53 protein-coding genes (1 of these 53 running past the window's edge) are annotated in these 57,671 nt (G+C 65.0%); 40 read left to right on the top strand and 13 right to left on the bottom strand.

Annotation, left to right across the window (positions count from 1 at the left end; translation table 11 throughout):
- Nucleotides 1-79 precede the first annotated feature (79 nt).
- The 11 genes from nuoF to B4394_RS19285 all read left to right on the top strand — a co-directional run bounded on the left by nuoF (nucleotide 80) and on the right by B4394_RS19285 (nucleotide 13,836).
- Entirely contained in the window at nucleotides 80-1,375 is a 1,296-nt protein-coding gene (nuoF, locus tag B4394_RS19235; protein WP_078311750.1) for an NADH-quinone oxidoreductase subunit NuoF, read from the top strand.
- Complete coding sequence (locus B4394_RS19240; protein WP_078315979.1) at nucleotides 1,372-3,756, top strand: NADH-quinone oxidoreductase subunit G; 2,385 nt, start codon at nucleotides 1,372-1,374, stop codon at nucleotides 3,754-3,756. The genes nuoF and B4394_RS19240 overlap by 4 nt, the downstream gene beginning before the upstream one ends.
- Nucleotides 3,753-5,021, top strand: a complete 1,269-nt coding sequence (gene nuoH / locus B4394_RS19245) for an NADH-quinone oxidoreductase subunit NuoH (protein ID WP_078315980.1) — start codon at nucleotides 3,753-3,755, stop codon at nucleotides 5,019-5,021. Before B4394_RS19240 ends, nuoH begins: the two co-directional genes overlap by 4 nt.
- On the top strand, nucleotides 5,014-5,550 hold the full coding sequence (gene nuoI, locus B4394_RS19250; RefSeq protein ID WP_078311747.1) for an NADH-quinone oxidoreductase subunit NuoI: 537 nt from the start codon (nucleotides 5,014-5,016) through the stop codon (nucleotides 5,548-5,550). The genes nuoH and nuoI overlap by 8 nt, the downstream gene beginning before the upstream one ends.
- A gap of 29 nt (nucleotides 5,551-5,579) precedes the next feature.
- Complete coding sequence (locus B4394_RS19255; protein WP_078311845.1) at nucleotides 5,580-6,308, top strand: NADH-quinone oxidoreductase subunit J; 729 nt, start codon at nucleotides 5,580-5,582, stop codon at nucleotides 6,306-6,308.
- Nucleotides 6,305-6,604, top strand: coding sequence for an NADH-quinone oxidoreductase subunit NuoK (gene nuoK, locus B4394_RS19260; RefSeq protein WP_078311746.1), 300 nt, complete (start codon nucleotides 6,305-6,307; stop codon nucleotides 6,602-6,604). Before B4394_RS19255 ends, nuoK begins: the two co-directional genes overlap by 4 nt.
- A 24-nt stretch (nucleotides 6,605-6,628) precedes the next feature.
- A complete protein-coding gene (gene nuoL / locus B4394_RS19265; protein WP_139360315.1) occupies nucleotides 6,629-8,494 on the top strand; it encodes an NADH-quinone oxidoreductase subunit L in 1,866 nt (621 codons plus the stop codon).
- A 5-nt stretch (nucleotides 8,495-8,499) separates the two neighbouring features.
- Nucleotides 8,500-10,098: an NADH-quinone oxidoreductase subunit M gene (locus B4394_RS19270; protein ID WP_078316014.1), complete on the top strand. Its 1,599-nt coding sequence runs from the start codon at nucleotides 8,500-8,502 to the stop codon at nucleotides 10,096-10,098.
- Nucleotides 10,095-11,693 (top strand): NADH-quinone oxidoreductase subunit NuoN, encoded by a 1,599-nt coding sequence (gene nuoN, locus B4394_RS19275; RefSeq protein ID WP_078315982.1) that lies wholly within the window; start codon nucleotides 10,095-10,097, stop codon nucleotides 11,691-11,693. The genes B4394_RS19270 and nuoN overlap by 4 nt, the downstream gene beginning before the upstream one ends.
- Before the next feature lie 184 nt (nucleotides 11,694-11,877).
- Complete coding sequence (locus tag B4394_RS19280) at nucleotides 11,878-13,119, top strand: fatty acid desaturase family protein (RefSeq protein WP_078311743.1); 1,242 nt, start codon at nucleotides 11,878-11,880, stop codon at nucleotides 13,117-13,119.
- 51 nt (nucleotides 13,120-13,170) lie between these two features.
- On the top strand, nucleotides 13,171-13,836 hold the full coding sequence (locus tag B4394_RS19285) for an ABC transporter permease (protein ID WP_078315983.1): 666 nt from the start codon (nucleotides 13,171-13,173) through the stop codon (nucleotides 13,834-13,836).
- Between the two features lie 14 nt (nucleotides 13,837-13,850).
- On the opposite strand, the gene B4394_RS19290 is transcribed toward B4394_RS19285, so the two are convergent.
- Both B4394_RS19290 and B4394_RS19295 read right to left on the bottom strand, forming a co-directional pair.
- Complete coding sequence (locus tag B4394_RS19290; RefSeq protein ID WP_078315984.1) at nucleotides 13,851-14,528, bottom strand: nuclear transport factor 2 family protein; 678 nt, start codon at nucleotides 14,526-14,528, stop codon at nucleotides 13,851-13,853.
- A gap of 34 nt (nucleotides 14,529-14,562) precedes the next feature.
- On the bottom strand, nucleotides 14,563-15,963 hold the full coding sequence (locus B4394_RS19295) for a cytochrome P450 (protein WP_078315985.1): 1,401 nt from the start codon (nucleotides 15,961-15,963) through the stop codon (nucleotides 14,563-14,565).
- Nucleotides 15,964-16,131: 168 nt separating this feature from the next.
- Between B4394_RS19295 and B4394_RS19300 the strand changes: the two genes are divergently transcribed.
- Together B4394_RS19300 and B4394_RS19305 are read left to right on the top strand one after the other, a co-directional pair.
- Entirely contained in the window at nucleotides 16,132-16,797 is a 666-nt protein-coding gene (locus tag B4394_RS19300) for a TetR/AcrR family transcriptional regulator (RefSeq protein WP_078311739.1), read from the top strand.
- A 19-nt stretch (nucleotides 16,798-16,816) separates the two neighbouring features.
- Complete coding sequence (locus tag B4394_RS19305) at nucleotides 16,817-17,479, top strand: MOSC domain-containing protein (RefSeq protein WP_139360317.1); 663 nt, start codon at nucleotides 16,817-16,819, stop codon at nucleotides 17,477-17,479.
- A 1-nt stretch (nucleotide 17,480) separates the two neighbouring features.
- Here B4394_RS19305 and B4394_RS19310 read toward each other — a convergent pair whose 3' ends face one another.
- Together B4394_RS19310 and B4394_RS19315 are read right to left on the bottom strand one after the other, a co-directional pair.
- Nucleotides 17,481-18,290, bottom strand: a complete 810-nt coding sequence (locus tag B4394_RS19310; RefSeq protein ID WP_078315986.1) for a thioesterase family protein — start codon at nucleotides 18,288-18,290, stop codon at nucleotides 17,481-17,483.
- Nucleotides 18,287-19,177: a RecB family exonuclease gene (locus B4394_RS19315; protein WP_078315987.1), complete on the bottom strand. Its 891-nt coding sequence runs from the start codon at nucleotides 19,175-19,177 to the stop codon at nucleotides 18,287-18,289. Before B4394_RS19315 ends, B4394_RS19310 begins: the two co-directional genes overlap by 4 nt.
- Before the next feature lie 171 nt (nucleotides 19,178-19,348).
- Between B4394_RS19315 and B4394_RS19320 the strand changes: the two genes are divergently transcribed.
- Nucleotides 19,349-21,316, top strand: a complete 1,968-nt coding sequence (locus B4394_RS19320) for a CocE/NonD family hydrolase (RefSeq protein ID WP_078315988.1) — start codon at nucleotides 19,349-19,351, stop codon at nucleotides 21,314-21,316.
- Nucleotides 21,317-21,411: 95 nt separating this feature from the next.
- On the top strand, nucleotides 21,412-22,332 hold the full coding sequence (locus tag B4394_RS19325; RefSeq protein ID WP_078311842.1) for an acyl-ACP desaturase: 921 nt from the start codon (nucleotides 21,412-21,414) through the stop codon (nucleotides 22,330-22,332).
- 73 nt (nucleotides 22,333-22,405) lie between these two features.
- Here the strand turns inward: B4394_RS19325 and B4394_RS19330 are convergent, their stop codons facing one another.
- Complete coding sequence (locus B4394_RS19330) at nucleotides 22,406-23,719, bottom strand: DEAD/DEAH box helicase (protein WP_078311841.1); 1,314 nt, start codon at nucleotides 23,717-23,719, stop codon at nucleotides 22,406-22,408.
- A gap of 311 nt (nucleotides 23,720-24,030) precedes the next feature.
- On the opposite strand from B4394_RS19330, the gene B4394_RS19335 reads away from it, so the two are divergent.
- The gene (locus B4394_RS19335; RefSeq protein ID WP_078311735.1) at nucleotides 24,031-24,876 is read left to right on the top strand and encodes a tRNA (adenine-N1)-methyltransferase; all 846 of its coding nucleotides are present in this window, start codon (nucleotides 24,031-24,033) and stop codon (nucleotides 24,874-24,876) included.
- On the opposite strand, the gene lppK is transcribed toward B4394_RS19335, so the two are convergent.
- Together lppK and B4394_RS19345 are read right to left on the bottom strand one after the other, a co-directional pair.
- Entirely contained in the window at nucleotides 24,877-25,461 is a 585-nt protein-coding gene (gene lppK, locus B4394_RS19340; protein WP_502688537.1) for a lipoprotein LppK, read from the bottom strand.
- 35 nt (nucleotides 25,462-25,496) lie between these two features.
- Complete coding sequence (locus B4394_RS19345; protein ID WP_286142117.1) at nucleotides 25,497-26,042, bottom strand: MTB12 family secreted protein; 546 nt, start codon at nucleotides 26,040-26,042, stop codon at nucleotides 25,497-25,499.
- Nucleotides 26,043-26,187: 145 nt separating this feature from the next.
- Here B4394_RS19345 and arc point away from each other — a divergent pair, with 145 nt between their 5' ends.
- Nucleotides 26,188-28,005: a proteasome ATPase gene (gene arc / locus B4394_RS19355; protein WP_078311838.1), complete on the top strand. Its 1,818-nt coding sequence runs from the start codon at nucleotides 26,188-26,190 to the stop codon at nucleotides 28,003-28,005.
- A gap of 24 nt (nucleotides 28,006-28,029) precedes the next feature.
- Here arc and B4394_RS19360 read toward each other — a convergent pair whose 3' ends face one another.
- Nucleotides 28,030-28,896, bottom strand: coding sequence for a class I SAM-dependent methyltransferase (locus B4394_RS19360; protein ID WP_078311733.1), 867 nt, complete (start codon nucleotides 28,894-28,896; stop codon nucleotides 28,030-28,032).
- Between the two features lie 142 nt (nucleotides 28,897-29,038).
- On the opposite strand from B4394_RS19360, the gene B4394_RS19365 reads away from it, so the two are divergent.
- On the top strand, nucleotides 29,039-29,644 hold the full coding sequence (locus B4394_RS19365; RefSeq protein ID WP_286142118.1) for a maleylpyruvate isomerase family mycothiol-dependent enzyme: 606 nt from the start codon (nucleotides 29,039-29,041) through the stop codon (nucleotides 29,642-29,644).
- Here the strand turns inward: B4394_RS19365 and B4394_RS19370 are convergent.
- On the bottom strand, nucleotides 29,641-30,789 hold the full coding sequence (locus B4394_RS19370; protein ID WP_078311731.1) for a hypothetical protein: 1,149 nt from the start codon (nucleotides 30,787-30,789) through the stop codon (nucleotides 29,641-29,643). The two genes, B4394_RS19365 and B4394_RS19370, sit on opposite strands and share 4 nt — an antisense overlap.
- Nucleotides 30,790-30,938: 149 nt before the next feature.
- Between B4394_RS19370 and B4394_RS19375 the strand changes: the two genes are divergently transcribed.
- The 6 genes from B4394_RS19375 to B4394_RS19400 all read left to right on the top strand — a co-directional run bounded on the left by B4394_RS19375 (nucleotide 30,939) and on the right by B4394_RS19400 (nucleotide 36,745).
- The gene (locus tag B4394_RS19375) at nucleotides 30,939-31,421 is read left to right on the top strand and encodes a sigma-70 family RNA polymerase sigma factor (RefSeq protein WP_078292053.1); all 483 of its coding nucleotides are present in this window, start codon (nucleotides 30,939-30,941) and stop codon (nucleotides 31,419-31,421) included.
- Nucleotides 31,418-32,164 (top strand): anti-sigma factor family protein, encoded by a 747-nt coding sequence (locus B4394_RS19380; RefSeq protein WP_078311730.1) that lies wholly within the window; start codon nucleotides 31,418-31,420, stop codon nucleotides 32,162-32,164. Before B4394_RS19375 ends, B4394_RS19380 begins: the two co-directional genes overlap by 4 nt.
- 154 nt (nucleotides 32,165-32,318) lie before the next feature.
- Nucleotides 32,319-34,052 (top strand): thiamine pyrophosphate-binding protein, encoded by a 1,734-nt coding sequence (locus tag B4394_RS19385; protein WP_078315991.1) that lies wholly within the window; start codon nucleotides 32,319-32,321, stop codon nucleotides 34,050-34,052.
- Nucleotides 34,039-34,698 (top strand): SRPBCC family protein, encoded by a 660-nt coding sequence (locus B4394_RS19390; protein ID WP_170915044.1) that lies wholly within the window; start codon nucleotides 34,039-34,041, stop codon nucleotides 34,696-34,698. The genes B4394_RS19385 and B4394_RS19390 overlap by 14 nt, the downstream gene beginning before the upstream one ends.
- Nucleotides 34,695-35,708, top strand: a complete 1,014-nt coding sequence (locus tag B4394_RS19395; RefSeq protein ID WP_078311728.1) for a 3-oxoacyl-ACP synthase III family protein — start codon at nucleotides 34,695-34,697, stop codon at nucleotides 35,706-35,708. The genes B4394_RS19390 and B4394_RS19395 overlap by 4 nt, the downstream gene beginning before the upstream one ends.
- Entirely contained in the window at nucleotides 35,687-36,745 is a 1,059-nt protein-coding gene (locus B4394_RS19400; protein WP_078311727.1) for an aminotransferase class I/II-fold pyridoxal phosphate-dependent enzyme, read from the top strand. The genes B4394_RS19395 and B4394_RS19400 overlap by 22 nt, the downstream gene beginning before the upstream one ends.
- 78 nt (nucleotides 36,746-36,823) lie before the next feature.
- Here B4394_RS19400 and B4394_RS19405 read toward each other — a convergent pair whose 3' ends face one another.
- Nucleotides 36,824-37,648, bottom strand: coding sequence for a class I SAM-dependent methyltransferase (locus B4394_RS19405; RefSeq protein ID WP_078315992.1), 825 nt, complete (start codon nucleotides 37,646-37,648; stop codon nucleotides 36,824-36,826).
- A 92-nt stretch (nucleotides 37,649-37,740) separates the two neighbouring features.
- Here B4394_RS19405 and dop point away from each other — a divergent pair, with 92 nt between their 5' ends.
- The 9 genes from dop (at nucleotide 37,741) to B4394_RS19450 (ending at nucleotide 45,688) form a co-directional block, all read left to right on the top strand.
- Entirely contained in the window at nucleotides 37,741-39,237 is a 1,497-nt protein-coding gene (gene dop, locus B4394_RS19410; protein WP_078292068.1) for a depupylase/deamidase Dop, read from the top strand.
- 90 nt (nucleotides 39,238-39,327) lie between these two features.
- Nucleotides 39,328-39,522, top strand: coding sequence for a ubiquitin-like protein Pup (locus B4394_RS19415; protein WP_030095612.1), 195 nt, complete (start codon nucleotides 39,328-39,330; stop codon nucleotides 39,520-39,522).
- Entirely contained in the window at nucleotides 39,519-40,388 is an 870-nt protein-coding gene (gene prcB, locus B4394_RS19420) for a proteasome subunit beta (RefSeq protein WP_078311725.1), read from the top strand. Before B4394_RS19415 ends, prcB begins: the two co-directional genes overlap by 4 nt.
- Nucleotides 40,385-41,197 carry a proteasome subunit alpha gene (gene prcA / locus B4394_RS19425; RefSeq protein ID WP_078315993.1) on the top strand — a complete coding sequence of 271 codons (813 nt, stop codon included), beginning with the start codon at nucleotides 40,385-40,387 and terminating at the stop codon, nucleotides 41,195-41,197. Before prcB ends, prcA begins: the two co-directional genes overlap by 4 nt.
- A gap of 137 nt (nucleotides 41,198-41,334) precedes the next feature.
- Entirely contained in the window at nucleotides 41,335-41,694 is a 360-nt protein-coding gene (locus B4394_RS19430) for a hypothetical protein (protein WP_078311723.1), read from the top strand.
- Nucleotides 41,691-42,878, top strand: a complete 1,188-nt coding sequence (locus tag B4394_RS19435) for a hypothetical protein (protein ID WP_078315994.1) — start codon at nucleotides 41,691-41,693, stop codon at nucleotides 42,876-42,878. The genes B4394_RS19430 and B4394_RS19435 overlap by 4 nt, the downstream gene beginning before the upstream one ends.
- 125 nt (nucleotides 42,879-43,003) lie before the next feature.
- Nucleotides 43,004-43,870, top strand: coding sequence for an ABC transporter permease (locus tag B4394_RS19440; RefSeq protein ID WP_078315995.1), 867 nt, complete (start codon nucleotides 43,004-43,006; stop codon nucleotides 43,868-43,870).
- Nucleotides 43,867-44,895, top strand: coding sequence for a taurine ABC transporter substrate-binding protein (locus B4394_RS19445; RefSeq protein WP_078311720.1), 1,029 nt, complete (start codon nucleotides 43,867-43,869; stop codon nucleotides 44,893-44,895). Before B4394_RS19440 ends, B4394_RS19445 begins: the two co-directional genes overlap by 4 nt.
- A complete protein-coding gene (locus B4394_RS19450; protein ID WP_078315996.1) occupies nucleotides 44,879-45,688 on the top strand; it encodes an ABC transporter ATP-binding protein in 810 nt (269 codons plus the stop codon). Before B4394_RS19445 ends, B4394_RS19450 begins: the two co-directional genes overlap by 17 nt.
- On the opposite strand, the gene B4394_RS19455 is transcribed toward B4394_RS19450, so the two are convergent.
- From B4394_RS19455 to B4394_RS19465, 3 genes are all read right to left on the bottom strand, one after another.
- A complete protein-coding gene (locus tag B4394_RS19455) occupies nucleotides 45,685-46,905 on the bottom strand; it encodes an ankyrin repeat domain-containing protein (RefSeq protein ID WP_078315997.1) in 1,221 nt (406 codons plus the stop codon). The two genes, B4394_RS19450 and B4394_RS19455, sit on opposite strands and share 4 nt — an antisense overlap.
- A 143-nt stretch (nucleotides 46,906-47,048) precedes the next feature.
- Nucleotides 47,049-48,524 carry an amidase gene (locus B4394_RS19460; protein ID WP_078311717.1) on the bottom strand — a complete coding sequence of 492 codons (1,476 nt, stop codon included), beginning with the start codon at nucleotides 48,522-48,524 and terminating at the stop codon, nucleotides 47,049-47,051.
- Nucleotides 48,525-48,551: 27 nt separating this feature from the next.
- The gene (locus B4394_RS19465; RefSeq protein ID WP_078311716.1) at nucleotides 48,552-49,796 is read right to left on the bottom strand and encodes a glycosyltransferase; all 1,245 of its coding nucleotides are present in this window, start codon (nucleotides 49,794-49,796) and stop codon (nucleotides 48,552-48,554) included.
- A gap of 166 nt (nucleotides 49,797-49,962) precedes the next feature.
- On the opposite strand from B4394_RS19465, the gene pafA reads away from it, so the two are divergent.
- The 7 genes from pafA to B4394_RS19500 all read left to right on the top strand — a co-directional run.
- The gene (pafA, locus tag B4394_RS19470) at nucleotides 49,963-51,321 is read left to right on the top strand and encodes a Pup--protein ligase (RefSeq protein ID WP_109556025.1); all 1,359 of its coding nucleotides are present in this window, start codon (nucleotides 49,963-49,965) and stop codon (nucleotides 51,319-51,321) included.
- Between the two features lie 108 nt (nucleotides 51,322-51,429).
- Nucleotides 51,430-52,422 (top strand): helix-turn-helix transcriptional regulator, encoded by a 993-nt coding sequence (locus tag B4394_RS19475; protein WP_078315998.1) that lies wholly within the window; start codon nucleotides 51,430-51,432, stop codon nucleotides 52,420-52,422.
- Entirely contained in the window at nucleotides 52,419-53,399 is a 981-nt protein-coding gene (locus B4394_RS19480) for a helix-turn-helix transcriptional regulator (RefSeq protein ID WP_078311713.1), read from the top strand. Before B4394_RS19475 ends, B4394_RS19480 begins: the two co-directional genes overlap by 4 nt.
- A 59-nt stretch (nucleotides 53,400-53,458) precedes the next feature.
- Complete coding sequence (gene tatA / locus B4394_RS19485; RefSeq protein WP_176138342.1) at nucleotides 53,459-53,725, top strand: Sec-independent protein translocase subunit TatA; 267 nt, start codon at nucleotides 53,459-53,461, stop codon at nucleotides 53,723-53,725.
- A gap of 112 nt (nucleotides 53,726-53,837) precedes the next feature.
- Nucleotides 53,838-54,710, top strand: coding sequence for a twin-arginine translocase subunit TatC (gene tatC / locus B4394_RS19490; protein ID WP_078316000.1), 873 nt, complete (start codon nucleotides 53,838-53,840; stop codon nucleotides 54,708-54,710).
- A complete protein-coding gene (locus B4394_RS19495; protein ID WP_078316001.1) occupies nucleotides 54,707-57,460 on the top strand; it encodes a DEAD/DEAH box helicase in 2,754 nt (917 codons plus the stop codon). Before tatC ends, B4394_RS19495 begins: the two co-directional genes overlap by 4 nt.
- 90 nt (nucleotides 57,461-57,550) lie before the next feature.
- Nucleotides 57,551-57,671 carry the beginning of a DUF4333 domain-containing protein gene (locus B4394_RS19500; protein WP_078316002.1) on the top strand. It continues 590 nt past the right edge of the window, so only the first 121 of its 711 coding nucleotides appear in the window; its start codon is at nucleotides 57,551-57,553; the stop codon falls past the right edge of the window.

The raw sequence follows: 57,671 nt of genomic DNA on the forward strand, positions 1-57,671 counted from the left end.
CGGGGCGCCCCGACACTGGCGGGTCTGCGACTAGCCAAAGACGTACGGGAGAGATGAAGGGAGTGACTCGGTGTCGTCAATGATCCTGGCCCCGGTCCTGTCCGAGCACTGGGACGAGGCCGACTCCTGGACTCTCGGTGGGTATCTGCGCCATGAGGGCTACCAGGGTCTGCGCACCGCACTGGGTATGGAGCCGGATGCGGTCATCGCCTTGGTCAAGGACGCGGGTCTGCGCGGGCGGGGAGGTGCCGGATTCCCTACAGGCACCAAATGGTCTTTCATTCCGCAGGGTGACGGCAAGCCGCACTACCTGGTGGTGAACGCCGATGAGTCCGAACCCGGCACCTGCAAAGACATTCCGTTGATGCTGGCGACACCGCACACCCTCATCGAGGGAATCGTGATCGCCGCCTACGCGATCCGCGCCGCACATGCCTTCATCTACGTGCGCGGTGAGGTGATCTCGGTGATCCGGAGGTTGCAGACGGCGGTGGCACAGGCGTACGAGGCCGGATACCTGGGCCGCAATATTCTTGATAGTGGTTTCGATCTGGAGCTGGTAGTGCACGCCGGTGCGGGCGCCTACATCTGCGGAGAAGAGACCGCGCTTTTGGACTCGTTGGAGGGACGCCGCGGCCAGCCGCGGCTGCGGCCCCCGTTTCCCGCGGTTGCCGGTCTGTATGCCAGTCCGACGGTCGTCAACAATGTCGAGTCCATCGCGAGTGTCCCGGTCATCCTGAGGCGCGGTCCCGAGTGGTTCCGGACAATGGGATCGGAGAAATCGCCGGGATTCACGCTGTACTCGTTGTCCGGGCATGTGCGCACTCCCGGACAGTATGAGGCTCCGCTCGGAGTGACACTGCGCGAGCTGCTGGAGCTGGCAGGGGGAGTGCGCGACGGGCACGGGCTCAAGTTCTGGACTCCCGGTGGCTCATCGACACCGTTGTTCACCGCCGAGCATCTGGATGTCCCGCTCGATTACGAGGGGGTAAGCGCCGCCGGATCGATGCTGGGCACCAAGGCATTACAGATATTCGATGACACCACGTGCGTGGTGCGTGCGGTGCTGAGGTGGACCGAGTTCTACGCGCACGAGTCCTGCGGTAAATGCACACCCTGCCGGGAGGGTACCTATTGGCTGGTGCGCATCCTCCAGCGACTGGAATCGGGTGAGGGCGCCGCCGAAGACCTGGACAAACTTCTCGACATCTCGGACATCGTGCTGGGTAAGTCATTCTGCGCTCTCGGTGACGGCGCCGCGAGTCCGATCATGTCCTCGCTCAAGTACTTCCGCGGAGAGTACGAGGCACACCTACAGAACGGATGTCCCTTCGATTCGGGGGCCAGCACCGTCTTCGGGGAGGGGAACCGATGACTGCCGTAGAAAGGGGGACCGAGATTGAGCTGGTTACCGTCAACATCGACGGAACCAGTATCTCGGTGCCCAAGGGCACATTGGTCATTCGTGCCGCTGAGTTGATTGGCGTCCAGATTCCCCGGTTCTGCGATCACCCGCTGCTCGATCCGGTGGGTGCCTGCCGCCAGTGTCTGGTCGAAGTGGAGGGGCAGCGTAAACCGTTGGCCGCCTGTACCACCACCGTCACCGACGAGATGGTGGTGCATACGCAGGTCACGTCCGCAGCAGCGCAGAAGGCGCAGAGCGGTGTGATGGAACTGCTGCTGATCAATCACCCACTCGACTGTCCAGTCTGCGATAAGGGCGGCGAGTGCCCACTGCAGAACCAGGCCATGTCGACAGGTCGCGCCGAGACCCGGTTCGCCGAAGCCAAGCGCACGTTTCCCAAGCCGATTCCGCTATCCACCGAAGTGCTACTCGACAGAGAGCGCTGTGTCCTGTGTGCGCGGTGCACCCGGTTCTCCCAACAGGTGGCCGGTGACCCCTTCATCGAGCTTCTCGAACGCGGTGCGCAACAACAGGTTGGCATCGCCAGCGACGAACCCTTCGAGTCTTACTTCTCCGGCAACACCGTGCAGATCTGCCCAGTGGGTGCTCTCACGGGCGCCGCGTACCGATTCCGGGCCCGACCGTTCGATCTGGTATCCACCGCTAGTGTGTGTGAGCACTGTGCCAGCGGATGCGCGCAGCGCACGGACCACCGGCGGGGAAAGGTCCTGCGGCGCCTGGCCGGTGACGATCCCGAAGTCAACGAGGAATGGAACTGCGACAAGGGGCGCTGGGCGTTCACGTACGCCACCGCGGGCGACCGCATCACCCATCCGATGATCCGCGACGAGTCCGGAAATCTGGTGGCTGTGTCGTGGCCGCAGGCATTGGAAACCGCCGCAAAGGGTTTAGCGGATGCGGGCACCAACGCCGGGGTCCTCACCGGTGGACGGCTCACCGTCGAAGACGCCTACGCATATGTCAAGTTCGCCCGCACGGTGATGGGCACCAATAACATCGACTTCCGGGCCCGCGCGCATAGCGCCGAGGAGGCCGCGTTCCTCGGCTCCGGCGTCGCCGGGCACGGGATGACGCAGACGTATGCGGCTGTGGAATCCGCGCCGGTGGTTCTGCTGGCGGGGTTCGAACCGGAAGAGGAATCTCCCATCGTCTTCCTGCGGTTGCGCAAGGGAGTCCGCAAGCGGGGACTGCGGGTGCTCACTATCGCGCCCTTTGTCAGCCGCGGATCCACCAAGCTCTCGGCCCGGGTGATCGCCACCGTTCCCGGTAGTGAACCGGAAACCATCGCGGGCCTGGCTGATTCGGAACTCTTGCGCCAGCCCGGAGCCGTGATCATGGCGGGGGAACGGCTGGCGTGGATACCCGGAGCGCTGTCGGCCACGGCCCAGCTCGCCGCGAAGACGGGCGCGACACTGGTGTGGGTTCCCCGCAGGGCAGGGGAGCGTGGAGCCCTGGAAGCTGGCGCACTGCCCAGGCTCCTGCCGGGTGGCCACCCGGTATCGGACAGCGCAGCGCGACGCTATGTTGCCGACAAGTGGGGAGTGATCGCACTGCCCGACATGCCCGGACTCGACGCCGCCGGCATGTTGGATCCGGGGAGTGGACTCGACGCGTTCCTTGTCGGTGGAATCGAGCTGGCGGATCTTCCGTATCCCGCAGCCGCTGTCGGTGCGCTCAAGACAGGATTCGTGGTGAGCCTGGAGATGCGCCACGGCTCCGTCACCGAGCTCGCCGACGTGGTACTTCCGGTGGCGGCGGTCGCGGAGAAATCCGGCAGCTTCGTGAATTGGGAGGGCCGGCTGAGATCCTTCCAGACCACGCTGGACACCAGTGACGCCCTCGACGATCTCAGAGTGCTTGCCGCGCTGTCGCAGCGGATGGATCGTCCGATCGGCCTGAACCACGCAACCGAGGCACTCGCCGAGCTCGCGGACATAGGTCCGTGGGAAGGGGCGCGGGAGACCCCGGGGCCGATCAGGGCGACCGCCAGGCCGCGGCCCGAGGCGGGCGAGGCGGTACTGGCGTCATGGCGGCTGCTGCTGGACGCCGGTCGGCTGCAGGACGGTGAGCAGTTTCTTGCCGGGACCGCCCATACCGCCGAGGTGCGGCTATCGGAGGCGACCGCCATCGAGATCGGCGCTTCCGAAGGCGAATTGGTGACCGTACGCAGCATGTCGGAGTCGATCCGCGGTGCCATTACCCTGCCCCTGCGGATCACCGAGATGCCCGACAGGGTGGTGTGGGTGCCCCTGCGCTCGGCCGGTTCGGAGGTTCATCAGCAGCTCGGCCCGGCGCTCGGGCAACTGGTCCGAATCGAGGTGGCGGCGTGACAGGAAAGACGGACTTGTCACAGTTCGGAATTGATCCGCTATGGCTCGTACTCCTGAAATGTGTTGCGGTGTTCGCCTTCCTGGTGCTCACCGTGCTCGTGGCGATTCTTGTCGAGCGCAAGGTGCTTGCCTGGATGCAGCGTCGCATCGGTCCCAACAGGGTGGGCCCGTTCGGACTGCTGCAGAGCCTGGCCGACGGCGTGAAACTGGCCCTCAAGGAGGGCCTGACCCCCGCCGGGGTCGACAAGCCGATCTACCTCCTGGCGCCCATCATCTCTGTAGTGCCGGCGATCGTCGCGTACGCGGTCATTCCGTTCGGTCCCGTGGTCTCGTTCTTCGGGCATCGCACACCGCTTCAGCTCACCGATCTCCCGGTGGCGATTCTTTTCGTGCTAGCGGTCACTTCCGTGGGCGTGTACGGGATTGTGTTGGGTGGCTGGGCCTCCGGATCTACCTACCCGCTGCTGGGTGGATTGCGGTCCTCCGCGCAGGTGATTTCCTACGAGATCGCGATGGGTCTGACCTTCGCCGCCGTATTCCTGCTGGCCGGAACGATGTCGACTTCGGGGATCGTCGCGGCGCAGGCCGGCCGGTGGTATGTCTTTCTGCTGCTGCCGTCGTTCCTCGTGTACGTGACCGCCATGGTCGGCGAGACCAACCGGGCTCCGTTCGACCTGCCCGAAGCGGAGGGTGAGCTGGTCGGCGGCTTCCATACCGAATACTCCTCACTGCGCTTCGCGATGTTCATGCTCGCCGAATACATCAACATGGCAACGGTTTCCGGGTTGGCCGCGACCATGTTCCTGGGTGGCTGGCATGCGCCCTGGCCGTTGAGCCTGATTGACGGTGCGAACACCTCATGGTGGCCGGTGCTGTGGTTCGTGGCCAAGGTCTGGGGCTTCATGTTCCTGTTCATGTGGCTGCGCGCCACATTGCCGCGGCTGCGCTACGACCAGTTCATGCGGCTGGGCTGGGAGGTCTTGATCCCGGTGGCGCTGGTATGGATTGTCGTCGTCGGAGTGGTACAGGCCATGGCGCTCTATGGATACGGAAATCCGTCGATCATCCTCGGGGTCATCGGCGTCGTGGTCTCAGTGGGCAGCATCGCCCTGGTGGGCGCCCTGTCGCGGCGCCCCGAATCGCCAAAAATCTTGTTATCCAGCAGTTTCGATCCGATGGCCGGCGGATTCCCGGTGCCGCCACTGTCCGGGCAGCACGCCGGTGCGGGCCCGGGTTCGACCACCAAGGAGGACGCACATGCCTAATCTTCTGCGACATTCGGTCGACGCCATGGCGGGGTTCTGGGTGACTTTCTCGTCGATGTTCAAAAAGCGCCTCACCGAGCAGTACCCCGAGAAGAAGGAGCCCACCGCCGCCCGATATCACGGAAGGCACCAGCTCAACCGGTACACCGACGGGCTCGAGAAATGCATCGGCTGCGAGCTGTGTGCCTGGGCATGTCCGGCCGATGCCATATTCGTCGAGGGCGCCGACAATTCCGAGGAAGAACGCTTCTCGCCAGGCGAGCGATACGGCCGGGTCTACCAGATCAACTATCTGCGGTGCATCGGTTGCGGGCTGTGTATCGAGGCGTGCCCGACCCGCGCTCTGACCATGACCAACGACTACGAGATGGCCGATGACAACCGGTCCGACCTCATCTACGGCAAGGACAAACTGCTGGCACCGCTGCAGCCCGGAATGGCGCCGCCGCCGCACGCGATGTATCCCGGCACCACCGACACGGATTACTACCTGGGCAACCTGCCTCAGCCCGGGGAGGAGGTCAGGTGAGCTTCGATACCGTGGCCGGCCATGTGACGGTGCTTGCGGCCGAGGGGCTCTCGCGCACGCCGACGTGGGAGGGGGTGACGTTCTGGGTGCTTGGCACCGTCGCCGTGCTCGGCGCGCTCGGTGTGATCGCCGCACCCAAGGCGGTTTATTCGGCGATCTTCCTGGCTATGACCATGGTGATCCTTGCGGTGTTCTTCGTGGCCCAGGGCGCGCTGTTTCTCGGGGTCGCCCAGGTGGTGGTGTACACCGGCGCGGTCATGATGCTATTTCTGTTCGTCCTCATGTTTGTGGGTGTAGATTCCTCCGACTCGCTGGTGGAGACCCTGCCGGGGCAGCGGGTGGGTGCCATCGCCGCCGGGCTTGGGTTCGGGATGCTGGCCGTTGCGGGCATCGGAAATGCTTCGACCACAGCATTCGTCGGGCTCGACCAAGCCAACAGCCGCGGCAATGTGGAAGGTCTGGCCGAGCGCATCTTCATCGACTACCTGTGGGCGTTTGAACTCACCGGCGCACTGTTGATCACCGCGACGATCGGCGCGATGGTGCTGGCGCACCGCGAGAAGCTCGGGCAGACGGGTGGACAGCGCGAGATGGCCATTCGCCGTTTCCAGCATGGCGACCGTGCCACGCCATTGCCCAATCCGGGTGTGTACGCGCGGCATAACGCTGTCGACGTGCCCGCGCTGCTTCCTGACGGGTCATTCTCGGAGCTGTCGGTCAGCGGTGTGCTCACTCCGCGAGACATGGAGGTGCGGTGAATCCCGACAATTACCTCTATCTGGCTGCGCTCATCTTCACCATCGGGGCTGCCGGCGTGATGTTGCGCCGCAACGCGATCGTGGTCTTCATGAGTGTCGAGCTGATGCTCAACGCGGCCAACCTGGCGTTCGTCACCTTCGCCCGGATGCATGGAAACCTCGACGGCCAGGTCATCGCATTCTTCACCATGGTGGTCGCGGCCACGGAAGTGGTTGTGGGACTGGGGATCATCATGACCATATTCCGCACCCGTAGGTCGGCTTCGGTCGACGACGCCGATCTATTGAGATTCTAGGGATAGTTCTAGGAAGGAGTGCCCGTGACATGGCTCATGCCGGTGCTGCCCCTGGCTGGTGCGGCCGTCCTTCTGCTTGTCGGCCGCCGGGGTGATGGCTGGGGGCATCTCTTGGGTTGCGCGACGGCGTTGGCCTCCTTTCTCGTAGCCGTCGTGTCATTTATCGGCATGCTCGGCCGCACAGCCTCCGAACGTATGGTGCACGAAACGCTCTTCGCCTGGGTTCCGGTCGGGGCACTGCGCGTCGATTTCGGATTGACACTCGATCAGCTGTCCGTGTGTTTCGCACTGCTGATCACCGGGGTGGGTTCGCTTATCCACATCTACTCGATCGGGTACATGGCGGATGACCCTGACCGGCGACGGTTTTTCGGCTACCTGAATCTCTTTCTGGCGGCGATGCTGCTGCTGGTGCTCGCCGACAACTTCCTGGGGTTGTATGTGGGCTGGGAGGGAGTTGGCCTGGCGTCCTACCTGTTGATCGGCTTCTGGTACCAGAAACCTTCGGCCGCCGCCGCGGCCAAGAAGGCCTTCATCGTCAACCGCGTCGGCGACATGGGGTTGGCCCTGGCCATGATGCTGATGTTCGCGACGTTCGGCTCTGTCGGCTTCGCCCAGGTGCTCGGCTCGGCGGGTGCGGCCGGCGAGAGTCGCGACACCGCAATCGGATTGGCGCTATTGCTGGCGGCGTGCGGAAAATCGGCCCAGGTGCCGCTGCAGTCCTGGCTTGGGGATGCGATGGAGGGCCCCACCCCGGTGTCGGCCCTCATCCATGCGGCCACCATGGTGACCGCCGGTGTCTATCTGATCACCCGGTCCGGCCCGATCTTCGAACGCGCCCCCTACGCGCAGGTCGCGGTGGTGAGCGTCGGTGCCATCACCCTGCTCTTCGGAGCGATCATCGGCTGTGCCAAGGACGACATCAAGAAGGCCCTTGCCGCCAGCACGATGTCACAGATCGGCTACATGGTGTTGGCGGCGGGGCTGGGGCCCGCCGGGTATGCGGTGGCGATCATGCATCTGCTCACGCACGGGTTCTTCAAGGCGGGGCTGTTCCTCGGTGCCGGTTCGGTCATGCACGGTATGAACGAAGAAACCGATATGCGCCGTTACGGTGGGTTGCGCTCCGTCATGCCGATCACCTTCATCACCTTCGGGCTCGGATACCTCGCCATCATCGGGGTTCCGCCATTCGCGGGGTTCTATTCGAAGGACAAGATCATCGAGGTCGCCTTCGGGCATGGCGGTGCCGGCGGATTCCTCCTCGGGTCGGTGGCGCTGCTGGGGGCCGGGATCACGGCCTTCTATATGACTCGGGTCATGCTCCTCACCTTCTTCGGTGCCCGCCGATGGCGACAGGACGCGCATCCACATGAGTCGCCGTCGGTGATGACCTGGCCGATGATGGTGCTCGCCATCGGTTCCGTGGCCGCGGGATTCCTGCTCAGCTTCGGTGGGGCCCTGCAGAACTGGCTGGAACCGATTGTCGGTGCGCATCATGGCGAGCTACCCGTTCCCGCGTGGGTGATCAGCGCTATCACCGTCACGGTGGTGCTCTGCGGAGTGGGTGTCGCCTACCGGATGTATCGCGCCGACGTGCCTGAAACGGCTCCGCAAGGTTCGGCGCTCACCGTTGCCGCGCGCCGGGACCTTTATGGGGATGCCGTCAACGAGGCAGTGTTCATGCGTCCCGGACAACGTCTCACCCGTGGGTTGGTGCTCGCCGACGACCGCTGGGTCGACGGCCTTGTCAATGCTGTGGCCTCCGCACTGGGCGCCGTCTCGGGTTGGGTGCGGCATATGCAGACCGGCCACGTTCGCTCCTATGCGTTATCCATGTGCGCCGGTGCGGCTCTGGTGGTCGCGGCGTTGATGGCAGTGAGGTGGTGAGTGCGATGGGTGCCGTAACAGCTCTGTGGCTTATTCCCCTGGTGGGCGCCGGTGCCGTGCTGATCATGCCGATCCATCAGCGGACCCTGGCCAAATACGTGGCGCTGGGTGCCTCATTGCTGGTCCTGATCGTCGCGATTGCGCTCGCGATTGCCTTTGATCCCGCGGGTCCGCAGTATCAGTTCGTCGAATCGGTGTCCTGGATACCGGCATTCGGGATGAAGTACGCGGTGGGTCTCGATGGAATCGCGCTCGCGCTGGTGCTGCTGACAGCTGGCCTTCTGCCGATCCTGTTGCTGGCCGCCTGGAATGACGGAGCAGATGCCCCGGGGTACGGTAATCGTCCTGTGGCGCAACGCTATATCGCGCTAATCCTGGTCGTGGAATCGATGGTGCTGCTGTCCTTCTCCGCGCTGGACGTGTTGCTGTTCTATATCTTCTTCGAGGCGATGCTCATCCCGATGTACTTCCTGATCGGAGGATTCGGGAGCACGCACTCCGACACCAAGCAGCGGTCACGCGCGGCGGTGAAATTCTTGATGTACAACCTGTTCGGCGGCCTCATCATGCTGGCGGCCGTCATCGGGCTCTACGTGGTCACGGCGCAGGGCCAGCCCGGAAGCCCGGGTGGAACTTTCGATCTACGCGATATCACCGAAATGGTCGCCACCGGCGCACTCGGAATCGACCCCGGCGTCGCCAAGGCACTATTTCTCGGCTTCATGTTCGCGTTCGCGGTGAAGGCCCCGCTCTGGCCGCTCCATACCTGGCTGCCGGATGCCGCCGTGCACGCGACCCCGGCCAGTGCGGTGCTCATGATGGCGATCGTCGACAAGGTGGGAACGTTCGCGATGCTGCGGTATTGCATCCAGTTGTTCCCCGATGCCAGTAGATATTTCACGCCGGTGATCATCACGCTGGCAGTCGTCGGCATCGTCTACGGTGCCATCCTGGCGATCGGTCAGACCGACGTGATGCGACTGATCGCCTACACCTCGATATCGCATTTCGGCTTCATCATCCTGGGCATCTTCGCGATGACCAGTCAGGGGCAATCGGGTTCGACGTTGTATATGGTCAACCACGGCATCTCCACCGCGGCGTTGATGTTGGTGGCAGGGTTCCTGGTGTCCCGTAAAGGCTCTCGTCTCATCGCGGCATACGGTGGAGTGCAAAAGGTGGCACCGGTTCTCGCCGGGTCCTTCTTGGTGGCCGGTCTGGCCACGCTGTCGCTGCCCGGGTTGGCGCCGTTCATCAGTGAGTTCCTGGTGCTGGTGGGGACATTCACGCGGTACCCGCTGGCCGCGGCGTGTGCGGTCGTCGCGTTGGTGCTGGCCGCTATCTACGTGTTGTGGATGTACCAGCGGATGATGACCGGCCCGCTGGCACCCGGGAACGAGACCATCGGCGATCTGAAGCGCCGTGAGCTCGCCGTGGTGGTGCCGTTGGTCGCGTTGCTGCTCGTGCTGGGCATCTACCCCAAGCCACTGTTAAACATCGTGAATCCCGCGGTCGAACAGACCCTGCGCACCGTCAACGAGAAAGACCCACCGCCGGTTGTGGCCGATGTCGCCCTCCGTCACGGCGAAGGTGAGCGACGATGACCGATATCGGAATCCTTCCCGCACCGCCGATCGCCTATGGCGCGCTTTCTCCCATGCTGATCATGTTCGGGGTCGCGGTGGTGTCGGTACTGGTGGAGGCATTCGTTGTGCGGCGGTACCGGTTCGCCACGCAACTGGCGCTGGCCACCGCCGGAATCCTCGGCGCCTTTGTGGCAGTGGTGGCACTGAGCGGTTCGCGTCACGTCGTCATGAACGGCGCGGTGGCGATAGACGGCCCCACGCTCTACTTGCAGGGGCTCATCCTGGTGGCATCCGGTCTGGCACTGGCGGTGATAGCACAACGCAGAACAGTTGCCGCGCTTCCCAGTACGGTGGGCGCCGGGGGTGGCCTGGACGCCTTCGCCGCGCAGGCATCCAGCGTTCCGGGCGGTGAACCGGAGCGAGTGCTGAACCGCACAGGTATCACCCAAACGGAGATCTTTCCGCTGACATTATTTGCGATCGCCGGCATGATGCTCTTTCCTGCCTGCAACGATCTGCTGACGATGTTTGTTGCCCTGGAGGTGTTCTCGCTTCCGCTATACGTGATGTGTGCGCTGGCCCGACGTCGGCGTCTGCTGTCCCAGGAGTCGGCGCTCAAGTACTTTCTGCTCGGGGCTTTTTCCTCTGCGTTCTTCCTGTTCGGCTCGGCCTTCGTATACGGATACGCCGGAACCGTTGAACTCGGCGCGGTCGCACGGGCTGTCCAGGCAGATGCGGGGGAGCGGTCCTTCTTGCTGCTCGGAGTCGCCATGCTGTCGGTGGGTCTGCTGTTCAAGGTAGGAGCGGTGCCCTTCCACTTCTGGGTCCCCGATGTGTATCAAGGTGCACCGACCCCGGTCACCGCATTCATGGCAGCCACCACCAAGATCGCGGCGTTCGGGGCGTTGCTGCGAGTTCTGTATGTGGCGCTGCCGGGGATCACGGCCGACTGGCGTCCGGTGCTGTGGGCGGTGGCGATCGCCACCATGCTGATCGGATCTATCGGTGCGGTGACGCAGACCGACGTCAAGCGCATGTTGGCCTATTCGGCGGTCGCGCATACCGGATTTCTCTTGACCGGGGTCGCGGCCGCCAATGAGCGTGGTGTGTCGTCGACGTTGTTCTATTTGGCGGCATACGGTTTCAGCACCGTGGGGGCTTTCGCCATTGCGGGACTCGTGCGCTCGGACAACGGAGAGCACGGCCCGGATGAGGACGAAGAGATCACCGATCTGAGTCGATGGGCCGGAATCGGTCGCCGGTCGCCGGTGCTCGGTATTGTCTTCGCACTGTTTCTGCTGGCCTTCGCGGGTATCCCGTTGACGAGTGGATTCGTCAGCAAGTTCGCGGTCTTTGAGGCCGCAGCGTCCGGCGGGGCCATGCCGCTGGTGGTGGTGGGCGTGATGTGCAGCGCTATCGCCGCATACTTCTACGTGCGGGTGATCGTGCTGATGTTCTTCGCCGATCCGGTGCCGGACTCGGGGGTGCTCCGGATCCCGGGCCCCGCCGTCGCGATATCGATTGGAGTGAGTGCGCTCGTCACGGTTCTCCTCGGCGTGGTGCCCCAGCCGCTGCTCGAACTGGTTGGGAATCTCGTCAACTTCGCCACGTGAGTCCAGTCACCGATCACCGGCCGTGACTCGCCGCACGTGGCGACGACACGCCCCGGATCTGTGCAGAATGCGGCGTGTCGAGGCATAGCGTGGCCTGGTTGTCACCACCTGTGGCGTGTCCATTTACCGGCGAGTAACCTACGGTACCGTAGGGTGGCGGTATCGCAGCTGCGGAAGGACACCAATGGCGATCACGGACATCTCGGCATTCGCGCATCTCACCAGCGAGGACGTCGAGAACCTGGCCGTCGAGCTCGATGGGCTCCGGCGTGAGATCGAGGAGTCGCGCGGTACGCGTGACGCCCGTTATATCCGGCGCACCATCGGCGCGCAACGCGCGCTCGAATTGACTGGCCGCGCCCTTTTGGCGGCGAGCAAGAAGCGCTCCGCATGGTGGGCCGGCACCGTGACGCTGGCCGTTGCCAAGATCATCGAGAACATGGAGATCGGCCACAACGTCATGCACGGTCAATGGGATTGGATGAACGATCCCGAGATTCACTCTTCGACGTGGGAGTGGGACATGGCCGGCGCCTCCAAGCACTGGCGCTTCACGCACAACGTCGAGCATCACAAGTACACCAACATCCTCGACCTGGACGACGACGTGGGCTACGGGATCCTCCGTGTCACGCGCGACGAGCCGTGGAAGGTGCGCAACCTCCTGAACCTGCCGCTCAATTTCATCCTCGCGGCGGGATTCGAGTGGGGAATTGCCCTGCAGCACCTGGAGTTCCGCAAGATCTGGACAAAGGAAACCCGCGAGGCGACCAAGCAGCGGGTGCGTGAGCTGATCACGTCCGCGGGTTCGCAGGTCTTCAAGGATTACGTCGCATTCCCGTCAATCACCGCGCTGTCGCCGGGGGCGACCTACCGATCCACATTGACCGCCACGGCGACGGCCAACCTGATTCGCAACTTCTGGTCCAACGCCGTCATCTTCTGCGGGCATTTTCCGGACGGCGCCGAGAAGTTCTCCGTGACCGATATGGAGAACGAGACGCGTGGCCAGTGGTACTTGCGTCAGCTGCTGGGCAGCGCGAACTTCGATGCGGGGCCGACGATGCGGCTGATGAGTGGCAACCTGTGTCATCAGATCGAGCACCACCTGTACCCGGACTTGCCGAGCAACCGGCTGCACGAGATCTCGGTGCGCGTGCGGGACATCTGCGAGCGCTACGACCTGCCGTATACGACCGGATCGATGCTGCTCCAGTACGCGAAGACCTGGCGGACCATCGCCAAGCTGTCGCTACCGGACCGGTTCCTGCGTGCTACCGCGGACAATGCGCCGGAGACTCGTAGTGAGCGCATGTTCGTGGTCCTGGAACCTCTTGCCACCGAGTCAGATTCGGTTCCGCGGCGCGGGCTCAAGACTGCCATCGCCATGGTCCGTGAGCGCCGCCGCAGCAAGGTGCCCGTCTAGATTTTTGTGATTCCGCCGCGAAGGCGGGCAGAACGCGATATGCACTGATATGTGACCACGTATCTAGAGGCCCCGACGGTGACCGACGCAGACCGGGGGAATGGCCTTATCTCGAGTCCTATCGAGAAGCCCAGGCGAACTTTTACCGGCTTTCTGGGGATGGCACTGGACACGTTGGGTGCCATGCTCCGTCGCCCACCCGCCGTGGGCGAGTTCTTCCGGCAGGTGTGGTCGATAGCCAGAGTGTCGGTGCTGCCGATGTGCATGGTGGCGATACCGCTGGCCGTAGTGATCGTGCTCGTCCTGGAGGCCCTGGTGTTCGGCCCGACGGGATTCCCGACGCACGCGGTGTTGGTCGCGGCGGCCACGGGTGCCACCGTTGTCTTCGCCGAGGCCGATTCGCCCCGGATTCAGCAGGAGATCGACGCCATGCGGGGCAGAGGCGTGGACGTCACGCACGGGTTCATCGTTCCCCGCGTCCTCGCTACCGCGGTCGCCGCGGTGCCGCTGGCGTTGATAGCTGTTGGGGCAGCTGGCGTCTACTTCTTCTCGGCTTTCGGTCAGCACACTCCGCTGAGTCTGTTCATCGGGAACTTGGCGCAGCTGATGAGTCCGACCAATGTGCTGATTGTGGCTATCGAGGCGGCGGCTCTCGGGTTCATGGGAGGCCTCATCGCTTGCTACAAAGGTGTCTCCGCGCCCGCTGACCGGTCCTGACCAAAGCGACGCGGTCACCGCGTGGTCAGCAGGGTCGCCAGACGGAACGCCGGTGCGACCACGCTGGCGGCGCGTAGTCCGATCTTCTGAAGGCTGCGGCTCCGCATGAGGGGGCCCAATCCCGCCAGCTGTGCGGCGCCGTAGAGCATGTCCCAGTCGGTGTCGATGTGGGTGATCTTGAAGTCGTCGGTCAATGTATAGCGGTCAATGCCAATGAAGTTCAGGCAGCGGCCCGTTCCCTTGAGCTTGGCTCCGGTGTTGGGTTCGATGGTCTCGCCGATCATGCGGCCGATGCCTCGCCACGGAATGGTCACGCGCCACTGACCATCGAAGTAGTCCCAGTAGGGCAGCGACCGATTCGTCCCGTCCTGCGGATAGAAGGCGAAGTCGGGGAAGACGTCGAAGGCGGCCTGGCAGTTGTCGATCGTGAACTGGCGTCCGAGCCTGTTCTCCTGGAACGTCGAGCTGTCGATGTAGCTACAGTCCTCGGCGATGCAGTAGTCGATCTTCTTGATATCCTGCTCGGCCCAGGCATCGAACCATGTGGACGCGAACTCTGTTCGGCCCTGGGCGGGAAGACCGCGTTCGATGTCGTTATTTTCCTGCTGCTGCACCTTCCTCCAGAAATCCGGCATGAGTGGCTGGTACTTCGCGTGCTCCGGGGAGGGCCCCAGTCTTTCCAATCTGCTCATTTCGTTCCTTTCATCGTGGGAAACATGTGCTGGCTCAGCGGGCGAAGAGACGCACCGGCAGACCGCCCGCCAAGCCGGTGGACACCCGCACGCGATGTCGGGGCGTCCACCCGTCGCGGATCTGTAATGCGTAGCGCTGCAAGATGGTTCCGAGGACCAGGGTTCCCTCGATGTAGGCCATCCGTGTACCCATACACTTGCGGGGCCCGATACTGAAGGGCAGAAACGCATTCCGATTGATCCTGTCGGTCAGGAATCTGTCGGGATTGAATGTGTCCGGTTCCTTCCAGAACCGGGGATCACGCTGCAGCGCGTACTGCGTGATGATGACCTGCGAGCCCTGTGGAATGAAGTAGCCGCCGATCTCGTCGTCCTGTACGGCCGTTCTGACATTGGCGGGTGCGGCCTGAAAGCGCTGCGCCTCATCGAAACACGCCCTCAGGTACTTCAAATTCTCCAGGTCGTCGTATTCCAGTGTCTTCCCGCCGAGCGCGTCAATCTCTGCGTACGCCTTACCGAGCGCGATCGGGTTTCGGCAGAGCAGCGCGATCGTCCAGGCGAGGGCGGCGGCGGTGGTCTCGAATCCCGCGAACACCAGCCCGGCGGCCTCAGATCGCCGTCGCCGGTGCTGCGTCTGCGGGCAGCCGTCGAACTCCAGTCCCAGCAAGGCATCCACGAGGTCAGGCGTATCGGAAACCGGGCAGCCCGCGCGCTCGTCGACGAAGCGGTCGAGGATGCCAAAGAGTTCCGTTTTGGACTCCTCACCTTTGCGGTGCAAAGGGTTTGGTATCCAGCTGGGCAGGAAATGCATGGCGACCCTGCTGATGACGTAGACGCCATATCGCCGCGCCCCGTCGACCGCGTGATCGATCTCGTCCGGGCTGAGTTGAACCTTGAACATCGAGCGCATCAGGCCGTCCATCACCACCGCGCCGAGTTCGTGCTCGAGATCCACCAGTTCCCCGCTGTCCGCATGGCGGGACCAGGCGTCGACCCGATCGGTTATTCCGTCCATCATGAGCGGAGTCGCCGCTGCCAAAGCGCGCTCGCCGAAGTAGGGATTGAACGCGGAGCGGACACGTTTCCACTCCTGCCCTTCGAGCAAGGGGAGGGCCACCGGCTCCCCGGAGACCAGCTCGATGGTGGCCTCGTGTTTGACGTAGCGGTCGTGGTGGCGCGTAAAGACGTGGTCGACGTAGTCGGGATGGTTGATCAGGGTGAGTGTGAGTGCGGGCTTCGGCCCCGTGAACAGGCGGACGATGTCGCCGTACCGATGCGCGATCTTGGGCAATAGCAGGTACGGCAGACGAGACGGCTCGCCCATACAGCTGAGCCCCAAGAGTGCGGCCCGACGCAGCGGGAGCCTTGGAGGAAGCCGGGGTACGCCGGTCTGCGGTAGTTCCCGCGCGGCGGGGTTCGTGTCGGTGGCGTGCATGTCTGCCTCTTCTCTGCGGTCGGTCGCGAGGCCAGGAAACCGACCCGCTGCGATGCCGAACAGTGATTCTGGTGGCGAAGTGTATGGCGGATCGGGGCCGTGTGCAATACTGAATCAAAAGTAATTCATTGATTCAAACACCAGGTAGGCGATTCGGAGGGAGCAGCCGTGAGTCGTGTCGATGGTGCATCGGTCCCCGCCGTTAGGATCGGCTCCGTGGTAGAGCTCGACTCCTTGCTGCGGCAGCTGGCCACCGGTGCCTTGTCCGACACCAACGTGGCGACCTCTCGCCTGTTGGATGCCGCACGCGAGGAATTCGTCGCTCACGGGATCGGTCGTACCGCGGTGGGAGACATCGCGCGTCGTGCCGGCGTGTCCCGGCCGACGCTGTACCGCAAGTGTGGGGACAAAGAAGACATCGTCGCGGCGGTATTAGTCAGGGAGACAACGGAATTCTTTGTCCGGGCACAGGTGGTGCTCGCACCCTTGTCCAACGCGGAAGACCGGATGGTCGAAGCATTCGTCATGGGCATGCGCGAGGCGCGTGATCATCCGCTGGTGCTGGCACTCAAGGAATTCGACTCGGAATCGTTCTCGCGGAACGTTTTCGACGTAAATGCGGCCGGCTATCAAGGTCTGCTTGCCGTCATCGCGGAATTGCTGGCCGATGATGCGTATCCCGCCGCGGCGGTCAAGCGGGCGCTGGACTTGGCGCTGCGGCTGACGTCGACGTTTCTGATGAATCCGTCGGTGCTGGTGCCGACAGATACCGACGAGAACACCCGCGAATTCGCGGGCAGGTATCTACTGCCGCTGATGCGTGCTGCACGCTAGCGCTCCGTATCCTGGTGCGGTGGCGACAGTTTTGACGGTGAATGTGGGCGGACTCCGTTCGAACCCTACGGGCGGGCCCGTCCCGACCGGGATCGACAAGCGACCCATCGATTCGGCGGTCGCGGTGCGTGCGCCCGGGGAGGTGGGCGACGGTACCGGCAGTGGCCTGGGCGGTGACGCCATCGGGGATCACACCGTGCACGGCGGCGACGACCAAGCCGTGTACGCGTACGCCCGCGAAGACCTTGACTGGTGGCAGGAAGAACTGGGCCGGGAGCTGACCAATGGCCAATTCGGGGAGAACCTCACCACCTGCGATATCGACGTAACCGGCGCCAAAATCGGCGAGCAATGGCATGTCGGTACCGACGGTCTGGTGCTGGAGGTCTCGTCACCGCGAATACCGTGCCGGACATTCGCGGCCTGGCTCGACCAACAGGGTTGGGTCAAAACCTTTACCGTGCAGGCGGTTCCCGGTGCTTATTTACGGGTCGTTTCGCCCGGCGCGGTATGTCCGGGTGACCGGATCACCATCGGCAACAGTCCAGACCACGATGTCACCGTCGGGCTGGCCTTCCGGGCGCTGACCCGTGAACCCGCATTGCTTCCCCAACTGCTTGACGTTCCCGCGCTGCCCGAGCGCATCAAGGAAACCGTCCGGCGCAGGAGCGGTTCGCCGTAATCTACCGCCGCTGGACCAACACGGTCTGTGCGCTGGAGCCGATGTAACCCCGGCGGTCGAAGATCTCCGCCGTGGTCACGCCGACACCGTCGGGTCCGACCGACATGCGGGCGCGCACTCCGAAATCATCACCGTGGGGAATCCGGTGCACGTGCATCACGGTGTCGGTGTTCATGTAGACGAATCGCAGCGGGTTGAGCACCGCGCCGATCCCGTTCGCGGAATCGATCACCGACGCCAGCCGCTGCCATGGAGTGGTGGGCTCGGCGTCAACGATATGCACGTGTGGTCGCATCCAGGCTACCTGTGGTTCCCCATCTGGCACCGAAAACCACTGAAAATCAACAGATTTCGAGTAGTTGGAGCCCTCGAAACCGAAGGCGGGCGGGGTGGCGCCCTGCGGGTACTCGGGCAGTGGTGGATATCGGTCACTGGCCTTGTCGGCGGTCACCGATGTGGCCAACAGCCACGCGCTGGCCCGCGCGACCGCACGGTATCCGCCGTTGGCGTGCGCCTCCATCTCGGCGACCGCAAGGGCGATCCGGCGCCCCGGCCGTTCGATCCACGCCCGCACCCGCACCGGCTCCAGGGGAACCGGGCCGAGGATGTCCAGCGCGACCCGGCCGATCCGCAGGCTCTCACGCGGCTCGGGCAGCTCCTCGATGGCCTTGAGTAGCAACGCCATCGGGGGCGAGCCGTGCTGGAGATTCGGACCCCACCCGCTGGCGGTCAGCGCGGTGGACTCGAATACCTGGAACTCGCCGTCGGCGTCCAAGCGCCGGTAGTAGCAGCCAGTCAGGTCCAGCGTCATGCGGCATCTCCCGGGATCGCGGTCGCGGAGGCTTCGGCATCTTCGATATCCGTATCAGAGACACCGTAATCGGAGGGCCAGCCCGGGTAGGGCGGCGGCGTGCCGCCAAATGCGGGGCACAGCGACTGATGGGCGCACCAGCCGCATAGTCGGGACGGGTTGGGCCGGAAGTCACCCGTGGTGCCGAGGTTTTGAATCGCCCGCCAGATCGCCATCAACGTCTTCTCGAACTTCAGCAGCTCCGCCTCATCCGGTGAGTAGTCGAGCACCTCGCCATCGGACAGATACAGCAGTCGCAGCCGCCGCGGCACCACACCGCGGGTGCGATACAGCGCGACGGCGTAGAACTTCATTTGAAACAGCGCCTTGGCTTCGAACAGGGCGCGAGGTGCGCGTCCGGTCTTGTAATCCACCAGACGCATCGCGCCTCCGGGTGCGATATCGATGCGGTCGATGAATCCGCGCAGCATCGTGCCGTCGGACAACTCGACCTCGACGCGCTCCTCGCAGCTGTCGGGATCGAAACGGGTGGGATCTTCGAGCCGGTAGTAGCCCGAGAGCAGGTCTCTGGCCTCGTCGAGAAACCCTGGAAGGCGCTCGGCCTCGACCACTGCGGCGAGTTCGGGGTTCGATTCCACGAGGCGTTCCCACGCGGGCTCCACCAATCCGGCGGCGGTGGCATACTCCCGTTCGGCGGCGGGCCGAGCATAGAGATCTTCCAGAGCGGCGTGCACGAGACTGCCGCGCACCTGTGCTGTGGACGGCGGCTCGGGGAGCCTGTCGATCGCGCGGAACCGGTACAGCAGTGGGCACTGCTTGAAGTCGCTGGCACGAGAAGGAGAGAGTGCGGGCCGGCGCGTTGGCCGGTTCTGCGTGGTCTCCTCCATGGTTGGCAGCCTAGGCATCACGTCCGACAGGTGCTGACGCCACGCCGCGCACAAAATAGGCGGGCGCCATTCAACACATGTCACAAGTCGTCCCCGAAATACCCGTACTCGAAGTAACGTGAACCTCTCATTGGCCATGGGCAGCGCGGCCCCGCCCGAGAGGAACACGCAGTGACGACGGCAAAGCATCGAAGCCCTCTGGAGAGCCTGCAGGTAAACGACACGGCGCTCGCCGGGGCTGCCCAGGCCGATCGATGGACCGCGGTGACCGATGGACCCAGTCGGTACTCCCGGGTGTCCTTCACTCCCAATGTCTCGATACCGCTGTCCGATGGGACCGTGCTCAAAGCCCAGGTGTTCCGGCCGGCCAACGCGGACGGGACTCCGGTGAGTGACCCGGTGCCGGTGCTTTTCAACCTCACCCCCTACAACAAATCCGTTACTCATCTGGCTGCGTGGCTGCTTCGGGGGCTGAGCCGGTTCGGCGTGACCGTGCCCGCCGCGCCGCCGAAGAACCCGCGTCTCGTCGAGCTCGCCGAGCTGGCGCGTGCGATTCCGGGCGGTGGCCTGACGACGTTTGGGGTGAATGACTCACTGATCCGCAGTGGGTACGCCCAGGTGGTTGTGGACGTTCGGGGAACCGGCGCCTCCACCGGTGACTGGGGGATGCTCAACGATGTCGAGCAGCGCGACACCGCCGAAGTGGTGGCGTGGGCGCAGGCGCAACCATGGTGCGACGGCGGGGTGGGGATGTATGGAGTCTCCTACTGCTCGATCAACTCGCTCCAGGCCGCGGGGAATCGGGTGCCTGGTCTCGGCGCGGTGTTCGCGGTGGAGCCGGTCAGTGACATATCTCGAGACCTCATGAAAACCGGTGGAGCACAGACATTTTTCCTCCCCGTCTGGATGCTTGCCGTCGCCCTGGGAAAGTGGCTGCCGTCGCCGTCGGATGTGACACGTGGTGGCATCGGGCTGGGCTGGCTCGCGGGGCGGTTGCGGGCGCCGCTGAATCGCGTGGTGCGGTACATCTTCGAGGGGCTGCGCGGCAAGGGTGCACTGATCGACGACGACGAATACTTCCAGCAGATCAGCCCCCGGTTCGAGGACATCGAGATCCCGACGTTTGTCTATGGGGCGTGGGACGACATCTTTGGTCCGGCCGCCTTGCGTATCCATCGCCGAGCCGCGTTGCCGGGTGGCAGATTTCAGGTCGTCATCAACGAGGGGTATCACGGCTCTCCGGGTTCACAGCTTGGCCGCCAGGGTGGACCGCCTCGGCTGGATGTCTTGCAGCGTGCGTGGTTTGACAGGTGGCTCAAAGGTATTGACAACGGAATGGAGAGCTACGGCCCGCTCACCTTGCAGCAGCAAAATGGCGGTTGGCACACCCTGGACGCCTATCCGCGGCCCGAGGCAAGGCCGCAACGCTTCTACCTGGACGCCGAACCCTCGGGCGTGGGCGCTGGTTCGACATTCGACGGGTCGTTGGGTGGTGCCGCACCGCTCAATAGGACCGAGCACCTCCTTCGGCGCCGGATGGGACTGCTGAAATCGCCGACGACCTCCCGGTTGACGGCCGGTATCACCGCCGCCTTGGGAACGTCCGGGCTCAAGGACTCGCGCTACTTCGAGCGTGGTGCGCTCACGTTCACCAGCGTCGCGGCCGCGGAGTCATGGGTGATCTCCGGGGCGCTCAACCTTCATCTGCGTACCAAAGCGTTGGGGACGGAGGCATTCTGGGTCGTTTCGGTGACGGATGTGGCACCCGACGGCTTTTCCCGGATGCTGGCCGAGGGCGCGCTGCTGGCATCGCGGCGGGGCGTGGATGAGGGCAAGAGCCTGCGGACCGCGGACGGCGACTATCTATCGCCTTGGCATCCCACCGGTGCGGGGTGCAAGCTCCCGGTGGAGCCCGGTGTGCCGATAACACTCGATATCGATCTCACGGAGGTAGATGCGGTGATCGCGGCCGGGCACCGGCTGCGGGTGGTCGTCTCGGCCGCCAGCCTGCCGAGGTACATACCGTCCATTCCCGAACTGTGGGCGAGTCGCCACGGTCAGACTCTCGTTCTGGACCCTGACCAGCCGAGTTACCTGGTGGCACCCGTGGTTGCGGGCGCCGGCGCCGGGGCTGCCTAGTCCTCGTCAGTTCACCAATTCGTCAGCCACTTTTCCTGTAACTTACGGTACCGTAGGTTAGAGATGGGGGTAGGCCGAAAGGAGAGGTGGACGAGATGGTGACCGGACTGCAAACGCGATTGCTCACCGAGTTGGAGCCCGTTGTCGAGGCGAATCTCGAACGGCACCTGGGTGTCGCGCGGCCATGGGCCCCACATGATTACGTGCCATGGAGCCGGGGCAGGGACTTTGCCTTCCTTGGTGGCGAGGATTGGCGGCCGGAGGACAGCCCTCTCGACCCGGTGGCCCAGGCGGCATTGATCGTCAATCTGCTGACCGAGGACAACCTGCCGTCCTATCACCGTGAGATCGCCACGAGATTTGGGCGGGACGGCGCGTGGGGAACCTGGGTGGGCCAGTGGACGGCGGAGGAGGGGCGGCACAGCATCGCACTTCGCGACTATCTGGTGGTCACCCGTGGTGTGGACCCGACGAATCTTGAGGCAATGCGCATGGCGCACACCGTCGCCGGCTACGACTCGGGGGATAAGACACCCCTGGAGGCGCTGGCGTATGTGTCGTTCCAGGAGCTGGCCACCCGGATATCGCACCGCAACACGGGCAGGGCCTCGGGCTGCCCGATTGCCGATCAGCTGTTGGCGCGGGTGGCGCTGGACGAGAACCTGCACATGGTCTTCTACCGCAATCTCATGTCGGCAGCACTCGATATCGAGCCGGATGCTGCGATACAGGCGATCTGCAAGGAGATCGTCGGCTTCGCGATGCCGGGTATGGGGATGGCCGGTTTCGCGCAGAACGCGATTGCCATCGCGAAGGCGGGTATCTACGACTTGCGCATCCATCACGACGAGGTGCTGCAGCCGATCCTGCGGTTCTGGCGGGTGTTCGAACGTTCCGATGTCGGGCCCGAGGGTGAGCAGGCTCGCGAGACTCTCGTGAAATTCCTTGCCGCCGTGGATGAACGTGCGAAGTACTACGAGGAGAGGGCGGCCGCGCGCGCGGCACGAGGTGCCTGAAAGCAATTACCGGAGGTCACCCGCGGTTGGCGGATGACCTCCGGTAATCGGCTTACTGATCGTGGATTCAGACTTACCGCGAGGTGCTGCTGCTGCCAGTGCGCTGCGCGGATCGCTGCCCGTGTCCACCGCGCCGAGGCGCCCGCGCGGGGCGTCCCTCGGTACCGCCACGGGGCCGGTGCGCCCGCTGGCCGCGCTGTCCGTTGGGGGCGGGGGAACCGCTAGCTTTTTGGGCGGGAGCAGGTTTCACATACGGTGCCACCTCGCCCACCAAGTTCTTGACCTCATCGGAATGAGCCGTCACCTGCTGCGGGGTGGCCGTGATGGCGGCCTTGCGCAGCAGCTGCGTAACGTCGCGTCGCTGTTCGGGAAGCACCACCGTCACCACGTCACCGGTGCCGCCTGCGCGGGCAGTGCGGCCCGACCGATGCAGGTAGGCCTTGTGCTCAGCGGGCGGGTCGACGTGTACGACCAATGTCACGTCGTCGACGTGGACTCCGCGTGCGGCGACATCGGTTGCCACCAGCACCCGTGCCTGGCCACTGGAGAAGGCGGCGAGGTTACGGTCGCGTGCACCCTGAGAAAGGTTGCCGTGCAAGTCAACCGATGGGATACCCGACTGATTGAGCTGATGCGCGAGCCGCTTTGCCTGATGCTTGGTGCGCATGAACAGGATGCGCCGCCCGGTGCCGGAGGCCAGCGTGTTGACCAGATCGCGCTTGGCATCGGGGCCGCTGACGGTGAACACGTGATGTGTCATCGCGGCGACGGGGGAGTCGACGGAATCGACCGAGTGCTCGGCAGGATTGTGCAGGAACCGCTTGACGAGCTTGTCGACATCGTTGTCCAGAGTGGCCGAGAACAGCAGGCGCTGACCGGAACTCGGTGTCGCGGCCAGTAGGCGGGTCACCGCGGGCAGGAAGCCGAGGTCGGCCATGTGGTCGGCCTCGTCCAGCACGCAGATCTCCACGGCGTCCAGGCTCAGATGGCGTTGCTTCAGAAGGTCTTCCAGGCGTCCCGGGCAGGCGACCACGATGTCGACACCGGCCGAAAGGGCCTGCACCTGCCGGTGCTGGGAAACTCCACCGAAAATAGTGGTGACTTTGAGTCGGCAGATCGCCGCCAAAGGTTCGATGACTGCGCTGATTTGGGTCGCCAGCTCCCGGGTGGGCGCCAGCACGAGTGCACGCGGCTTGCGCGGCACCCGGTTGCCGCTGGCAATGCGGGCGACGACAGGAAGGGAGAACGCGAGAGTCTTTCCGCTGCCGGTCTTGCCGCGAGCCAGTACGTCACGGCCACTGAGGGTGTCGGGAAGGGTCGCGGCCTGGATGGGGAACGGCGCGCTGATTCCAGCGGCCTGCAACACGTCAATAAGTGGTGCGGGCACGCCGAGAGAATCAAATGTGGGTTGAGACATGGGTAGTTGAACGCCTTTCGAGGCATTGTGGTGGCGAGATTGCCAATGGGCAATGTCGATCGCCGAGAGAAGAGCCTGAAAGTCTGCCTAAATTCACACTGGCTGACGAAAGAAACGTTCTTCGACGCGAGCGCAAATTCAGCGCTCAGTAATAGACACTACTGCCTGTTGGCGTCGATAGCTAAACCTGTGCGGCGAAACACACTGGTGACGGACACTCCTGCCTGCCCCGATGTCTGCCCGATTCGGAGTCGGCAACGCATACCTGGCAAGGTGAGCGCATGTCTCGAACCGGACCGTTCGTCGTCGGCGATCGTGTGCAACTGACCGACGCCAAGGGGCGGCACTACACGATGGTGCTCGAGCCCGGTAAGGAGTTCCACACCCATCGTGGTGCGATCGCGCACGACGGGGTGATCGGTATCCCCGAGGGCAGTGTCGTGAAATCGGCCAACGGTGACCAGTTCTTGGTGCTGCGTCCTTTGCTGATCGACTACGTGCTGTCGATGCCGCGCGGCGCGCAGGTGATCTACCCGAAGGACGCCGCGCAGATCGTGCACGACGGCGATATCTTCCCTGGCGCGCGGGTGCTGGAAGCCGGCGCGGGCTCGGGCGCACTGACCTGCTCGCTGTTGCGAGCGGTGGGGCCGGAGGGAACGGTGATCTCTTACGAGATTCGTGAGGATCACGCCGAACACGCTGTGCGTAACGTCACAACGTTTTTCGGAGAGCGGCCGGATAACTGGGAGCTGGTGCTGGGCGACCTGTGCGAGCGGCCCGCGGATGCGGGCGGCGTCGACCGGGTGGTTCTCGACATGTTGGCGCCCTGGGAGACTTTGCCCGCGGTCGCCGAATCGCTCGTGCCCGGCGGCGTGCTCATCGTCTACGTCGCGACCGTCACCCAGCTATCGCGTGTGGTCGAGGCGTTGCGAGAACAGCAATGCTGGACCGAGCCACGGTCCTGGGAGACGATGCAGCGCGGCTGGAACGTCGTGGGCCTGGCCGTGCGTCCGGAGCACAGCATGCGTGGGCACACCGCGTTCTTGGTCAGCGCGCGCCGCCTGGCACCCGACACGATCACCCCGACGCCACTGCGCCGTAAACGGTTACCGACTAGCGCTGTGTAGCTAGGGGGTAGGCGTGGGGGCCGCCGGTGTCTCGGCGGCCGGCGCTCCGGCGGGAGGCGCCTCATGTGGTGCGGCGGTACCCGCGAGCGATGTCCCGGTCTTGAGTAGTAGGTCGGAGGTCCGCTTCGACAGTTTCCACCCCTGGCCCTCGGGTGAGAACGACATCGGCACCGCGAACCCGCCCATCTTGGGGCTCGGGCTGTTGATGGTCACGACGGCTTCGACGTCCCCCGCGGTCTCCGTCGACCACTTGGGATCCTTCACGGTGAACGACAACGGCGAGAACCCGGCGTCGCCGATCGCCTTGGTGAACTTGTCCAGCTGCTCGGGGGTGGCGCCCTGAACGGCGGTGACCTTCTCGGCGCCCGGCAGGTTCGGATCGCCGAGACGGTTGAGGACGTCGGTGAGCACCGCCGGATCCGGCAGCGGATGATCTGGGACGGCCGCGGCGGCGGCAGCCGAGGATGCGGGCTGCGTCGCCGACGGGCTGGCCGGGGCGGCCTTATCGTTTGAGCTGCTGCAGGCGGTGAGAGCGAGAACAGCCGCGCTGGCTGCGATGACTGCGAGTTGAAGGTGACGGGCCATGATCCAGGTGACTCCATTCGGCATATCGGCTACGTCTACCTTCCAGACTTACCGGATGCCGCCTGGATTAGCGAAATGGCCGAGGCCTTGCTGATCTTCCAGCCGTCCTGGTTCACGAAGTTGATCTTCGTCGTGTAGGCCTGGGTCTTGGGTCCGGTGATGGTGACCGCCGCCGAGGCCAGACCCGGCCCGGTGGGTTTGAGGTCGGACACCGTGAAAGCCAGCGGCAGGAACCCGTCGCGGTTGGCGTTCTTGAACGCGCGATCGGCGTAGATCGCCTCACCGGCACCGATGCCGCCCTCGACCAGACCGCCCTTGGCGAGCGCCGACACGCCCGGATCCGCGAGGGAATACAGCAAACCACTCAACTCGTCGGACGTGGGGGTGGCATCGGCCGGATCGGTAGGAACGTCCATCGGGATATCCCACGACACGGGGGCGATGCCCGCGGGTATCGCGATCGTTGCTGTCGGGCTAGGAGAGCTGGCTGTCGGCTCGCCCATTGGCACTGCCAAGCCAACCGCGGCCGCCGCGAGTAAACCCAGCATGGCGACCCCCGACATACCGGTTTGTGAGCTCACGGTTGTCCTTTCGATCGACCTGAATGTGACGAACGCTAACAGCGTAGACGTCACAGACAACGGGTAGACCCCGCATGACCGGCCAATCGCCGGTAGCGTTGAAGTATCCACCGCACCAATTCTCGGTGTGGGAAAGGAGGACATCATGAGTGAGTCGGAGCGTTCAGAGGCGTTCGGCACACCGGATGCCGCCGAGCTAGAGCGGCTACGCCGAGAGATTGCGGCGCTTCGCCAAGAGCTGGAAGACAGTGCGACTCAGCGAGGAGCGAGCGCCGGGGATACCGGCCGTCTGCGCGACCTGAACCAGCTTGAGGCCCGCATCGACTCCCTGAATGCGCGGAACGCCAAGCTGATGGACACCCTCAAGGAGGCCCGTCAGCAGCTCTTGGCGCTGCGCGAGGAAGTTGACCGGCTGGGCCAGCCACCGAGCGGTTACGGCGTGTTGCTGGCCGTACAGGCCGACGACACGGTGGACGTCTTCACCTCGGGCCGCAAGATGCGGGTGACCTGCTCGCCCAACATCGAGACCGCCGAGCTGCGCCGGGGCCAGACCGTGCGCCTCAATGAGGCGCTCACGGTGGTCGAGGCCGGCCACTTCGAATCTGTCGGTGAGATCAGCACGCTGCGCGAGCTGCTGGACGACGGTCACCGCGCGCTCGTGGTGGGACATGCCGACGAGGAACGCATCGTCTGGCTGGCCGATCCGCTGATCGCGCCGGACCTCTCGGATGTGTCCGAGGACGCCGACGGAGCGGATCTCAAGCCGCGGAAGCTACGGCCCGGCGATTCGTTGCTGGTTGACACCAAGGCCGGGTATGCCTTCGAGCGGATCCCCAAGGCCGAGGTCGAGGATCTGGTGCTGGAGGAGGTGCCGGACGTCAGCTACAGCGACATCGGAGGCCTGACCCGGCAGATCGAGCAGATCCGCGACGCGGTGGAGCTGCCGTTCCTGCACAAGGATCTCTACCGGGAGTACGCCCTGCGTCCGCCCAAGGGTGTGCTGCTGTACGGGCCGCCCGGATGCGGAAAGACCCTCATCGCCAAGGCCGTTGCCAACTCGCTGGCCAAGAAGATGGCAGAGCTGCGTGGCGACGACTCCCGCGAGGCCAAGTCCTACTTCCTGAACATCAAGGGCCCGGAGCTGCTCAACAAGTTCGTCGGTGAGACGGAGCGGCACATCCGCTTGATCTTCCAGCGAGCCCGCGAAAAGGCTTCGGACGGTACGCCGGTCATCGTTTTCTTCGATGAGATGGACTCCATCTTCCGCACCCGCGGTACCGGTGTCAGCTCTGATGTGGAGACGACCGTGGTGCCGCAGCTGCTCTCCGAGATCGACGGTGTCGAAGGCCTGGAGAACGTCATCGTCATCGGCGCCTCCAACCGTGAAGACATGATTGATCCGGCGATCCTGCGGCCCGGCCGCCTGGACGTCAAGATCAAGATCGAGCGGCCGGACGCCGAGTCGGCGCAGGACATCTTCTCCAAGTACCTCACCGAGAAGCTGCCGGTGAACGAAGACGATCTCGCCGAGTTCGGTGGTGATCGCGGGTTGACCATCAAGGCCATGATCGAGAAGGTCGTGGACCGGATGTACGCCGAGATCGACGACAACCGGTTCCTGGAGGTCACCTATGCCAACGGTGACAAGGAAGTCATGTACTTCAAGGACTTCAACTCCGGTGCCATGATCCAGAACGTCGTGGACCGCGCGAAGAAGAACGCCATCAAGGCGGTGCTGGAGACCGGTCAGCGGGGTCTGCGGATCCAGCATCTGCTCGACTCGATCGTTGACGAGTTCGCCGAGAACGAGGATCTGCCCAACACCACCAATCCGGATGACTGGGCACGGATCTCGGGCAAGAAGGGCGAGCGGATCGTCTACATCCGCACGCTGGTCACCGGCAAGAGCTCGAGCGCCAGCCGTGCGATCGACACCGAATCGAGCCTGGGCCAGTACCTGTAGACCTCTGTGCGGCGTGCTGACAGCTCACACGCGCTGAGCTGTCAGCACCGCGTTCCAATCGCCGCGCGCGAGACGACGCGCGTTCGTCGGGTCGTAGCGGTCCAGGAGCCCGGGCACGCGCTGGTGCGCCACTGTCTGAAAGCCTTGGCGCGCAAGGAGTTCGTCGGCGCGGGCCGCGGTCATACCGGTGCGATAAGGCTCGCCCCGCCGGGTGACGGACTTCGATACTCGACGCACCATCGGCCGGGGGCTGTCGTGGCCGACGATGTCTGGATCGCCGTAGTCCATCACGAGCCGGCTTCCCGGAGCGCAGAGGTTTTTGAGTTGCGCCAGTGTTGATTCCAGTGCGGGCACCGTCAGGTAGTAGGTGACGCCGAGCCAGATCACCAGCGCCGGCGCCGCCGCATCGAATCCCGCGGTGTGCAGGCTGGTGGTCAGATCGTCCCGCTCGAAATCGCAGGGTGCCCATCGTGGCTGCACGCCGCGGTGTTCCAACAAACGCCTTTTGTCTTGCTGCGTCGAGGGCGCGTCGACCTCGAACACGGTGACGGGCAGCGACCCCAGATGTTGACTGCTGGTGTCAAATCCGGCGCCGAGAACAACCACTTGGGTGATGCCGGACGCCGCCGCTGCCCGCAGTTCGTCATCGGAAACCCGCCGGCGCACCATGATGTGGGCGTGCAGACCACCGCACCACCGGTCCAGCAGTCGCAGTCCCCACCGCGCGGTCGTCGGCGAGGTGAGTCCGAGCCGGAACAGCGGGTGCGTCACGAACCAGGCGGACTGCGGATCATCGAGCAGGGCGCCGGGTTGCAGTGACTCGGCGGCGCGCTGCCAGGCATTGAATTGCGCGGTCAGGCTTGCGGTGTGGTCCAGTCGACGTGGGGGCATAGCGCGAGGATAGAAAGCCCGGTGGGCTCACGATGATGCTTTGGCACTGTTTGGCAGTGCCTGGCAGGCGACGGCGGTGCTGGTCAGCGTGGTTTTCCTAGCATGGCGAGTACAGCCCGACGTCAGCCCCAAAGGACGACACATGAAACCCCGAGACATGCTTTCCGCCGAGCGCGCCAGCCTGGCCGAATTCCTGCACACGCTCACCGAGGACGACTGGATGGCGCCGTCACTGTGTGCGGGGTGGCGGGTCCGCGATGTGGTGGCACATGCCAGTGTCGACGCGGTATCGCTCGGTGCGTATCTGGGAACCGCGCTGCGCAACCCATCGATCGACAAGCTCAACGATGCACTGCTGGAACGCACCGGCCATCTATCGAATCAGGAACTGTTGCGCCATTTCGAGTCGGCGGTTCAACCCGGAGCTTTCGGCAAGATGGCGCCCGCGGCTCTTCATACCGACGCCATGGTGCACCAGCAGGACATCAGGAGGCCGTTGGGTAAACCGCGCGCCATCCCCACGGACCGGCTGGTCTTCGCCTTGGATCATCCGGACTTTGGTGCTCACCCGAAGCGCTACACCAAGGGACTGCGGTTTGTGGCCACCGATGTCGACTGGGCCAAAGGTTCCGGGCCGGAGGTGCGTGGCACCGGAGAGGCGCTGGTGTTGGCGATGGCAGGGCGCCCGGTGGTGATCGGTGAGCTCGACGGCGACGGCGTGCCCACCCTGACCCGGCGCATGCGCTAGGCGCGGGTGGCCGCGAGGTATGCGTCGCGGCCGGCCAGGCTGATCGCCACATCGGCGATAAGCGGTTCGAAGAAGCGGCTGCGGTACTGGGGGTCCACACTGCTGTTGACCGTGAAGTACAACCCCGAGAGCACGGCGACCAACAACGCCATATGGATCAGCGTCTGCGGCACTCCGATCCGGATCCCGAACCAGGTGCCCGCGCACGGTGGCGCCGCCCCGGATGCGCAGGCGGCCTCGTTGGACCACAGGGCCATCACGTCGTGTGGCACCGCCACGATACCCAGCAGCATGAAGAAGGCGAACACTCCGGCGGTGAAGAACGCGACCTGGATGGCCTGTGACACCACCATCACCAGCAGCACATTGAGGCGTTCCGGCCACCTCAATTCCAGACGAGGTACCTCATCATCGGAGAGGTCGGCCAGTGGCGTGCCCACCAGCAGTGCCGCGGTGGCCGGTTGTCCGGCACGGTTCTCGCGCAGGCCGGACAGCTCGTCGCGCACCGTCACCGCCATGAAGGCCACCGCCGTCAGTGCCAGGAAACCAATGGTCTGCCATAGCCTTTCCCGGGTAATGCGTGCCGACAGTTGCCAGAGCTCGCCGGTGAAGAACACCACCACGGTCAACATGAGCAGCGGTAGCGCGCGGGACATGAGTGTGGCGAGTGCGCCGAACTGCGTCGAGGCGTAACGCAGCGCCCACAGACCAATGGATCCGGCGCCCAGATATGTCAGCCAAATCAGTACCAGCGCGGCGAGCAGGAACGCGGGCATCATCGCGGCGGCCGATCTCCACGAGCCGGTGTCGGCGAGGGGCAGCACGATCACGAAGATCGTGATGACGAGCCAGGACAAGGCGCGGCGCACCGAGTCGGCGCGGACGGTGCCAAGGCGCTGCAGCGCCGTCAGCACAAGCGGCTGCGCCGCCATGAGCAGGGCGAGCAGGATCAGCAGGGCCATCAGCATGATCGAGCGGGTGTCGTTGTCGGTGGAGAGCAATTCATACAGCGAGACGCCCGCGCCGGCCACTCCGATCATGGGTGCGGCGCGGTCGAGGAGCTCGCGGGAGCGCACCCGCCGGTCCAGCACCACGGGTAGGCCCCGGGACAGGAACCATTCGTGAATGTCCTCGAGATTGCGCATCCGAACATGATGACAAGGCTGTTCGATGAGGCAAAACGGGCGTACTTTGAACCAATCGGGCGGTCGGTTCGTGTAACCGTCGGAGGTGTTCCATGGCGGATGGGCAGGCTGGGCCGAAAGGCATCGGCGTCAATGGCTCATCGAGTCTTATGCGGGCCTTTTACGACGAGTACGCAGGCCCGCTGCATCGCTATGTCATGTATCTGACCCACGACTCGGCGCTGTCGGAGGACATCGTGCAAGAGGTGCTGTTACGCGCCTGGCGGCATCCAACACTGGTCAACCAGACCGAAGGATCTGCGCGCGCCTGGCTCTTCACGGTTGCTCACAATCTGGTCCGCGATAACGCGCGTAGCTCCCGTTTTCGTAGCGAGATAGCCACCGCCGAGACACCTGAGTTCGCGTCCCCCGACCAGGTGGATGCGACGCTGGACGCGTGGCTGGTCGCCGAGGCGCTACGCACGCTGTCCACGGATCACCGAGCCGTCATCCTGCGTGCGTACTACCGCGGGAGTTCAGTCGCCGACATATCCGCTGAGCTGGGGGTGCCCGAAGGTACCGTCAAATCACGCCTGCACTACGGCGTGCGTGCGCTGCGGTTGTCGCTGCAGGAAATGGGGGTCACGCGATGACTATCGAACATGTCTACGCCGATTGGGATGCCGCCTATGTGCTGGGCGCGCTCTCGTCGACCGAACGGCGTGAGTACGAGCAGCACCTGGTGGACTGCGCCAGCTGCCAGCGCGCTCTGTCGGAGGTCACCGCCATGCCCGGCCTGCTGTCCAAGGTCGACCGCGGCTACGCCGAGAAGATGGAACTCGAGGACCCTCCGGCCCTCGCGAAGCCGGCCACCAGCTGCCCGGTCCAGGCTCTGTGGCCCAAGCTGCAGGCTCGGTGGCGACGGCAGAGTGCCGTGCGCCGACTCGCGTATGTGGGCGCCGTCGCGGTGGCCGCGGCCGTGGCGCTGACGGTCTCACTGGTGCCGCCACCGTGGTATCACCGGCCCGCGCCGATGAATGTCGCGGCGGGTTCGTTGCCCTCGGGCGAGCATTGGCAGCCGATGCGTCAAGTGACGCCATCACCGCTGAGCGCGCAAGTGGCCATTGTCCGTGACGGTGCCGGGACTCGTATCGAAATGTGGTGCAGCTATCCGGCGTACGGAAACGATGCCGACGACTCGGCGGCGCCGTACGCGCTGCGGATCGGTACCCGCGAAGGCGGGAACATCATTGCCAGTTCGTGGACGGCCAAGCCGGGCTCCGCGATGATGACATCGACGACCGTTCCGATGGCTCAGGATCAGATCGAGAGCGTCCAGGTGATCGACAATCACGGCGACTCGGCTCCGCTGGTGTTCCTCGAACTGCGCCGCTGAAGTCCCCAGGCGTCAGGCTCGTGATGCTTTGACGTGCCCATATCGGCACCACCTGAAACTCGATTCATATTGCGCCATCACATGATTGAGATAACTCGATCACTTTTTCTCGAGGATTGTTGAACCGGTCACGTGTGACAGTCGTGTACTAGTCATGACCACGCCGATATGTGCCGGGAACGGGAACATACGAGTGGTTGACTGGCTCGCGCTGGAGCTGCGTCACCACGATGTCGACTACCTCTTCGGAGTCGACGGCGCCAACATCGAGGATCTCTACGATGCCGTGCACTACACACCCGGTATCGAAGCCGTCGTCGCCAAGCACGAGTTCTCGGCGGGCACGATGGCCGACGGCTACGTGCGCGCCACGTCGAGGATGAGCGTAGTGGCCGCCACGTCGGGCGGTGGTGCTGTCAATCTTGTTCCCGCGCTTGCTGAATCATATGCAAGCAGGGTTCCCGTCCTGGCGATCGTGGGTCAGCCGCCCCGCCCGTTGGAAGGTAACGGCGCGTTTCAGGACGGGAGTGGGCGTGCCGGAAGCATGGACCTGGAGGCGGTTTTCCGTCCCATCTCCGGCTACTGCGCCCGCGTGGAGCACCCGGAAGACATCGCCGAGGCGCTTAGCCATGCCCTGGCGGCGGTCCGGGACGGCCTGCCCGCGGTGCTCTTGATACCTAAAGATGTTCAGCAGGCGCGCCTGAGGTCGCTGCCGCAGATGCGGGAGCCGCATGCTCGGCCCGGGGCGGTGCCGGCCCAGCTTGCCGATTTCGCCGAGCATCTGGCCGATACACCCGGCCGGATCTTGGTGGTGGCCGGCCCGGAGGTGGCGCGGCACAATGCCCGTGACGAGCTGTCTGATCTCATCGATCGTCTCGACGCCTTTGTCGCGGTATCTCCCGACGCCAAAGATGCTGTAGACGGCGAGGATCCGCGACTGCTGGGTGTCATCGGGGTCATGGGACACCCAGCGGTGGAAAGGATCATGCACCACGGTGTGACGTGTGTGTGCGTCGGGACCACCATGCCCGTGATGACTCGTGGGGGCGTCGACTTCTCGACAACACCGGTGCTCTCGGTCGGTTCGGCGACACCGCACATCGCATCGCGGCACCTGCACACCGAGGATCTGGCATCGACACTGGCCCAGCTCGCCGCGGCCCTACCGGCGCGCGCCCACTGCCCGGACAGTGAAACGATCTACGCACCAGCTCATCTCGAACCGCCCGCACATGACGGCGAAGGTGTCAGGTACCACGATGGCATGCATGTTCTGGACCGGGTGATTCCCGCGGAGGCGGATATCTTCATCGACGCCGGCAACACCGGAGCTGCCGCGGTGCACTATCTGGGCGCCCGGCACCAGGGGCGTTACGTCGTCGCCCTCGGGATGGGAGGCATGGGGTATGCCTTCGGCGCAGGCATCGGCTGCGCCTTCGCGCGGGGCGGCCGCACCGTGGTGGTCGCGGGCGACGGTGCATTCTTCATGCACGGCATGGAGATTCACACGGCAATCGAACATCGATTGCCGGTGACCTTCGTCATCGTCAACAACAACGCGCACGCCATGTGTGTCACCCGCGAACAGCTGTATTACGGAGGGCAATACAGCTTCAACCGGTTCTCGCCCTCGCGCATCGGGGCCGGGCTGGCGGCAATGTTCCCCGGCCTGATGTGCCGTTCGGCCGGTACGGTGGCCGATCTCGAGGCCGCCATGAATGCGGCGATGGCTCACAGCGGTCCTTCCGTGGTGGAGGTCATCTGCTCTACCGACGAGATACCCCCGTTTGCTCCGTTCCTGTCATCCGAAATCGCTAAGGAGAAAACACATGACCGACACGATTACCGAAACATCCAAGCCTGGCCTGAAAGCCTTGCCCGCGCTTAGCGATATCGCCGCCGATGCCGGCACCGAGGATGCGCTGCCCGGGGTGCACCGCATCGAGACCTCGCCGCGCGAGAAGGCGACACCGATCATCATGGACATGATGCGATCGGTGTATCCGCATGATCAGGTGTTCGGACCGTTTTGCACCGTCCAGGAGTATGTGGACTGCCCGCCGGACGAATTGCATCGATACCTCTCCGATACCCGTTGCCTGGAGGAGTGGACCTACAGCCTGCGCGGTTTCGAGGAAACCGATGAAGCCGGGCTGTGGGTCGCGCATGACCGCTTGGGTTCGGACACGCTGATCTATACCCGCACCGAGTCGAACGCCGAATCCGGAACCGTTGATTATCACTGTGCCTGGGATCAGGGCGATCACCTGTGGATGATCTACCTCATGCGGGTGGTCGACGCGCAGGTGGTGCTCAACAAGCCGGGCTCCGTCGTGCTGTGGACCAACTGCCACCACCCGTTCTACGACGAGAATCCGTATCCGGAAACCGCTCCTCCACAACGTAAGCCGTGGGTAGGGGACTTCTGGGACATGTTCGGCGCGGGCCATCTGTTGGAGCTGCTGAATCTCAAGGCCATCGCCGAATACCGCCACAGCCATGGGCTGCCGATCGTTCCGGAGTGGATGAAATGACCGTCAGCATCTTCGATATCTCCAGCTATCTTCCCGAGAACCGGGTCAGCGCCGACTATTTCGCCCAGTACGCCAAGGATGATGACCTGGCTGAGAACGTCATGTTCCGCAGCCCGGCTCATCGGCATCACGTCGCCGCCGACGAATCCGCGGTGGATATGGCCGAGCGTGCGGTCGCCGGTCTCAAGGACCGGCACGGGGACAGTGTGTTGGACGAGGTGGACATTCTGCTGACGCATACCCAGTTGCCCGACTTACCCTTCGTGGGATGCGGTGGAGAGGTGGCGAACCGGCTGCAGATCCGCCCGGAGTGGATTCTGGACGTGCACAACGGCGGCTGCGTGTCGTTCGTTCTGATGCTCAAGCTTGTGCAACAGATGATGGCCTCGTCGAGCGCCCGCTCGGCGCTCATCGTGAACATGCAGAACGCGGCGGGCCAGATCTTTGTGCAAGAGCAAGTGCGCTCCACCGCACAGGCCTCGATACCGGGGGACGGCGCCACCGCGGCGCTGATCACCCGGGAAGGGGGCTCGCCGGTTTTGGGTATCGAGACGCGGAACTTCGGTGAGTTCGCGGGAGACATGACCTACGCGGTCACGCCGCATCGCAAGTACTGGGAGGCCGGCCCTGGGCAGGGGCGGGTGGCGTTCACCGAGCACAAGATCAGCAAGGTGCTGGCCCGCGGCAACCGGATGGTGCCCGAGGTGGCGCTGGCGGTCTGTGATCGAATCGGGGTTCCGTCAACGGATCTCGATGCACTGGTGACCAACCAGCCAAACCGGATCTTCCTGCGGAACTGGCGTGATGCCCTGCAGCTGCCCCGGGAGAAGCACCCCGATACCTTTGACGAGTGCGGCAACCTGTTCGGGGTGGGTATCCCGCACACGCTCGATCAGGCGATCTCCGATGGGCAGGTCAAGGCCGGCGACACCGTGATGCTGGCGGGGTTCGCCCACGCCGGTGATTACGCGGCGGCCGCGGCCGTGCGGTGGGGCGGGAGGGGTCTGTGACGATCAGTCCGCTCCGATTGGCGCTGAACGAAAATCCCTATCGTCCACTGCCGTCGGTGCGCGATGCGCTCAGGCATGACATTGCGGAGGTGAATCGGTACCCGGAGTTTCTGCCTGTGGTGCTCCCGAGATTGATCGCCGAACGTGTCGGTATGACACCGGAGGAAGTGGTGGTGGGTGTCGGGGCCACCGGGGTTGCGCTGCAGGTGTTGCAGGCGTTGTGTCAGCCGGGCGATTCCTTGGTCTTCGCGCATCCGACATTCGACGGTTACCCGATACTGGCCGATATCGCCGGACTGATCCAGGTGCCGATCCCGCTGGCGGACAATGGGATGACTGATCTGGATGAGCTACTGGGAGCGGCCTATGATGCCGATGCCGCCGCCGTGGTGCTGTGCCGGCCACATAACCCGACCGGAACGCTGATACCTGCCGATCAGGTCTATGAGTTTGTCCGTCAGGCTCCGCCGACCAGCGTCGTCATTCTCGACGAGGCCTATATCGAATTCGTGGATCCCGATGCGCATCTGGACATTCCGAGGCTGATCGCGGCGCACCCGAACCTGGTGGTGCTGCGCACATTCTCCAAGGCATACGGGTTGGCGGGGTTGCGCATCGGCTACGGGCTGGCCGCTCCCGCGGTCTGTGGTGTCATTCGTAGATACCAGCTTCCGTTCGGCATGAACCGTGCGGCCGCGGTGGCGGTTGCGGCGTCCTACGCGGCCGAGGATGAGTTGCGGCTTCGGGTCGATTCCATTGTCTACGAACGTGATCAGCTCCGGGAACGGCTCGCGCAGATGGGTGCGCACATTCCGGACTCCCATGCCAACTTCGTGTACCTGCCCGCGCGTGGCGATGGTGAGCCCTGGATGTCGATCCTGGGAACGGATGACGTTGTCGCGAAGGAATATCCCGATGGCGGTGTTCGGCTCACGGTCGGTGATCCGCGCGAGATGGCCATCGTCGCGCGGCGGCTGCTGGAGGTCGACGAGATTGGCGAAGGCGCAGCGCCCCAGATGAGTAGACCTGCGTCATAGACTGGTTGGCCGCGGCGATCCGTCCCCCCGATTGCCGGCCCCGAAACGGCAAGGACCGCCGCGGCCAACCCCCACTTCTCAAAACGCGTAGCGGTGATACTGCGCCATGTATCGCAACGTCGGAGACAGTGACATCACCTTCGCCAGAAGCCGATACGTGGTTTTGGTCCGCTGGAAGGCCTCCGAATCAAACGGTGACTCCCAGCGGAGTAGTTGCAGCCGGGGTATCGCGCCAAGGAGGTCCGCGGGGCGGTCGATGCCCCAATGCAGCGTCGCCCCGGAACGTCGGACCACCGCATTCGACCACTGTGTCTTGATGCCGAACTTGTTGAACGCATCGAATTGCAGTTCCCCATAGGGAAAGTGATCAACGATGCGGCGAAACAGGGCGATGCCGTCGGCCTCCGTCAGGTACATCGTCAGCCCTTCGCCGATCGCCAGGACCGGGCGGTCGCCCCGAATATGTGCGAGCCACGCCGGATCGGTCACCGATGCGGAAACGACATGGTAGTTGTCGTGCGCGGGGTAGAGCTGGCTGCGCAGTGACGCCACATCGGGATAGTCGACGTCGTACCACTCGATTCCCGGGCCAGGGTTCAGCCGGAAGAAGCGACCGTCGAGACCGCACCCCAGGTGTAGCACGACGGCCTCGGCGTGTCTGGACAGAAAGGCCCGGGCCCAGCTGTCGAAGTGCGCGGAGCGAGTCGTCACGGCGGGGGACCTGCCCGCGGTGATGGTCGTCTTGGACCAGTCGTAGTCGATGCGGTCGGCGATATCGCGGGCCAGCCGGTCGCCGAGGATCGGCTCGGGCAGATCGGCATCCAGCGCCTTGGCATAGAACGTCGCCAGCATCGTCTGCGGTGCTCCACTGAGATCGACATGAATCTTCTCGGGGTGGCTCATGAGGCCGACGCTAATGCCGATTCGGTGGCACGCAGAGGAGTCTGAACAGTCCCCGGCGTGGTGTTCAGCCTCACCTCTCTAGGCTGAACGTCATGCAACGGATCATCGGTACTGAGGTTGAATACGGCATTTCGTCACCCACGGACCCTGCCGCCAACCCGATCCTCACCTCTACGCAGGCGGTGCTGGCCTACGCCGCGGCGTCGGGGATCCAGCGGGCCAAGCGCACGCGCTGGGACTATGAGGTGGAGTCGCCGCTGCGTGACGCCCGTGGCTTCGATCTGGGGCGCACCACCGGCCCGGCCCCCATCGTGGACGCCGACGAGGTCGGGGCGGCCAACATGATCCTCACCAACGGTGCTCGCCTGTACGTCGATCATGCGCACCCGGAGTATTCGGCGCCGGAATGCACCAATCCGTTGGACGCCGTCATCTGGGACAAGGCCGGTGAGCGCGTGATGGAGGCCGCCGCGCGACACGTTGCCAGCGTGCCCGGCGCGGCCCGGCTGCAGCTCTACAAGAACAACATTGACGGCAAGGGCGCCTCCTACGGCACCCACGAGAACTACCTGATGGACCGGCAGACGCCGTTCTCGGCGATCATCACGGGCCTCACCCCGTTCTTCGTATCCCGCCAGGTTGTGACAGGTTCTGGTCGCGTGGGCATCGGGCCCTCCGGTGACGACTCCGGCTTCCAGTTGTCGCAGCGGGCCGACTACATCGAGGTCGAGGTCGGCCTGGAAACCACCCTCAAGCGGGGCATCATCAACACACGCGACGAGCCACATGCCGACGCCGACAAATATCGGCGGCTGCACGTCATCATCGGGGACGCCAACCTGGCCGAGACCTCGACATTCCTCAAGGTGGGTACCACCTCCCTGGTGCTCGACCTGATCGAATCCGGGGCTGACCTGTCGGATCTGGCCCTGGCCCGGCCGGTGTACGCGGTGCATGTGATCAGTCGCGATCCGTCGCTGCGGGCCACTGTGGCGCTGGCGGACGGCCGAGAGCTGACAGCGCTTGCGCTGCAGCGCATCTACCTGGAGCGGGTAGCCGAGCTGGTCGCGTCCCGCGACCCTGATCCGCAGGCCGACCATGTGCTGCAGGTGTGGGCCAAGGTGCTCGATTTATTGGAGCGCGATCCCATGGAATGCGCCGACTTGCTGGATTGGCCCGCCAAGCTGCGACTGCTGGAGGGTTTCCGGCAGCGCGAGAACCTGAGCTGGTCGGCACCGCGCCTGCACCTGGTCGATCTTCAGTACTCGGACGTACGCCTCGACAAGGGGCTCTACAACCGGTTGGTCGCCCGCGGATCCATGCAGCGGATGGTCACCGAGCAGCAGGTGCTCGACGCGGTGACTCGTCCTCCGTCGGATACGCGTGCCTACTTCCGCGGCGAGTGCCTGCGCCGCTTCGGCGCCGATATCGCCGCCGCCAGCTGGGACTCGGTGATCTTTGACCTGGGCGGGGATTCGCTTGTCAGGATTCCAACGCTGGAGCCGCTGCGCGGCAGCAAGAGCCACGTGGGCTCGCTGCTGGACTCGGTCGATTCGGCGGCTGAACTGGTCGATCAGCTCACCACGTAACGCGATCGGCGACGCACGCCAGCGAAACGTCACGCCGTCGGCCCTGCCCGGTAGGCTGAACAGAACCGACCTAGCAGTCAGGAGGCAGCGATGGCGCAGGAGCAGACCAAGCGCGGTGGTGGCGGTGACGAGGACGATGTCACCGACCTGGGAGGACCGGCCGGGCAGGAGCGCCGCGAAAAGCTGGCGGAGGACACCGACGATCTGCTCGATGAGATCGATGACGTGCTGGAAGAGAACGCCGAAGACTTCGTGCGGGCGTACGTCCAAAAGGGTGGCCAGTGATCTGGCGCGATGACTCGATCGCGCCCCAGCAGTTCACCCGACACTCGCACCTTTCGTCGTTCTCCGAGTACCTGAGGATTCAGGCCCCGGAGTTACTCCCGGCGGTCGGAAGGGCGACAAGCGACGTGATCGCGAACCTGCCGCACGGCACCACCATCGTGGCGCTCACCTACCGCGGCGGTGTGCTGATCGCCGGTGACCGGCGCGCCACTCAGGGCAACTACATCGCCAACCGCGATATCGACAAGGTGCAGATCACCGACAACTACTCCGCGACCGGCATCGCTGGAACCGCTGCCATCGCCGTCGAATTCGCGCGGTTGTACGCCGTCGAGCTGGAGCATTACGAAAAGCTCGAAGGTGTGCCGCTGACCTTCAACGGTAAGGCCAATAGGCTCTCGGCACTGGTGCGCGGCAATCTCGCGGCGGCCATGCAGGGTCTGGTGGCGGTGCCCCTGTTGGTGGGCTACGACATCGACGACCCGAACGGTGAAACCGCTGGGCGCATTGTGTCTTTCGATGTGGCCGGTGGCTGGCACGTGGAGAGCGACGGCTACCAGGCGGTGGGGTCGGGCTCGATGTTCGCCAAGTCCTCGATCAAGAAGCTGTACAAGCCCGGCGGCGACGCGCTCGGTGCCCTGGCGGTGGCCGTGGAGTCGCTTTACGATGCGGCCGAAGACGATTCGGCAACGGGCGGGCCGGATCTGGTGCGCCGGGTGTTCCCGACGGCCGTTCGGATCGATTCCGGGGGAGCGGTCCGGGTGCCCGAGGCGGACATCGAACGCATCGCGCGCGAGGTCATCGAGAAGCGGACAGAAGCGGCACGTGCCGAGTCAGAATTGCGTGAATCGGGAGGTAAGTCATGACCTTTCCGTACTATGCGTCGGTCGAGCAGCTCATGCGCGACCGTTCAGAGCTGGCGCGCAAGGGAATCAGCCGCGGTCGATCGGTAGTGGCGCTCACCTACGCCGACGGAGTGTTGTTCGTCGCCGAGAACCCGTCCAACTCGTTGCAGAAGGTCAGCGAGGTGTACGACCGGGTGGGTTTCGCGGCCGTCGGAAAGTTCAATGAGTTCGACCGGTTGCGCCGCGGTGGTATTCAGTGGGCCGATATGCGCGGCTATGCCTACGACCGCCGGGACGTGAGTGGACGTCAGCTGGCCAACATCTATGCCGAGGCGCTCGGCACCATCTTCAACGAGCAGGCCAAGCCGTACGAGGTGGAGCTGTGTGTCGGCGAGGTGGCCCACCATGGCCGGGACACCGAGCCGGTGCTGTACCGGATTACCTACGACGGGTCGATCGCCGATGAGCCGCACTGGGTTGTCATGGGCGGGAACACCGAGCCGGTGATCAACTCGCTCAAGGAGAGCTACGCCGAGCGGGCCACGCTCAAGGACGCGGTGGGCTTCGCGGTGAAGGCACTGCAGGCCGGGGCCGGTGCGGCCAATGGCTCCGCGGAGGGCCGGGTGCTGGGTGGCCTGGAGGTCGCGGTGCTGGAGCAGAGCCGTCCACGGCGTGCGTTCCGGCGAATCAAGGGCGCGGCCTTGGAAGCGCTTCTGCCCGAGGACTTCTCACCAGGGCAAACCGAGGGTGGGGGTGATCCCGCACCCGAGTCCGGTGACTCCAAGGAGACCAAGGGCTCCAAAGACTCGAAAGACTCCAAGGACAGTTAGCTCGCGCGCTGTCGGCCCGCGAGGGGCTAACCCCTCGTCCCGGAAGTTATCCACAGCCTGAAATCGATGAAACCGCACGCGTATGTCGGCTACTCCTACCTGGTATCGAACCCGTATTGCACCAGGTAGGAGTAGCAATGTCCGTCAACGATCAGGACACGTACATCGATCTCTCGACGCTGCGGCTCGCCGACGGTACCTGTGAGGCGCTAGCCACCCGCTGTGAGCTGCTGCGGAGCTCATTTGCGGGGGTGATCGCGCGCCTCGACACGTTCGCGCCGGTCAGCCATGCCATCTTCGGCGACTGTGAAGAAGGCCGAGGGTGGGGCCGGGTCGTCCATGACACGGTCCGGGCGCCGACGGGATCTCTGGCCGCCGTCCTCGAGCAGCACCGAACGGCGCTCACCGAGTTCGCCGAGACCTTCCGGCGCATCGGTGATGCCTACCTGGAAACTGACAGGTGCTCCGCTGAGCGCTCCCGGACGTCGGCGCGATGAGCGGCACCGTACGGCCCGATGAATGGCATGGCGACAAGTGGAGCCACGAATCAATCATGGACATGCAGGCGCGGATGGCGCCCGCGGGTATCAGGCGCATCGCCGACGAATGGAAAAGCGCTCTGGGGGAGCTTGATTCGCTGTTCGCAACCTTTCTGGAGGATGTGACCGCAATGATCGACGAGAGTTGGGATGGCCCCGGGGCGCAGGCAGCACTGGGCACCATGCGGGCGTACGTCGAACACTCGGGTGTTGCGCTCCGGCGTGCGTTCACGCTGTCCGCTGGCCTGGAGGTGCTGGCAGGGGCGACGAGTGAACTGCAACAGAAGATCGCGTCCCCGCCCGCCAATGCCCCGGCCGGACGGATGGGTGTGGACCTCGGGTGGGCAACGCCGGTCGCCGAGAACCTCGACCGGTGGGAGCAGGCGTTGGCCCAGGTGCGCACCATGTACAGCGGCCCGGCGGTGCAGGCCGGTAATGCGGTTGCCAAGCTGATCGGCCCTCGGGAACGACTCCGGTTCGGGTCCGGCACCGACGCGGATGCGGTGCCCGACCGGCCGGCGGATGAGCAGGCCGAGCGGGCCGGGGAATTCCTGGCGCGGTGGGGCGCGGAGTTGAACCCGCAGTCGGCGGTGCCCCCGGCCCACAGCGGTATGCCGCTGCAGCTGCCTCTCACGGTGGCGGGAACACCGGGTAATCCATTCCGGGGCAGAGACTTCGGGGTGGGCACGTCCTCCGGATCGGAGACGGACGAGTTTGGTGAGGACGATGTCTATGCGGGCCAGAACTGGATGCGCGATCCACTCTGGCGTGAGAACCCAACCCGCAGTGCTGGGTTCGAATCGGCGACACCGACGAGCCGGCAGCCACTTGCTCCCGACCGGATGCCGGCGATCGGCGCGGGACCCACGGTGGCCAGTGGTGGTGGTATCGGCGCGGGGGCGGCGACACGGGGGTGGGGCGCGATGATGCCGATGATGGGTGCCTATCCGGCGCACGCAAACCAGCGGCGCGGTGACGAGAACGAGCACTACAGCCCGAGGTATCTCGTCAACAGCGACAACACTCGAGAGCTGCTGGGGGAGTTGCCCAAGGGTTCCGCCCCGGTCATCGGGTTATGGGAGGGCGATATCGCCGACGACGATTTCGGGCCGCCCGGCCGGCGTGGGTTTCGTTCGCGCTGAGTCGGACCCTTGAGGGGTTGGGTTTGCGCCGGTATCAATACCGGGTGCCTTCGACACCCTCTGCTGATAGCTGCTGTCGCCTGACGCCGTCACGTAGCGCCTAGCCACAGAAAGCTGTCTGCATAGTGTCTGTATTCGTTGACATCGTTCCTCCCGAAGAATCGCCCGTCGCATCGAAGGAAGCCGCCGCACGCCCGTCGCAATGGCGCCGTCGCCTCACTAATGCCGCGTTGCCGCTGTTGTCGGTGGTCGCCTTCGTCGGCATCTGGCAGCTAGCAGCGGCAAGCGGTATCTGGAACCAGACCTTTGTGCCGTATCCGAGCACCGTCTGGAACGCATTCATCGAGGTCTCCACCAACCACGACGGCGTCCATGGGTACGGCGGCTATCTACTGGCCGAGCACCTGTATATGACGCTGCGCCGCTTGCTTTTCGGTGTGCTCATCGGTGTCACCGGCGGCGTGCTGCTGGGCCTGGTCATGGGATCGGTCGGCTGGGTGCGCAGTGTCCTGGAACCCTGGCTGACCTTCCTGCGCACGCTGCCTCCGCTGGCCTACTTCTTCCTGTTGGTCATCTGGCTGGGTATCGACGAGGCCCCCAAGATCACGCTGCTGGCGTTGGCGGCGCTACCGCCCGCCGCGGTCGCCACCACGGCCGCCGTGGTCGCGGCACCGGTAGGGCTGGTGGAGGCCGCCCGCGCCCTGGGCGCCACCCGCTGGCAGGTAGTCCGCGACGTCGTCATCCCCTCGGCGCTGCCCGAGACATTCACCGGGGTGCGCCTGGCGGTGGGTATGGCCTATTCCTCGGTGGTCGCCGCCGAATTGTTCAACGGCATACCCGGCATCGGCGGCCTGGTGAAAGACGCGCGTAACTACAACAACACCCCGGTCGTGCTCGTCGGAATCTTCTCGATCGGCATTTCGGGACTGGTGATCGACGCGGCGTTGCGCGCAGTGGAGCGCCGTGCGGTGCCGTGGAGGGGAAAGGTATGAGACCGGGCGCAATCGCGGCGGCACTGCTGGTGGCGTTCGGGGTGCTGTCCGGGTGCGCCATCGACCACTCCGGCCTGCAGGATGGCAAGCCGACCATCCGGATCGGCTATCAGAACTTCCCCAGCGGTGACCTTGTCGTCAAGCAAAATCGTTGGCTGGAAACGGCTTTGCCCGAATACAACATCAAGTGGACACGATTTGACTCGGGTGCCGATGTCAACACCGCGTTCATCGCCAGGGAACTGGACTTCGGATCCCTGGGTTCGAGTCCATTCGCGCGCGGGTTGTCGGCCCCGTTGAACATCCCGTACCGCGTGGCGTTCGTCCTCGATGTCGCGGGGGACAACGAGGCGCTGGTGGCCAGCAATCGCAGTGGTGTCACGACGATCGCCGGTCTCAAGGGCAAGCGGGTGGGTACGCCCTTCGCCTCCACCGCGCATTACAGCCTGTTGGCCGCGTTGGCGCAGAACGGACTGTCGGCCAAGGATGTTCAGCTGGTGGACCTGCAGCCACAGGCCGCGCTGGCCGCCTTCGATCGCGGCGATGTGGATGCCGTCTACACCTGGCTGCCCACGGTGGACCAGGTGCGCAAAAACGGCAGAGACCTGATTACCAGCCGGCAGTTGGCCCAGGGGAGCAAGCCCACCCTGGACCTCGCCGCCGTGGCCAACGCGTTCTCCGACGCACACCCGGAGGTTGTCGATGTCTGGCGCCAGCAGCAGGCGAGGGCGCTGAGACTCATCCACGACGACCCGAGCACCGCCGCCAAGGCGATCGCGGCGGAGAACGGGCTCACTCCGCAGGAGGTGGCTGGCCAGCTCAAACAGGGGATCTACCTCACTCCCGGCGAGATTGTCTCACCGAAATGGCTTGGTGAGGACGGAAAGCCGGGCCATATCGCCGTGGATCTGCAGAGCGCGTCGCAGTTCCTGGCCGAGCAAAAGCAGATCCCCACTGCGGCGCCGCTTTCGACGTTCGAGAATGCTGTCTACACGAAGGGTCTGCCCGGTGTCATTAGTCGATGATGTGGAAGCCGCTGCCGAGGAACGGAGCACCGGATCCATCCGGATCAGCGGTGTCACCCACCGGTACGGCAATGGTGCGGCCCGGACGACAGCGCTGGGCCCGGTGGACCTGACCGTCGATCCGGGGACTTTTCTCGTGCTGGTCGGGGCTTCAGGGTGCGGTAAGAGCACCCTGCTGCGGCTCTTGGCCGGATTCGAGTCGCCCAGCGAAGGTGCCGTGCAGGTGGCCGGCGACGCACCCACACCCGGCGTCACCTCAGGGGTCGTGTTCCAGCAGCCGCGTTTGTTTCCCTGGCGCACGGTCGGGGGAAATGTCGAGCTCGCCCTGAAGTACGCAAAGGTGCCCCGGGAGCGATGGGCGCAACGTCGGGACCAGCTGCTTGCCCGCGTTGGGCTGGAAGGTACTGCGGGGCGGCGTATCTGGGAGATCAGCGGCGGCCAGCAGCAGCGGGTGGCCATCGCTCGTGCGCTCGCCGCGGAGACTCCGCTGTTTCTGCTCGACGAGCCCTTCGCGGCGCTTGACGCCCTCACCCGGGAACGCCTCCAAGAGGATGTTCGTCAGGTCAGTGCCGAGTCGGGCCGCACGACGGTGTTCGTCACACACAGTGCCGACGAGGCCGCGTTCCTCGGATCGCGCATCGTGGTGCTGACCCGCCGTCCTGGCCAAGTGGCCCTGGATATCCCGGTGAACCTGCCCAGAACCGGCATCGACCCGGATGATCTACGCCGGTCTCCCGAGTACGCCGAACTGCGCACCGAGGTGGGCAAGGCCGTGAAAGCCGCGGCCGCCTAGCCCGTGTGCTCGCGCAGCAATGCTGCGGCCTCAGTCTGGTACGCGTGCTCTGCCCATTGCAGTGGTGTTGATCCGAAGCGGGTATCAGTCACCGCGCGATCAGCCCCGGCCTCCAGAAGCCGGCGGATCAGCACCAGATCACCGGCCCAGGCCGCCTGGTGCAGCGGTGTCGCACCTTCGTTGTCGCGGGCATTGACGTCGGTGGGGAAGGAGGCCGTCACGAGAGTGGCGCCCGCGGTATCGATTCCGTGCCGGACGAGCAGCTCCAGGCGATCGGTGAACCCGTGCTGGGCGGCCCAGTCGACCTGCCGCCGCCACATCTGCTCGCGGGTCTCCATCGCCTCGCCCAGTCGACGCTCCCATGGGCTCGTGCCGGCGTCGGCCAACCCGTGGGAGAACAGCAGCTCCAGATGCGAGTCGTCGGGACGGAACATCCGGTTGTAAAGGGTCTGCTGGTCCACCGGATGTGCACCCCGCTGCAGCAGCACGGTGGCCAGTGCCTCGGCGAAGGGGTGGCGGGGCTGACGACCGGGCCCCTGCTCACCCTCGCCGAACACGCCCGTCAGGGCGGTGAACGGGGTGGATAGTCCGCGCCACAGATACCCCGAATTCGGGTCGGCTCCGCCGTCGAGAAGAAGGTGCGCGGCCGCCAGCGTGTCGGCCTCAGTGCGGCCCAGCGGTGCCCGTCCGTAGCACAGGTACATCAGCGGGGACCAGCCGTACGGACCGCCGCTCGTGGTCGCCAGTGCCGGTTGCGCCGCCAGATGACGTGCGAGCGCGACCGGATCCGCGGCGGACGCGGCAGCCCACACATGCCGATCCACCAGTGCGGGATCGGCAGCCACCAGATCGGCCGCTGCCTGCCAGCGCGGCGGTTCGTCGTCCTCGTCGTACCGCAACGAGGCCAGGGCGCAGAACCGGTCGGCCGCGCAGAGGTCCGGTTCATCGACCGCGCTCGGATCGGTGCTGAGCCCGGCGGCAAGCTCCACATAGTGCACGAGCGCGGGCCAGCCGGTAAAACCGTAGCGGCGGGCGACCGTCAACTGGGCATCGTGCAGCGCGAATCGGTCACCCGCCAAGGCGATATCGGAACGTGGGTGGTGCTGACGCACCATGCCGATCGCTTCGGGATCCGCGGTGCGCACCGCGCGCTGAAGTTCGCGCGCGTCATCGCGGATGCGATCGAGTGACGGATTGGTGGGAAGGGTGCTGGCCATGACGGCCTCCTCTCGTGAACCCGATGTCCGCGAGACCGGGTGTGAGAAGAGGTCGGCTAAACCACGTCAAAGACGGCAGGGAGGCTGAGCCTCTTCGGGCGGACACCGGGCGCTCCTGCACGCCCGGCACCCACATTACCGCGCTAGAGCGCGGGGCGACGGTGTGCCCACGGCTCGGTTGCCTCGAGCTGAGCGGCCAGCCGGATGAGCAGCGATTCACCGCCCAATGGCGCGACAAACTGCACGCCGAGCGGCAGGCCCTTCGGGGTCTGATACAACGGCAATGAAATCGCCGGGCGCCCAGTGAGATTCGCCAACTGGGTGTACGGGACCCAGCCGAGATTGTCGTTGATCATGCTGTCGACGATGTTCGCGTACTTGAGCACGCGGGCAGTCTTGGTGCGCAGCAGTAGATCGGATACCGCCGCCAGCGGCGCCGGGAGATTGAACTCGCCGATCCGCGGCGGAGTCTTGGCGAGTGTGGGTGTGAGCAGCAGGTCGTAGTCGCCGAAGAAGGTCGCCAGTTCCCGTACGTAGTTGTGTCGGCGTTCCACGGCCGCAACGTAATCGGGGCCGCTGGTGGCGCGGCCCAGAGCGGCGATGAGCAGGGTGTCGCGCTCGAACCCCTCGTCGCCCGCCCCGGTCAGCTTCTTGGTGTCGTCCACCTCGTAGGCGGCGTGCACAAACCAGGTCAGCAGGAAGTCGCGGGCGAGCTGCCCGTCGTCGTAGGGGGCGCTCACCTCTTCGACCTCATGGCCCAGGTGAGTCAGGAGGCGCACCGCGGCCTCGACGGCGGCCACCGCGGCGGGATCGGGATTCGGGGTGATGACGGTGGGGATGCGCACCCCGATCCGCAGCTTGCCGGGATCCCGGCCCACTTGCGAGGCATACGAATCCTCGGGCATCGCCGGAAGATACGGCGATGTGGGCTCGGGGCCGGAGATGATGTCGAGCATGGCGGCGGTATCGCGGACGGTGCGCGAGACCGTGCCGCTGACCGCCGCACCGTGCATGGGCTCACCGGCACCCGGACCCATCGGAGTGATACCGCGACCGGGCTTGAGACCCACCAGGCCACAGCATCCCGCGGGGATGCGGATCGACCCGCCCCCATCACTGGCACCGGCCACCGGCACGATTCCCGCGGCCACGGCAGCGGCAGAACCACCCGAGGATCCACCCGGGGTGCGGCTCAGATCCCACGGATTACGGCTTGGCCCAAAGAGTTCCGGCTCGGTGATGCCCTTCGACCCGAATTCGGGGGTATTGGTCTTACCGAAGATGACAAGACCGGCGTCGAGCCAGCGCTGCACGATGGTGGAGTGTTCCGGGGCGGGGCGGGTGGACAACGCCCGGCACCCCCCGGAGGTCGGGTGGCCCTTGTAGTCCTGGCCAAGGTCCTTGATGAGAAAGGGCACTCCGGCGAACGGTCCGGTCAGCTCACCGGCGACCTGCGCGTCGGCCTCGGGGATGGTTCGGACGATGGCACCGATGTCAGGGTTGACCGCTGCCGACCGGGCGCGCGCGGCGGCGAGTAGCTCGGCAGGACTGACCTGCTTGGTGGCGACCAGCTCCGCGAGGCCGGTGGCGTCGTGTTGGCGGTATTCGGAGAAATCCACCCGGCCAGCCTATGCGGCTTCAGAGGATCAGGCGTTGGCCTTCTTCAGCACATCGTTGTAGATGGCGACGATCTTCTCGGTCTGCAGCGACTGACGTGGCTCGTCCTGGTGCGCGGCGACAACTTCGGTCATCTGTCGCAGTTTGCCGCGGTCATCGGCCAGCGAGCGGATGGCCGCGGCGATCGCCTCGACGGACTCGTTCTTCGTCACCAGGCCACCGCCGTCGGGCACCGATTCGCCGAGGATCTCGTCGCAGAAAATTACGGGCGTCGACATCGAAATTGCTTCCAGCAGAACCAGTCCCTGAGTGTCGAAACCGTAGGACGTGAACAACAGGGCGCTGCTGGCTCCCATCGCCGCCAGGCAGCTGTCCTGGCTGACCCGCCCGCGCAACCGGATCCGGTTGGAGGCTCCGTGCGAGTCGACGTACTTCTTGATGGCATGTTCGAGGTGACCGTCGCCGTAGATGTCCATGACGCAGTTCTTGACCTGGGTGGCGGCCTTCACGGCCTCCAGCACCCGCTTCTCCGGGGAGAGGCGTCCGCACCAGATCAGCCGCAGCGGCTCATCGTCGGTCGGCTTGTCGTCGGCGGCCTCCCGGGCGATGTCCACCAGCTCGTCGTCGACACCGTTCGAGACCACCGAGATGGGCCGACGCAGACCGCGGTCGGTGAGGGCCTGGGCGAAGTGCGTCGTCGGGGTGATCTCGTGGTCCACGGCCTGCGCCTGAGCCATCATCAGCTGCCATGCCCGCCGCGATGCGGCGGACTCCGGCACCGTCGTCAGGTGGAAATCCCTGGGCAGGTGGCGCTCCTGCATCTGGCTGAAGATCCACGCCAGCAGCAGCGGGTTGGGGCTGGCCTTCTCGAAGTAGACGTCGTAGCGGGTGTGCTTGGTCTGCACCACCGGGATGCCGTTGCGGCGGGCGGCTTCCACACCGGCGATGCACACTCCCAGGTCGCCCTGGCTGTGGATGATGTCGATGGGTCCGCGGGCGCGAAGCTCCCGGTCGATCAGCTCCCTGTTCGCGGTTCCCGGCCATACGAAGGTGAAGTCGTCGTGCTTGCCGAGCTTGCGCATCGCCTCCGCCACGAACGGCACGGGCTTGACCTCGACGACGTTCGGGTCGGGGTCGACGGTGTGGGCCAGGGGTGCGGTGAACACCGTCACCTTGTGCCCCAGCCGCTCCAGACCGTGACGCTGCCGGGCCACCGAGATCTGCGCCCCGCCCAGGCTCTCGGGATGAAGATCGGTGAACAGCGCAATATGCATCGTCGAAACCTTGTCGTTGTGTGCCAGTACGGCGTGCGGAAACCGGGCCCAACCCGAACCGAACCGTATCGGATCGCCGGTCGTGCTGCTGAGATACCCAGACAGAAGGCCCTGAGAAAGGCCAGCCTCCCCGCCACCGATGGCCTCACCCAGTACGCTCGATGCTGTGCAGCGTCGAATTATGGGGATCGAGACCGAGTTCGGCGTCACGTGCACTTTTCACGGCCACCGGCGGCTGAGCCCGGACGAGGTTGCCCGCTATCTATTCCGTCGCGTGGTGTCCTGGGGGCGCAGTTCCAACGTGTTCCTGCGCAATGGCGCACGGCTCTACCTCGATGTGGGCAGCCACCCCGAATACGCCACCGCCGAATGCGACAGCCTGGTGCAGCTGGTCACCCACGACCGTGCCGGCGAACGCGTTCTGGAGGACCTGCTCATCGACGCCGAGCAGCGCCTGTCTGATGAGGGCATCGGCGGCGACATCTACCTGTTCAAGAACAACACCGACTCGGCCGGTAACTCCTACGGCTGCCATGAGAACTACCTCATCGTGCGGGCGGGGGAGTTCTCCCGGATTTCCGATGTGTTGCTGCCGTTCCTGGTGACCCGCCAGCTGATCTGTGGCGCCGGCAAGATACTGCAAACCCCCAAGGCGGCGACCTTCTGCTTGTCGCAACGTGCTGAACACATTTGGGAAGGCGTCTCCTCGGCGACCACTCGCAGTCGTCCCATCATCAACACGCGCGATGAGCCACACGCGGACGCCGAGAAGTACCGGCGCCTGCACGTCATCGTCGGCGACTCCAACATGTCTGAGTCGACCACCATGCTCAAGGTCGGCACCGCCGCGCTGGTGCTGGAGATGATCGAAAGTGGCGTCGCCTTCCGGGACTTCTCGCTGGATAACCCGATCCGAGCCATCCGTGAGGTCAGCCATGACCTCACGGGCCGCCGCCCCGTCCGGCTCGCCGGGGGACGTCAGGCCAGTGCCCTGGACATCCAGCGCGAGTACCACGCCCGCGCCGTCGAGCATCTGAATACCCGCGAGCCGAACGCGCAGGTGGAGCAGGTCGTGGAGCTCTGGGGCCGTACGCTGGATGCTGTTGAGGCCCAGGACTTCTCGAAGGTCGACACCGAGATCGACTGGGTGATCAAGCGCAAACTGTTCCAGCGCTATCAGGACCGCTACAACATGGAGCTGTCCGATCCGAAGATTGCCCAGCTGGACCTGGCCTATCACGACATCAAGCGCGGACGGGGTGTGTTCGACCTGTTGCAGCGCAAGGGGTTGGCCGCCCGGGTCACCACTGACGAGGAGATCAAGGCAGCCGTCGATCAGCCGCCGCAGACCACCCGGGCCAAGCTCCGCGGCGATTTCATCACTGCCGCTCAGGAGGCCGGCCGCGATTTCACCGTCGACTGGGTGCACCTCAAGCTCAACGACCAGGCGCAGCGCACGGTGTTGTGCAAGGACCCGTTCCGGTCCGTCGACGAGCGGGTGGAACGGCTCATCGCCAGCATGTAGCGGGATTCCGCTGCGATCGTGATGCTTCCGTCGACCGTCGAACAAACTTTCGCAACACCCCCTAAAGTGCTGGCAGGAAACACGCCATAGTCCTCTAAGCTTTCCGCCGTGGCGATCTCCAAAGTCGAGCGGTTGATGAACCTGGTGATCTGCCTGCTGTCCACCCGTACCTATGTCACCGCCGAACGCATCCGTACGTCGGTGGCGGGTTACTCGGATTCGCCGAGCGACGAGGCCTTCAGCCGCATGTTCGAGCGCGATAAGAACGAGCTGCGCGATCTGGGCATCCCGCTGGAGACGGGGAAGGTGTCGTCCTTCGACGCCACCGAGGGGTATCGCATCCGCCGCGACGCCTACGAGCTGCCCGATATCACCCTCACCGCGGACGAGTCCGCGGCCGTCGCGGTTGCCACCCAGCTGTGGCAGTCACCCGAGTTGGTCACCGCCGCGCAGGGCGCGCTGATGAAGCTGCGCGCGGCGGGGGTGGACGTCGACCTTGCCGGCGAGAACGTTTCGGTATTGGCACCTACAGCCATGCCCGGCGGCCGTGGATCGGAATCGGTGCTACGGATCCTGCTGTCCGCCATCGACTCCGGTCAGGCTGTGCAATTCAGTCACCGGCCCTCGCGCGCCGAGCCATATGTCACGCGCACCGTCGAGCCCTGGGGCGTGATCACCGATCGCGGGCGCTGGTACCTCGTCGGACATGACCGGGACCGGGACGCCACCCGCACTTTCCGGCTCTCCCGCATCGGGGAGGACGTCACGATGCTCGAGAAACCGGGAACGGTACGGCGCCCCGAAGGGGTGGACCTGCGCGCCATCGTGGCCAGGGCTGTCGGCGACGGCCCGGTGCGGATCACCGCGCGAGTGTGGATCGCCGAAGGACGCGCCCAGGAGCTGCGCCGGATGGGTGCTGTCGTCGAACCACAGCGGCGCGGAGAGCGCGACGGGGATGTGGTCGAGATCGAGGTGGCCTCACCCGACCGCCTGGTTCGCTCGATCGCCTCGCACGGCGCCGATGCGGTCGCGTTGGAGCCGGCACAGGTGCGCGATGAGGTCATCACTCGTCTTCAGGAGCACGCAGGAGTCACGGCATGACCGAGCTGTCGAATCGCCTGACCCGGCTTCTGAACATGGTTCCGTACTTCCAGGCGAATCCGGGCATCAGCGCCGCCGATGCCGCCGCGGACCTGGGCGTCACGACCAAACAGCTGATGGCCGATCTGAACCAGCTGTGGATGTGTGGCCTGCCCGGTTACGGTCCCGGCGATCTGATCGATCTCTCCTTCTCCGAGGAGAGCATCGAGGTCACGTTCTCGGCCGGTATCGACCGTCCACTGCGCCTCACCTCGCCGGAGGCCACGGCACTGCTGGTCGCCCTGCGCGCCCTGCTGGACATGCCCGGCACCGTCGACCCGGAGGCCGCGCGCAGTGCTATCGCCAAGATCGAGGATGCGGCCGGGGCCGGGGACGAGTCGCTGGGGCGAAGAGAATCAAACACCGAGTCGGTTGGTTTACCGGGGACTCCCGTGGAGTCCGAGGCGGTCTCCGCGGTGCGTTCAGCCGTGCGTCACCGCAAGGCGCTGCGCATCGAGTACTACTCGGCATCGCGAGACGCGTTGTCGGAGCGGATAGTCGATCCCATTCGGATCGCAGTGGTGGGGGACCACAGCTACCTGGAGGCGTGGTGTCGCGCATCGGAGGGTGTGCGGTTGTTCCGGTTCGACAGGATCGAACAGGCCGAGGTCCTCGACCAGCGCGCGGCGCCCCCCGCTCCCGCGGTCCAGACGGCCACCGACACCGGTCTGTTCGAGGCGGATCCGGCGCTTCCCGCGGCCACGGTGCTGGTCGGCCCGAGTGCGTCCTGGGTTTTCGATTACTTCCCGATGCGGCCCACCGGTGCCCAGCATGCCGACGGATCGGTGGAGGCCGCCATGACCTACGCCTCCGAGGACTGGATGGCGCGGCTGATCCTCGGGTTCGGATCGGCGATCCGGGTGCTGGCACCGGAGTCGTTGGCGCGGCGGGTACGCGCTGATGCGGCGGTGGCGCTGGCGGCGTATCAGGCCAGCTGACCGCAACCAGCCCTGGGGTAGCATTCAGGGCAGACACGACGCCAGAGGAGGTGACCACGTTGGGCGGTCTGCAACCCATGCACTGGGTGATCGTAATTGTGGTGTTCGCGCTGCTCTTCGGAGCCAAGAAGCTGCCGGATCTCGCGCGTTCGCTGGGTAAGTCGCTGCGGATCTTCAAGTCCGAAGTCAAAGAACTGCAAAACGAGGGAAATTCTGCGAAGGCGTCCGACACCCCACAAGCCGTGGAGCAGCAGCAAGTGCCTCCGGCTACCGCGGTGGAAGCACCCCCGATCGAATCGACTCCCGGTCACAAGCCCACTGCCTAGCCGCGTTCCGCCGCGATAGGCCGGCCGGATAGGTCATGCGTTCATGAATAAGGTCCTGGGTGCTCTTGGGCTGCGGCGAAAATCCAGGCAACCCAAAAATCCCGATGGCACCATGTCGCTCATCGAGCATCTGCAGGAGCTGCGCACCCGCCTGCTGATCTCGGTGGCGGCGGTCCTGCTGACCACCATCATCGGTTTCCTCTGGTACGAGCACACAATGCTCGGCATCGAGAGCCTCGGTGAATGGCTGCGTGAGCCGTACTGCTCGCTTCCGGCGAGCGCTCGCGCCAATCTCAGCGCGGACGGGGCTTGTCGGCTGTTGGCCACCGCACCCTTCGAGCAGTTCATGCTGCGCCTCAAGGTGGGCCTGACGGCCGGCGTGGTGCTGGCCTGCCCGGTGTGGCTGTACCAGATCTGGCGGTTCATCACTCCTGGCCTGTACCGCAACGAACGCAAGTTCGCGTTCATCTTCGTCGCCGCGGCCGCAGTGCTGTTCATCGCCGGCGCGCTGTTGGCCTACCTGGTGCTGGCCAAGGCCCTGCACTTCCTCTTGACGGTGGGCAGCGATGTTCAGGTCACCGGGCTCAAGGGTGACGAGTACTTCAGCTTCCTGATCAACCTGTTGCTGGTGTTCGGTGTCAGCTTCGAGTTCCCGCTGCTGCTCGTCATGCTGAACTTTGTCGGAATCATCTCCTACGCCAAGCTCAAGAATTGGCGCCGCGGCATCATCTTCGGCCTGTTCGTCTTCGCGGCCTTCGCGACGCCGGGATCCGACCCGTTCTCGATGACGGCACTGGGGCTCGCGCTGACCCTGCTGCTGGAGTTCTCCATTCAGGTGGCCCGGGTGCACGACAGGCGCAAGGCCAGGCGGGAGGCCGCGCAGGAACTCAGCGATGACGAGGCCTCCGCGCTGGACGCGCCCGAGGCCATTGCCGCGCCCGAACCGATCGGTCCCCCCGAGCGGTTTGACAACATGGGCAAGTGACCAGCATCGGAACCGAACTGAGTGCGTTCTCCCAAGGGCTGAGTTTCGCTCTCGATCCGTTCCAGGTCCGCGCGTGTACCGCGCTGGAGAACGGACACGGCGTGCTGGTCTGCGCGCCCACCGGCGCGGGTAAGACCATCGTCGGAGAATTCGCGGTACACCTGGCCCTGGCTGCCGGGCGCAAGTGCTTCTACACCACCCCGATCAAGGCGCTGAGCAACCAGAAGTACAACGACCTGGTCTCGGTGTACGGGCCGGAGAAGGTCGGCTTGCTCACCGGAGACTCGTCGATCAACTCCGATGCCCCGGTGGTGGTGATGACTACCGAGGTGCTGCGCAACATGCTGTACGCAGATTCTCCAGCGCTGCATGGTCTTTCGTATGTCGTGATGGATGAGGTGCACTTCCTGGCCGACCGGTTCCGCGGTGCGGTCTGGGAAGAGGTGATCCTGCACCTGCCCGAGGATGTCGCTTTGGCCAGTCTGTCGGCCACGGTGAGCAACGCCGAGGAATTCGGCGGCTGGATCAAGACGGTCCGCGGAGATACCGCTGTGGTGGTCGACGAGACCCGGCCGGTTCCGCTGTGGCAGCACGTCATAGTCGGGCGGCGGCTGTTCGACCTGTTCGATTACGACGGTAAGAAAACCGACGTCGATCCGGAGCTCACGCGCTACATAGCCCAACGGCGCCAGGCGGATCGCTTCGCGGACTTCGACCGCCCACACCGGCGGCCGCACCAGGGCGGGCCGAACCAGCGTTCGGGGAGGCCGCCCACCCTCTATCGTCCGCCGTCGCGACCCGAAGTCATCACCCGGCTCGATGAGGATGGGCTGCTTCCCGCGATTACGTTCATCTTCTCGCGCGCCGGCTGCGATGGCGCTGTGGCGCAATGCCTTCGGTCCCGGTTGCGCTTGACCACCGAGGAGGAGCGGCGGGAGATCGTCTCCGTCATCGATCGCCGCACCGAGGGGCTGCCCGAGGGCGACCTGGACGTGCTCGGGTACTGGCAGTGGCGGGAGGGGCTGCTGCGCGGTATCGCCGCTCACCATGCGGGCATGCTGCCCGTGTTCCGGCACACCGTCGAGGAGCTGTTCACCAAGGGGCTGGTGAAGGCGGTGTTCGCCACCGAGACACTGGCATTGGGCATCAACATGCCCGCGCGCACGGTCGTGCTGGAGCGGTTGGTCAAGTTCAACGGAGAGCAGCACGCGGCGTTGACTCCCGGCGAGTACACCCAGCTGACCGGGCGTGCGGGCCGGCGCGGCATCGACGTCGAGGGACACGCCGTCGTGTTGTGGACACCCGAGGTGGAGCCCAGCGAGATCGCGGGACTGGCGTCTACCCGCACCTTCCCGCTGCGCAGCTCCTTTGCGCCGTCGTACAACATGACGATCAATCTGGTGCACCGCATGGGCCCGGGTCCGGCACGCGAACTGCTGGAGCGATCCTTCGCGCAGTTCCAGGCAGACCGCTCGGTGGTGGGATTGGTGCGCGGCATCGAACGTGGTCAGAAGATGCTCGACGAGATCGCCAATGAGCTTGACGGACATGATGGTTCGGTTCTGCAGTACGTCCGGTTACGTGGCAACCTCGCCGAGCGTGAGCGCGCCGCCGCACGCGCGTCGCGGCTCGAACGTCGTGGCGCGGCCAATGATGCCCTGGCCGCGCTCAAGCGGGGTGATGTCATCGCGATTCCCCATGGCCGTCGCAACGGTGTGGCCGTGGTGCTGGAGCCGGCCAACGACAACGATGACCCCCGGCCGTTGGTCTTGACCGAACACCGTTGGGCCGGGCGGATTTCGGCGGCGGATTACACGGCAGGCGCTGAACCGCTCGGATCCATCGCACTGCCCAAGCGCGTCGAGCATCGTCAGCCCAAGGTGCGGCGTGATGTGGCGTCGGCGCTGCGCTCAGCACTCGACGAGGGCCGCGTCCGCAGGCCGCAACCGGTGAAGGGCCGCAAGAACGGTACCGACGCCGACGGCTCGGATCTTGGCGTCGAGGTCGAACGATTACGTCATGAGATCAGGCAGCACCCGGTGCATCGCGCCCCCAACCGCGAGGAGCTGGCGCGTACAGCAGAGCGCTATCTGCGCATCGAACGCGATAACGCCCAACTGCAGAAGAAGGTGTCGGCCGCGACCAATTCACTCGCGCGCACTTTTGACCGGATCCTGGCGCTGCTCACCGAACGCGGGTACGTCGAGGACAGCGCCGAGCTCGGGATGAAGGTCACCGACGACGGCATGCTGCTGGCCCGTATCTACAGCGAAAGCGACCTGCTGGTGGCCGAATGTCTGCGGCGCGGGCTGTGGGCAGGGCTCAAACCCGCGGAGCTGGCCGCCGTGGCATCCGCCGTGCTGTACGAGTCGCGGGGTGACGCGGTGTCGGCGACGGGCGAGGCGCCCACGGCTGCGCTGCGGGCGGCACTTGCCGAGACCCACCGGGCACTGGCCCGGCTGCGCCGCGATGAACAGCAGCATCAGCTTTCGCCCACTCGCGAGGTCGACGAGGGCTTCGTCGCGGCGGTGTACCGGTGGGCGACGACCGGGGATCTGGCGGCGTCGCTGGAGGCCGCCGGCGATACGGGTACCGCACTGCCGGCAGGTGATTTCGTGCGGTGGTGCCGGCAAGTGGTTGATCTGCTCGACCAGATCAACAAGGCCGCGCCCGACGCCGAGGTGCGCTCGGTGGCACGGGCCGCGGTCGGCGACGTGCGGCGTGGCGTCGTCGCCGTTGATGGCACATAAGGTCGAGCAAACGCTAAGGTGGAGCGTCAGCACGCTTTCACATCGGTAACCAACACCGGTAAGTAACAATGTCGCGACACGGGAGGAACGATGAGCGGTCCACAGGGAACGGAACCTGGCGGACAGTGGGCGCCGCAACCTGGGCAAGGCCCAGAGCCCTGGCAGACACCGCAATCCTCAGATCCGGCAGGGCAGGGCGAGCAGGGTTGGC

The sequence above is a fragment of the Mycobacterium sp. D16Q16 genome (assembly GCF_002013745.1).
Classification (GTDB): Bacteria; Actinomycetota; Actinomycetes; order Mycobacteriales; family Mycobacteriaceae; genus Mycobacterium.

Bases quoted from the DNA above. Each gene is read 5' to 3' on its own strand.
- nuoF (WP_078311750.1), top strand. From the start codon at position 80: ATGATCCTGGCCCCGGTCCTGTCCGAGCACTGGGACGAGGCCGACTCC.
- B4394_RS19240 (WP_078315979.1), top strand. From the start codon at position 1,372: ATGACTGCCGTAGAAAGGGGGACCGAGATTGAGCTGGTTACCGTCAAC.
- nuoI (WP_078311747.1), top strand. From the start codon at position 5,014: ATGCCTAATCTTCTGCGACATTCGGTCGACGCCATGGCGGGGTTCTGG.
- B4394_RS19270 (WP_078316014.1), top strand. From the start codon at position 8,500: ATGGGTGCCGTAACAGCTCTGTGGCTTATTCCCCTGGTGGGCGCCGGT.
- nuoN (WP_078315982.1), top strand. From the start codon at position 10,095: ATGACCGATATCGGAATCCTTCCCGCACCGCCGATCGCCTATGGCGCG.
- B4394_RS19280 (WP_078311743.1), top strand. From the start codon at position 11,878: ATGGCGATCACGGACATCTCGGCATTCGCGCATCTCACCAGCGAGGAC.
- B4394_RS19290 (WP_078315984.1), bottom strand. From the start codon at position 14,528: ATGAGCAGATTGGAAAGACTGGGGCCCTCCCCGGAGCACGCGAAGTAC.
- B4394_RS19295 (WP_078315985.1), bottom strand. From the start codon at position 15,963: ATGCACGCCACCGACACGAACCCCGCCGCGCGGGAACTACCGCAGACC.
- B4394_RS19310 (WP_078315986.1), bottom strand. From the start codon at position 18,290: ATGACGCTGGACCTGACTGGCTGCTACTACCGGCGCTTGGACGCCGAC.
- B4394_RS19315 (WP_078315987.1), bottom strand. From the start codon at position 19,177: ATGGAGGAGACCACGCAGAACCGGCCAACGCGCCGGCCCGCACTCTCT.
- B4394_RS19325 (WP_078311842.1), top strand. From the start codon at position 21,412: ATGGTGACCGGACTGCAAACGCGATTGCTCACCGAGTTGGAGCCCGTT.
- B4394_RS19335 (WP_078311735.1), top strand. From the start codon at position 24,031: ATGTCTCGAACCGGACCGTTCGTCGTCGGCGATCGTGTGCAACTGACC.
- lppK (WP_502688537.1), bottom strand. From the start codon at position 25,461: ATGGCCCGTCACCTTCAACTCGCAGTCATCGCAGCCAGCGCGGCTGTT.
- arc (WP_078311838.1), top strand. From the start codon at position 26,188: ATGAGTGAGTCGGAGCGTTCAGAGGCGTTCGGCACACCGGATGCCGCC.
- B4394_RS19360 (WP_078311733.1), bottom strand. From the start codon at position 28,896: ATGCCCCCACGTCGACTGGACCACACCGCAAGCCTGACCGCGCAATTC.
- B4394_RS19365 (WP_286142118.1), top strand. From the start codon at position 29,039: ATGAAACCCCGAGACATGCTTTCCGCCGAGCGCGCCAGCCTGGCCGAA.
- B4394_RS19370 (WP_078311731.1), bottom strand. From the start codon at position 30,789: ATGCGCAATCTCGAGGACATTCACGAATGGTTCCTGTCCCGGGGCCTA.
- B4394_RS19375 (WP_078292053.1), top strand. From the start codon at position 30,939: ATGCGGGCCTTTTACGACGAGTACGCAGGCCCGCTGCATCGCTATGTC.
- B4394_RS19380 (WP_078311730.1), top strand. From the start codon at position 31,418: ATGACTATCGAACATGTCTACGCCGATTGGGATGCCGCCTATGTGCTG.
- B4394_RS19385 (WP_078315991.1), top strand. From the start codon at position 32,319: ATGACCACGCCGATATGTGCCGGGAACGGGAACATACGAGTGGTTGAC.
- B4394_RS19395 (WP_078311728.1), top strand. From the start codon at position 34,695: ATGACCGTCAGCATCTTCGATATCTCCAGCTATCTTCCCGAGAACCGG.
- B4394_RS19405 (WP_078315992.1), bottom strand. From the start codon at position 37,648: ATGAGCCACCCCGAGAAGATTCATGTCGATCTCAGTGGAGCACCGCAG.
- dop (WP_078292068.1), top strand. From the start codon at position 37,741: ATGCAACGGATCATCGGTACTGAGGTTGAATACGGCATTTCGTCACCC.
- B4394_RS19415 (WP_030095612.1), top strand. From the start codon at position 39,328: ATGGCGCAGGAGCAGACCAAGCGCGGTGGTGGCGGTGACGAGGACGAT.
- prcA (WP_078315993.1), top strand. From the start codon at position 40,385: ATGACCTTTCCGTACTATGCGTCGGTCGAGCAGCTCATGCGCGACCGT.
- B4394_RS19430 (WP_078311723.1), top strand. From the start codon at position 41,335: ATGTCCGTCAACGATCAGGACACGTACATCGATCTCTCGACGCTGCGG.
- B4394_RS19435 (WP_078315994.1), top strand. From the start codon at position 41,691: ATGAGCGGCACCGTACGGCCCGATGAATGGCATGGCGACAAGTGGAGC.
- B4394_RS19445 (WP_078311720.1), top strand. From the start codon at position 43,867: ATGAGACCGGGCGCAATCGCGGCGGCACTGCTGGTGGCGTTCGGGGTG.
- B4394_RS19455 (WP_078315997.1), bottom strand. From the start codon at position 46,905: ATGGCCAGCACCCTTCCCACCAATCCGTCACTCGATCGCATCCGCGAT.
- B4394_RS19465 (WP_078311716.1), bottom strand. From the start codon at position 49,796: ATGCATATTGCGCTGTTCACCGATCTTCATCCCGAGAGCCTGGGCGGG.
- B4394_RS19480 (WP_078311713.1), top strand. From the start codon at position 52,419: ATGACCGAGCTGTCGAATCGCCTGACCCGGCTTCTGAACATGGTTCCG.
- tatC (WP_078316000.1), top strand. From the start codon at position 53,838: ATGTCGCTCATCGAGCATCTGCAGGAGCTGCGCACCCGCCTGCTGATC.